51 protein-coding genes and 1 pseudogene (1 of these 52 running past the window's edge) are annotated in these 57,671 nt (G+C 71.1%); 47 read left to right on the top strand and 5 right to left on the bottom strand.

Annotated features, from left to right (window positions below; translation table 11 throughout):
* On the bottom strand, positions 1 to 1,460 hold the 5' portion of the coding sequence (locus EBH09_RS06125) for an elongation factor G-like protein EF-G2 (protein ID WP_121745933.1). The gene continues 739 nt to the left of window position 1, outside the view; the window shows 1,460 of its 2,199 coding nt (coding positions 1-1,460); it begins with the start codon at positions 1,458 to 1,460; its stop codon lies beyond the left edge, outside the window.
* A 207-nt stretch (positions 1,461 to 1,667) separates the two neighbouring features.
* Here EBH09_RS06125 and pgsA point away from each other — a divergent pair.
* The 15 genes and pseudogenes from pgsA to relA all read left to right on the top strand — a co-directional run bounded on the left by pgsA (position 1,668) and on the right by relA (position 17,087).
* A pseudogene (gene pgsA / locus EBH09_RS06120) lies at positions 1,668 to 2,391 on the top strand (phosphatidylinositol phosphate synthase).
* The gene (locus EBH09_RS06115; protein WP_121745931.1) at positions 2,388 to 3,320 is read left to right on the top strand and encodes a phosphatidylinositol mannoside acyltransferase; all 933 of its coding nucleotides are present in this window, start codon (positions 2,388 to 2,390) and stop codon (positions 3,318 to 3,320) included. Before pgsA ends, EBH09_RS06115 begins: the two are co-directional and overlap by 4 nt.
* Complete coding sequence (locus EBH09_RS06110) at positions 3,317 to 4,480, top strand: glycosyltransferase family 4 protein (RefSeq protein ID WP_121745930.1); 1,164 nt, start codon at positions 3,317 to 3,319, stop codon at positions 4,478 to 4,480. Before EBH09_RS06115 ends, EBH09_RS06110 begins: the two co-directional genes overlap by 4 nt.
* 161 nt (positions 4,481 to 4,641) lie before the next feature.
* Positions 4,642 to 5,184, top strand: coding sequence for a hypothetical protein (locus tag EBH09_RS06105; protein ID WP_121745929.1), 543 nt, complete (start codon positions 4,642 to 4,644; stop codon positions 5,182 to 5,184).
* Positions 5,185 to 5,328: 144 nt separating this feature from the next.
* A complete protein-coding gene (pdxS, locus tag EBH09_RS06100; protein WP_121745928.1) occupies positions 5,329 to 6,240 on the top strand; it encodes a pyridoxal 5'-phosphate synthase lyase subunit PdxS in 912 nt (303 codons plus the stop codon).
* A gap of 18 nt (positions 6,241 to 6,258) precedes the next feature.
* Entirely contained in the window at positions 6,259 to 6,867 is a 609-nt protein-coding gene (gene pdxT / locus EBH09_RS06095) for a pyridoxal 5'-phosphate synthase glutaminase subunit PdxT (protein WP_121745927.1), read from the top strand.
* A gap of 51 nt (positions 6,868 to 6,918) precedes the next feature.
* Positions 6,919 to 7,671 carry a YebC/PmpR family DNA-binding transcriptional regulator gene (locus EBH09_RS06090; protein WP_121745926.1) on the top strand — a complete coding sequence of 251 codons (753 nt, stop codon included), beginning with the start codon at positions 6,919 to 6,921 and terminating at the stop codon, positions 7,669 to 7,671.
* A 117-nt stretch (positions 7,672 to 7,788) separates the two neighbouring features.
* Positions 7,789 to 8,355, top strand: coding sequence for a crossover junction endodeoxyribonuclease RuvC (ruvC, locus tag EBH09_RS06085; RefSeq protein WP_121745925.1), 567 nt, complete (start codon positions 7,789 to 7,791; stop codon positions 8,353 to 8,355).
* Positions 8,352 to 8,957, top strand: coding sequence for a Holliday junction branch migration protein RuvA (gene ruvA, locus EBH09_RS06080; protein WP_121745924.1), 606 nt, complete (start codon positions 8,352 to 8,354; stop codon positions 8,955 to 8,957). Before ruvC ends, ruvA begins: the two co-directional genes overlap by 4 nt.
* A gap of 27 nt (positions 8,958 to 8,984) precedes the next feature.
* Entirely contained in the window at positions 8,985 to 10,058 is a 1,074-nt protein-coding gene (gene ruvB / locus EBH09_RS06075) for a Holliday junction branch migration DNA helicase RuvB (RefSeq protein ID WP_121745923.1), read from the top strand.
* 175 nt (positions 10,059 to 10,233) lie between these two features.
* The gene (gene yajC, locus EBH09_RS06070) at positions 10,234 to 10,746 is read left to right on the top strand and encodes a preprotein translocase subunit YajC (protein ID WP_121745922.1); all 513 of its coding nucleotides are present in this window, start codon (positions 10,234 to 10,236) and stop codon (positions 10,744 to 10,746) included.
* A gap of 132 nt (positions 10,747 to 10,878) precedes the next feature.
* Positions 10,879 to 12,678, top strand: coding sequence for a protein translocase subunit SecD (gene secD, locus EBH09_RS06065; RefSeq protein WP_193776127.1), 1,800 nt, complete (start codon positions 10,879 to 10,881; stop codon positions 12,676 to 12,678).
* A gap of 2 nt (positions 12,679 to 12,680) precedes the next feature.
* On the top strand, positions 12,681 to 13,826 hold the full coding sequence (secF, locus tag EBH09_RS06060; RefSeq protein WP_121745921.1) for a protein translocase subunit SecF: 1,146 nt from the start codon (positions 12,681 to 12,683) through the stop codon (positions 13,824 to 13,826).
* Positions 13,823 to 14,371: an adenine phosphoribosyltransferase gene (locus tag EBH09_RS06055; protein ID WP_121745920.1), complete on the top strand. Its 549-nt coding sequence runs from the start codon at positions 13,823 to 13,825 to the stop codon at positions 14,369 to 14,371. The genes secF and EBH09_RS06055 overlap by 4 nt, the downstream gene beginning before the upstream one ends.
* Before the next feature lie 172 nt (positions 14,372 to 14,543).
* Positions 14,544 to 17,087, top strand: a complete 2,544-nt coding sequence (gene relA, locus EBH09_RS06045) for a GTP pyrophosphokinase (RefSeq protein ID WP_121745919.1) — start codon at positions 14,544 to 14,546, stop codon at positions 17,085 to 17,087.
* Between the two features lie 70 nt (positions 17,088 to 17,157).
* Here the strand turns inward: relA and EBH09_RS06040 are convergent, their stop codons facing one another.
* Positions 17,158 to 18,387: a DUF349 domain-containing protein gene (locus EBH09_RS06040; protein ID WP_121745918.1), complete on the bottom strand. Its 1,230-nt coding sequence runs from the start codon at positions 18,385 to 18,387 to the stop codon at positions 17,158 to 17,160.
* A gap of 135 nt (positions 18,388 to 18,522) precedes the next feature.
* The gene (locus EBH09_RS06035) at positions 18,523 to 19,347 is read right to left on the bottom strand and encodes a peptidylprolyl isomerase (RefSeq protein WP_121745917.1); all 825 of its coding nucleotides are present in this window, start codon (positions 19,345 to 19,347) and stop codon (positions 18,523 to 18,525) included.
* Positions 19,348 to 19,530: 183 nt separating this feature from the next.
* On the opposite strand from EBH09_RS06035, the gene EBH09_RS06030 reads away from it, so the two are divergent.
* The 5 genes from EBH09_RS06030 (at position 19,531) to rpsD (ending at position 24,712) form a co-directional block, all read left to right on the top strand.
* On the top strand, positions 19,531 to 20,238 hold the full coding sequence (locus EBH09_RS06030) for an MBL fold metallo-hydrolase (RefSeq protein WP_121745916.1): 708 nt from the start codon (positions 19,531 to 19,533) through the stop codon (positions 20,236 to 20,238).
* Between the two features lie 13 nt (positions 20,239 to 20,251).
* The gene (gene hisS, locus EBH09_RS06025; RefSeq protein ID WP_121745915.1) at positions 20,252 to 21,514 is read left to right on the top strand and encodes a histidine--tRNA ligase; all 1,263 of its coding nucleotides are present in this window, start codon (positions 20,252 to 20,254) and stop codon (positions 21,512 to 21,514) included.
* 200 nt (positions 21,515 to 21,714) lie between these two features.
* Complete coding sequence (locus EBH09_RS06020) at positions 21,715 to 22,377, top strand: vitamin K epoxide reductase family protein (protein WP_193776126.1); 663 nt, start codon at positions 21,715 to 21,717, stop codon at positions 22,375 to 22,377.
* A 68-nt stretch (positions 22,378 to 22,445) separates the two neighbouring features.
* Positions 22,446 to 23,801: a replication-associated recombination protein A gene (locus EBH09_RS06015; protein WP_121745914.1), complete on the top strand. Its 1,356-nt coding sequence runs from the start codon at positions 22,446 to 22,448 to the stop codon at positions 23,799 to 23,801.
* Between the two features lie 296 nt (positions 23,802 to 24,097).
* Complete coding sequence (gene rpsD, locus EBH09_RS06010) at positions 24,098 to 24,712, top strand: 30S ribosomal protein S4 (RefSeq protein WP_003977321.1); 615 nt, start codon at positions 24,098 to 24,100, stop codon at positions 24,710 to 24,712.
* A 48-nt stretch (positions 24,713 to 24,760) separates the two neighbouring features.
* On the opposite strand, the gene EBH09_RS06005 is transcribed toward rpsD, so the two are convergent.
* Complete coding sequence (locus tag EBH09_RS06005) at positions 24,761 to 26,947, bottom strand: regulator (RefSeq protein ID WP_193776125.1); 2,187 nt, start codon at positions 26,945 to 26,947, stop codon at positions 24,761 to 24,763.
* A 165-nt stretch (positions 26,948 to 27,112) separates the two neighbouring features.
* On the opposite strand from EBH09_RS06005, the gene EBH09_RS06000 reads away from it, so the two are divergent.
* From EBH09_RS06000 to nusB, 13 genes are all read left to right on the top strand, one after another.
* A complete protein-coding gene (locus tag EBH09_RS06000) occupies positions 27,113 to 27,565 on the top strand; it encodes a DUF948 domain-containing protein (protein WP_121745912.1) in 453 nt (150 codons plus the stop codon).
* A gap of 7 nt (positions 27,566 to 27,572) precedes the next feature.
* Positions 27,573 to 27,929 carry a hypothetical protein gene (locus EBH09_RS05995; RefSeq protein WP_121745911.1) on the top strand — a complete coding sequence of 119 codons (357 nt, stop codon included), beginning with the start codon at positions 27,573 to 27,575 and terminating at the stop codon, positions 27,927 to 27,929.
* Complete coding sequence (gene alaS / locus EBH09_RS05990; protein ID WP_121745910.1) at positions 27,929 to 30,601, top strand: alanine--tRNA ligase; 2,673 nt, start codon at positions 27,929 to 27,931, stop codon at positions 30,599 to 30,601. The genes EBH09_RS05995 and alaS overlap by 1 nt, the downstream gene beginning before the upstream one ends.
* A gap of 32 nt (positions 30,602 to 30,633) precedes the next feature.
* Positions 30,634 to 31,137 (top strand): Holliday junction resolvase RuvX, encoded by a 504-nt coding sequence (gene ruvX, locus EBH09_RS05985; RefSeq protein WP_121746259.1) that lies wholly within the window; start codon positions 30,634 to 30,636, stop codon positions 31,135 to 31,137.
* A gap of 130 nt (positions 31,138 to 31,267) precedes the next feature.
* A complete protein-coding gene (gene mltG, locus EBH09_RS05975) occupies positions 31,268 to 33,019 on the top strand; it encodes an endolytic transglycosylase MltG (RefSeq protein ID WP_121745909.1) in 1,752 nt (583 codons plus the stop codon).
* Positions 33,000 to 33,839: a shikimate dehydrogenase gene (locus tag EBH09_RS05970; protein ID WP_121745908.1), complete on the top strand. Its 840-nt coding sequence runs from the start codon at positions 33,000 to 33,002 to the stop codon at positions 33,837 to 33,839. The genes mltG and EBH09_RS05970 overlap by 20 nt, the downstream gene beginning before the upstream one ends.
* Positions 33,840 to 34,046: 207 nt before the next feature.
* The gene (gene aroC, locus EBH09_RS05965; protein WP_121745907.1) at positions 34,047 to 35,231 is read left to right on the top strand and encodes a chorismate synthase; all 1,185 of its coding nucleotides are present in this window, start codon (positions 34,047 to 34,049) and stop codon (positions 35,229 to 35,231) included.
* A gap of 32 nt (positions 35,232 to 35,263) precedes the next feature.
* The gene (locus tag EBH09_RS05960; protein ID WP_193776174.1) at positions 35,264 to 35,746 is read left to right on the top strand and encodes a shikimate kinase; all 483 of its coding nucleotides are present in this window, start codon (positions 35,264 to 35,266) and stop codon (positions 35,744 to 35,746) included.
* The gene (gene aroB / locus EBH09_RS05955) at positions 35,743 to 36,834 is read left to right on the top strand and encodes a 3-dehydroquinate synthase (protein WP_121745905.1); all 1,092 of its coding nucleotides are present in this window, start codon (positions 35,743 to 35,745) and stop codon (positions 36,832 to 36,834) included. Before EBH09_RS05960 ends, aroB begins: the two co-directional genes overlap by 4 nt.
* Before the next feature lie 161 nt (positions 36,835 to 36,995).
* Complete coding sequence (locus EBH09_RS05950) at positions 36,996 to 37,913, top strand: Pro-rich N-terminal domain-containing protein (RefSeq protein ID WP_121745904.1); 918 nt, start codon at positions 36,996 to 36,998, stop codon at positions 37,911 to 37,913.
* A gap of 175 nt (positions 37,914 to 38,088) precedes the next feature.
* Positions 38,089 to 39,195 (top strand): aminopeptidase P family protein, encoded by a 1,107-nt coding sequence (locus EBH09_RS05945; RefSeq protein ID WP_121745903.1) that lies wholly within the window; start codon positions 38,089 to 38,091, stop codon positions 39,193 to 39,195.
* A 68-nt stretch (positions 39,196 to 39,263) separates the two neighbouring features.
* Positions 39,264 to 39,830 (top strand): elongation factor P, encoded by a 567-nt coding sequence (gene efp, locus EBH09_RS05940; protein WP_055415926.1) that lies wholly within the window; start codon positions 39,264 to 39,266, stop codon positions 39,828 to 39,830.
* A 2-nt stretch (positions 39,831 to 39,832) separates the two neighbouring features.
* Entirely contained in the window at positions 39,833 to 40,267 is a 435-nt protein-coding gene (nusB, locus tag EBH09_RS05935) for a transcription antitermination factor NusB (protein ID WP_121745902.1), read from the top strand.
* 214 nt (positions 40,268 to 40,481) lie between these two features.
* On the opposite strand, the gene bldD is transcribed toward nusB, so the two are convergent.
* Positions 40,482 to 40,985, bottom strand: coding sequence for a transcriptional regulator BldD (gene bldD / locus EBH09_RS05930; RefSeq protein WP_055415924.1), 504 nt, complete (start codon positions 40,983 to 40,985; stop codon positions 40,482 to 40,484).
* A gap of 297 nt (positions 40,986 to 41,282) precedes the next feature.
* On the opposite strand from bldD, the gene pyrR reads away from it, so the two are divergent.
* The 14 genes from pyrR to EBH09_RS05860 all read left to right on the top strand — a co-directional run.
* The gene (pyrR, locus tag EBH09_RS05925) at positions 41,283 to 41,852 is read left to right on the top strand and encodes a bifunctional pyr operon transcriptional regulator/uracil phosphoribosyltransferase PyrR (protein WP_121745901.1); all 570 of its coding nucleotides are present in this window, start codon (positions 41,283 to 41,285) and stop codon (positions 41,850 to 41,852) included.
* 114 nt (positions 41,853 to 41,966) lie between these two features.
* Positions 41,967 to 42,947, top strand: a complete 981-nt coding sequence (locus EBH09_RS05920; protein WP_121745900.1) for an aspartate carbamoyltransferase catalytic subunit — start codon at positions 41,967 to 41,969, stop codon at positions 42,945 to 42,947.
* 4 nt (positions 42,948 to 42,951) lie between these two features.
* Positions 42,952 to 44,238 (top strand): dihydroorotase, encoded by a 1,287-nt coding sequence (locus EBH09_RS05915; protein ID WP_121745899.1) that lies wholly within the window; start codon positions 42,952 to 42,954, stop codon positions 44,236 to 44,238.
* Positions 44,235 to 44,801, top strand: coding sequence for a hypothetical protein (locus EBH09_RS05910; RefSeq protein ID WP_121745898.1), 567 nt, complete (start codon positions 44,235 to 44,237; stop codon positions 44,799 to 44,801). The genes EBH09_RS05915 and EBH09_RS05910 overlap by 4 nt, the downstream gene beginning before the upstream one ends.
* A complete protein-coding gene (gene carA / locus EBH09_RS05905) occupies positions 44,798 to 45,940 on the top strand; it encodes a glutamine-hydrolyzing carbamoyl-phosphate synthase small subunit (protein WP_121745897.1) in 1,143 nt (380 codons plus the stop codon). Before EBH09_RS05910 ends, carA begins: the two co-directional genes overlap by 4 nt.
* Positions 45,933 to 49,241: a carbamoyl-phosphate synthase large subunit gene (carB, locus tag EBH09_RS05900; protein ID WP_121745896.1), complete on the top strand. Its 3,309-nt coding sequence runs from the start codon at positions 45,933 to 45,935 to the stop codon at positions 49,239 to 49,241. Before carA ends, carB begins: the two co-directional genes overlap by 8 nt.
* A gap of 51 nt (positions 49,242 to 49,292) precedes the next feature.
* Entirely contained in the window at positions 49,293 to 50,399 is a 1,107-nt protein-coding gene (locus EBH09_RS05895; protein WP_121745895.1) for a quinone-dependent dihydroorotate dehydrogenase, read from the top strand.
* A complete protein-coding gene (gene pyrF, locus EBH09_RS05890) occupies positions 50,396 to 51,241 on the top strand; it encodes an orotidine-5'-phosphate decarboxylase (protein ID WP_121745894.1) in 846 nt (281 codons plus the stop codon). The genes EBH09_RS05895 and pyrF overlap by 4 nt, the downstream gene beginning before the upstream one ends.
* Positions 51,242 to 51,464: 223 nt before the next feature.
* On the top strand, positions 51,465 to 51,788 hold the full coding sequence (locus EBH09_RS05885) for an integration host factor (protein ID WP_003977346.1): 324 nt from the start codon (positions 51,465 to 51,467) through the stop codon (positions 51,786 to 51,788).
* 37 nt (positions 51,789 to 51,825) lie between these two features.
* Positions 51,826 to 52,419, top strand: a complete 594-nt coding sequence (gmk, locus tag EBH09_RS05880) for a guanylate kinase (protein WP_121745893.1) — start codon at positions 51,826 to 51,828, stop codon at positions 52,417 to 52,419.
* Between the two features lie 62 nt (positions 52,420 to 52,481).
* Positions 52,482 to 52,754 (top strand): DNA-directed RNA polymerase subunit omega, encoded by a 273-nt coding sequence (rpoZ, locus tag EBH09_RS05875; protein ID WP_003977348.1) that lies wholly within the window; start codon positions 52,482 to 52,484, stop codon positions 52,752 to 52,754.
* A gap of 122 nt (positions 52,755 to 52,876) precedes the next feature.
* Entirely contained in the window at positions 52,877 to 54,079 is a 1,203-nt protein-coding gene (gene coaBC / locus EBH09_RS05870) for a bifunctional phosphopantothenoylcysteine decarboxylase/phosphopantothenate--cysteine ligase CoaBC (RefSeq protein WP_121745892.1), read from the top strand.
* A gap of 240 nt (positions 54,080 to 54,319) precedes the next feature.
* Positions 54,320 to 55,528, top strand: a complete 1,209-nt coding sequence (metK, locus tag EBH09_RS05865; protein ID WP_121745891.1) for a methionine adenosyltransferase — start codon at positions 54,320 to 54,322, stop codon at positions 55,526 to 55,528.
* Between the two features lie 155 nt (positions 55,529 to 55,683).
* Positions 55,684 to 57,671, top strand: a 1,988-nt coding sequence (locus EBH09_RS05860; RefSeq protein ID WP_121746258.1) for a primosomal protein N', incomplete at its 3' end; no start/stop codon positions are given.

The following is a 57,671-nucleotide window of genomic DNA, read 5'->3' as shown; positions in this document are numbered from 1 at the left end:
AGGACCACCTGGTGCGTGTCCTGGTTCTGCTCCAGGCGCATCGTCGGGTCCTCGGCGACCAGCCGCGAAAGCCCCTGGGAGAGCTTGTCCTCGTCCGGCTTGCTGTGCGCCTGGATGGCGAGCGGCAGCAGCGGGTCCGGCATCTCCCACGGCGCCATCAGCAACGGGTCGTCCTTGGCCGAGAGCGTGTCCCCGGTCTCCGCGCGGCTCAGCTTGGCCACGCACGCCAGGTCGCCCGCGATCACGTGCGAGACCGGCCGCTGCTGCTTGCCGAAGGGGGTCGACAGGGCGCCGATCCGCTCGTCGACGTCGTGGTCCTCGTGGCCGCGGTCGGCCAGCCCGTGCCCGGAGACGTGCACCGTCTGGTCGGCGCGCAGGGTGCCGGAGAACACGCGGACCAGCGAGATCCGCCCCACGTACGGGTCGGAGGACGTCTTGACGACCTCCGCGACCAGCGACTCGTCGGGATCGCACATCCGCAGCTCGCGCGGAGCGCCGTCGGGCGTGGTGACCCGGGGCGCCTCGCGCTCCAAGGGGGTCGGGAAGCCGCGCGTGACCAGCTCCAGCAGTTCGACCGTGCCCAGCCCCTGCCGGGCTCCCTCGGCCGCGGGGGCGGCGGCCAGCACGGGGAAGAACACCCCGCGCGCCACGGCCCGTTCCAGATCCTCGATGAGTGTCCTGACGTCCACCTGCTCGCCGCCGAGATAGCGCTCCATGAGGGTCTCGTCCTCGCTCTCCGAGATGATCCCCTCGATCAGCATGGAGCGGGCCTCGTCGAGCGACGGCAACTGTTCCTCGCCCGGCTCGGACTCCTCGCGCTCGCCGGACGCGTAGTCGTACAGCTTCCGCGACAGCAGCCCGACGAGTCCCGTCACGGGTGCGTGCCCGTCGGGCGCCTGCGGCCCGTGCAGCGGCAGGTACAGCGGCAGCACGGCGTCCGGATCGTCCCCGCCGAAGGCCTCCGCGCAGATCCGCGTCATCTCCTCGAAGTCCGCGCGGGCGGCCTCCAGATGCGTGACCACGATGGCGCGCGGCATGCCGACGGCGGCGCACTCCTCCCACACCATGCGGGTCGAGCCGTCCACTCCGTCGGAGGCCGAGACGACGAAGAGGGCCGCGTCCGCCGCCCGCAGACCGGCCCTCAGCTCACCGACGAAGTCGGCGTACCCGGGAGTGTCCAGGAGATTGATCTTGATGCCGTCCCATTCGACCGGCACCAGCGAGAGCTGTACGGAGCGCTGCTGCCGGTGCTCCATCTCGTCGTAGTCCGAGACGCAGCCGCCGTCCTCCACGCGGCCCGCCCGGTTCAGTGCTCCCGCCGTCAGCGCGAGAGCTTCCACCAGAGTCGTCTTGCCCGATCCGGAGTGGCCGACCAGCACCACATTCCGTACGGACGTGGGATGGTCGGCCGCCGTAGCCCTTCCGGCGGCTCCGGGACGGGTGTGTGCCTTGTCGCCCATGTCCTTGCCTCCCGTGCACGGTGAGGTCACTGTGGGCGCGGACACGCGGGACCGCGTGCACTGGCGGCTCCGGCGACGCCCGCGGTCCTTCGAGCTTTCCACTCCCGTCACGCCGCGTCCATACGACGGGCCCGATCCCGCCGCCCACCGGCCGCCCACCAGGGGCTCAGGGTGCCCGTCCGTCGCCCCCGCGCGCGCGTGGCTACGATGGGCCAGCCGGTGGCCAGCAGGGGCCGCGGCCACACCGACCGTCGGGAAGGCCATGCTGAACAAGTACGCGCGTGCATTTTTTACGCGTGTCCTCACACCGTTCGCCGCGTTTCTCATCCGCCGGGGCGTCAGCCCGGACACGGTCACGCTGATCGGCACCGCCGGTGTGGTCGCGGGTGCGCTGGTCTTCTACCCCATGGGTGAGTTCTTCTGGGGCACGGTCGTGATCACGCTCTTCGTTTTCTCCGACCTCGTCGACGGCAACATGGCCCGCCAGCTCGGCCGCTCCAGCCGCTGGGGCGCCTTCCTGGACTCCACGCTGGACCGGGTCGCCGACGGCGCGATCTTCGGCGGCTTCGCCCTCTGGTACGCGGGCGGCGGCGACGACATCGCGCTGTGCGCCGTGTCGATCTTCTGCCTGGCCAGTGGCCAGGTGGTGTCGTACACCAAGGCGCGCGGCGAGTCGATCGGCCTGCCGGTCGCCGTCAACGGACTGGTCGAGCGCGCCGAACGACTCGTCGTCTCGCTGGTCGCGGCCGGTCTCGCGGGACTGCACGCGTTCGGCGTGCCGGGCATCCAGTACCTGCTGCCGATCGCCCTGTGGATCGTCGCCGTCGGCAGCCTCGTCACGCTCATCCAGCGCGTCGTCACGGTCCGCCGGGAGGCCGCCGAGGCGGACGCCGCCGCGCAGGAGAGCCAGGGCACCGAGGCGGCCAAGTGAGCGCTCGGGACCGGCTGACCGACGGCCTGTACGGCGCCGGCTGGAGCACCGTGAGGAAGCTCCCCGAGCCGGTCGCCGTGCGGCTCGGCCGCACGGTCGCGGACGTCGCCTGGAAGCAGCGCGGCGCGGGCGTACGGCGCCTGGAGAGCAACTACGCGCGCGTGGTGCCGGACGCGAGCCCCGAGCGGCTCGCCGCGCTCTCGCGCGCGGGCATGCGCTCGTACCTGCGCTACTGGATGGAGTCCTTCCGTCTCCCCGCGTGGAGCACCGAGCGGATCAGGTCCGGCTTCGCGGGCGAGGACCTGCACCACCTCACCGACGGCATGGACGCCGGCAAGGGCGTGGTGCTCGCCCTCCCGCACCTGGCCAACTGGGACCTCGCGGGTGCCTGGGTCACCACCGAGCTGGGCATCCCCTTCACCACGGTCGCCGAACGCCTCAAGCCGGAGACCCTCTACGACCGTTTCGTCGCCTACCGCGAGGGCCTCGGCATGGAGGTCCTGCCGCACAGCGGCGGCACGGCGTTCGGCACGCTGGCCCGGCGGCTGCGCGACGGCGGCCTGGTCTGCCTGGTCGCCGACCGCGACCTGTCCGCCTCCGGAGTGGAGGTCGACTTCTTCGGCGATACGGCCCGGATGCCCGCGGGGCCGGCCCTGCTGGCGCTGCAGACCGGCGCACGACTGCTGCCGGTGACGCTCTGGTACGACGAGTCGCCCGTCATGAAGGGCCGGGTGCATCCGCCGGTGGTGGTCCCCGAGTCAGGTACCCGGGCCGAGAAGACGTCTGTCATGACACAGGCGCTGGCCGATGCCTTCGCCACGGGGATCGCCGACCACCCGGAGGACTGGCACATGCTCCAGCGCTTGTGGCTGAAGGACCTCGACCCCGCCAAGGCCCCCGCGGCGGCCGACGGGCAGGGCGCCTCGTGAGGATCGGCATCGTCTGCCCCTACTCCTGGGACGTGCCGGGCGGCGTCCAGTTCCACATCCGGGACCTGGCCGAGTACTTCATCCGTCTCGGTCACGAGGTCTCCGTACTCGCCCCCGCCGACGACGACACCCCACTGCCGCCGTACGTCGTCTCGGCCGGCCGCGCGGTGCCGGTCCCGTACAACGGCTCGGTGGCCCGCCTCAACTTCGGCTTCCTGTCGGCGGCCCGGGTGCGGCGCTGGCTGCACGACGGCGCCTTCGACGTCATCCACATCCACGAACCGACCTCGCCCTCGCTCGGCCTGCTGACCTGCTGGGCGGCACAGGGCCCGATCGTGGCGACCTTCCACACGTCCAACCCCCGCTCCCGCGCGATGATCGCCGCGTACTCGATCCTCCAGGCCGCCCTGGAGAAGATCAGCGCCCGCATCGCGGTGAGCGAGTACGCCCGCCGGACCCTCGTCGAGCACCTCGGCGGGGACGCGGTCGTCATCCCCAACGGCGTCGACGTCGACTTCTTCGCGGGCGCCGAGCCGAAGCCCGAGTGGCAGGGCGACACGATCGGCTTCATAGGGCGCATCGACGAACCCCGCAAGGGCCTGCCGGTGCTGATGCGGGCGCTGCCGAAGATCCTCGCCGCCCGCCCCGGGGCCCGGCTGCTCGTCGCCGGGCGCGGCGACGAGAAGGAGGCCGTGGCGTCCCTGCCCGCCGAGCTGCGCCCCCGGGTGGAGTTCCTCGGCATGGTCAGCGACGAGGACAAGGCCCGCTTCCTGCGCAGCGTCGACCTGTACGTGGCCCCCAACACCGGCGGCGAGAGCTTCGGGATCATCCTGGTCGAGGCCATGTCGGCCGGCGCCCCCGTACTCGCCTCGGACCTGGACGCCTTCGCCCAGGTCCTCGACCGGGGGGCGGCCGGTGAACTGTTCCCCAACGAGGACGCCGACGCCCTGGCCGACGCGGCGGTACGGCTCCTCGCGGACCCGGAGCGCCGCACCGTCCTGCGGGAACGGGGCAGCGCCCACGTACGGCGCTTCGACTGGTCCACGGTCGGCGCGGACATCCTGTCGGTCTACGAGACGGTCACGGCGGGCGCGGCAGCGGTGGCGGCGGACGACCGGGCGACGGGGCTGAGGGCGAGATTCGGCCTGGCGCGGGAGTGAGGCTGACTCTCCAGCCGACGTTCGGAATCCTCGGCCCGTCCGGCGTCTGAGGACGAGGCCGTCCACGCCGAAAGCGGGGGCCCGGGGGCGGCGGCCCCCGGCGGCGCCCGCACCGAGGCACCCCGCCGGCCCGGCGGAGCGCTCCCGTAGGGTTGCGCCCCGTGACCGCAACCCTCATCTGGATCCTGGCCGTCCTCGTGGCGATCGGCCTGTACCTGAGCTGGACGGCGGGGCGGCTGGACCGGCTGCACGCCCGGATCGACGCCGCCCGTGCCGCCCTCGACGCGCAGCTGCTGCGCAGGGCGTCCGTGGCCCAGGAACTCGCCACCTCCGGTGTGCTCGACCCGGCCGCCTCCATCGTCCTGTACGAGGCCGCCCACGCCGCCCGGCAGGCCGAGGAGGAGCACCGGGAGGTCGCCGAGAGCGAGCTGAGCCAGGCCCTGCGGGCGGTGTTCGCCGACCCGCCGCAGGTGGACATCCTGCGCGAGGCGCCCGGGGGAGAGGAGGCGATCCACGAGTTGGCCGAGGCCGTACGGCGCGTCCCGATGGCCCGGCGGTTCCACAACGACGCGGTGGGAGCCGCGCGCAGGCTGCGCGAGCACCGCAAGGTCCGCTGGTTCCGCCTCGCCGGACACGCTCCCTTCCCGCTGGCCTTCGAGATGGACGACGAGTCGCCGGCGGCCCTGGTGGACAGGGCGGCGTAGAGCCCACGTCTCCCGTCGCCCCGGCGGGCGTTCCGCGCCCCGGTCCAAAAGGATCCACCGGCTGTCCATTGGCCCTTGCTGCGGCCTGGTCCGTTCGCGTTTCCTCGGAGCTGCACAAACCCCCCTTCCTTCAGTGAGGTACCCGTGTCCAGCACGCTCTCCGAGAACCAGACCCCCGAGACCGGCACCGCCCGCGTGAAGCGCGGCATGGCCGAGCAGCTCAAGGGCGGCGTGATCATGGACGTCGTCACGCCGGAGCAGGCGAAGATCGCCGAGGACGCGGGCGCCGTCGCCGTCATGGCCCTGGAGCGGGTCCCGGCCGACATCCGCAAGGACGGCGGCGTGGCCCGGATGTCCGACCCGGACATGATCGAGGGCATCATCGGCGCGGTCTCCATCCCCGTGATGGCCAAGTCCCGCATCGGCCACTTCGTCGAGGCCCAGGTCCTGCAGTCCCTCGGCGTCGACTACATCGACGAGTCCGAGGTCCTCACCCCGGCCGACGAGGTCAACCACAGCGACAAGTTCGCCTTCACCACCCCCTTCGTCTGCGGCGCCACCAACCTCGGTGAGGCCCTGCGCCGCATCGCCGAGGGCGCCGCGATGATCCGCTCCAAGGGCGAGGCCGGCACCGGCAACGTCGTCGAGGCCGTCCGCCACCTGCGCCAGATCAAGAACGAGATCGCCCGGCTGCGCGGCTACGACAACAACGAGCTGTACGCCGCCGCCAAGGAGCTGCGCGCCCCGTACGAGCTGGTCCGGGAGGTCGCCGAGCTGGGCAAGCTCCCCGTGGTCCTCTTCTCCGCCGGCGGTGTCGCCACCCCGGCCGACGCCGCGCTCATGCGCCAGCTCGGCGCCGAGGGCGTCTTCGTCGGCTCCGGCATCTTCAAGTCCGGTGACCCGGCCAAGCGCGCCGCCGCCATCGTGAAGGCGACCACCTTCTACGACGACCCGAAGATCATCGCGGAGGCGTCCCGCAACCTCGGCGAGGCCATGGTCGGCATCAACTGCGACACCCTCCCCGAGACCGAGCGCTACGCGAACCGCGGCTGGTAGGACGAGGACACCGCAACCATGAGCGACACCCCCGTCATCGGCGTCCTGGCCCTCCAGGGCGACGTACGGGAGCACCTCGTCGCCCTGGCCACGGCCGACGCCGTGGCCAGGCCGGTCAGGCGCCCCGAAGAACTCGCCGAGGTCGACGGCCTGGTCCTGCCCGGCGGCGAGTCCACCACCATCTCCAAACTGGCCGTCCTCTTCGGAATGATGGAGCCCCTCCGCGCGCGTGTGCGGGACGGACTGCCCGTCTACGGCACCTGCGCCGGCATGATCCTGCTGGCCGACAAGATCCTCGACCCGCGCTCCGGGCAGGAGACGGTCGGCGGCATCGACATGATCGTGCGGCGCAACGCCTTCGGACGGCAGAACGAGTCCTTCGAGGCGGCCGTCGGCATCAAGGGCGTCGAGGGCGATCCTGTGGAGGGCGTCTTCATCCGCGCCCCCTGGGTGGAGTCCGTGGGCGCCACGGCCGAGGTGCTCGCCGAGCACGAGGGCCACATCGTCGCGGTCCGCCAGGGCAACGCTCTGGCCACGTCGTTCCACCCGGAGCTGACCGGCGACCACCGCGTGCACCGCCTCTTCGCCGACATGGTGCGCGCGAACCGGGCGGCGGAGTCCTTGTAGGATTCCTGCGTTCGTTCGTTCAAAGACGGGTTACGCGAAGGAGACAGGCAGATGTCCGGCCACTCTAAATGGGCCACGACGAAGCACAAGAAGGCCGTCATCGATGCCAAGCGCGGCAAGCTCTTCGCGAAGCTGATCAAGAACATCGAGGTCGCGGCCCGGATGGGGGGCGTCGACATCGAGGGCAACCCGACGCTCTACGACGCCATCCAGAAGGCGAAGAAGCAGTCGGTCCCGAACAAGAACATCGACTCCGCGGTCAAGCGCGGCGGTGGCCTCGAGGCCGGCGGCGCCGACTACGAGACGATCATGTACGAGGGTTACGGTCCGAACGGTGTCGCGGTACTCATCGAGTGCCTCACCGACAACCGCAACCGCGCCGCCTCCGACGTCCGCGTCGCCATGACCCGCAACGGCGGCTCCATGGCCGACCCGGGCTCGGTGTCGTACCTGTTCAACCGCAAGGGCGTCGTGATCGTGCCCAAGGGCGAGCTGGGCGAGGACGACGTCCTGGCCGCCGTCCTGGACGCGGGCGCCGAGGAGGTCAACGACCTCGGCGAGACCTTCGAGGTACTCAGCGAGGCCACCGACCTGGTCGCGGTCCGCACCGCCCTCCAGGACGCCGGCATCGACTACGAGTCCGCCGACGCCAACTTCGTTCCGACCATGCAGGTCGAGCTGGACGAGGAGGGCGCACGGAAGATCTTCAGGCTGATCGACGCCCTGGAGGACAGCGACGACGTGCAGAACGTCTTCGCCAACTTCGACGTGAGCGACGAGGTCATGGAGAAGGTCGACGCGTAGCACCGCCGCGCGCACGACGATTCCGGCGGGCCGGGGACACGTCCCCGGCCCGCCGCCGTTGTCGGTGGCACCCGATAGCCTGCACAAACAGGCGATCGATGTGAGGGGAGCCGTGCGTTGCGCGTACTGGGGGTGGACCCGGGGCTGACCCGCTGCGGGATCGGTGTCGTGGAGGGCGTCGCGGGGCGGCCGCTCACCATGCTCGGCGTCGGAGTGGTCCGTACGCCCGCGAACGCGGAACTCGGCCACCGCCTGGTCGCCGTCGAGCAGGGCATCGAGCAGTGGCTGGACGAGCACCGTCCTCAGTACGTCGCCGTGGAGCGCGTCTTCAGCCAGCACAACGTCCGCACGGTCATGGGCACCGCCCAGGCCAGCGCCGTCGCCATCCTGTGCGCCTCCCGCCGCGGCATCCCCGTCGCCCTGCACACCCCCAGCGAGGTCAAGGCCGCCGTCACCGGCAGCGGACGCGCCGACAAGGCGCAGGTCGGTGCCATGGTCACCCGGCTGCTGCGGCTCGCCGAACCGCCCAGGCCCGCCGACGCCGCCGACGCCCTCGCGCTCGCCATCTGCCACATCTGGCGTGCCCCCGCACAGAACCGGCTCCAGCAGGCCGTGGCCCTGCACGCCTCGAAAGCCCCGAAGACCCCGAAAGCCCCGACCGCACCGAAAGGCCGTACGACATGATCGCCTTCGTCAGCGGCACGGTCGCCGCCCTCGCCCCCGACGCCGCGGTGGTCGAGGTCGGCGGCGTCGGCATGGCCGTCCAGTGCACGCCGAACACGCTCTCCACCCTCCGCATCGGCAAGCCCGCCAAGCTCGCCACCTCGCTCGTCGTCCGCGAGGACTCGCTCACCCTGTACGGCTTCGCCGACGACGACGAGCGCCAGGTCTTCGTGCTGCTCCAGACGGCCAGCGGCGTCGGCCCCCGGCTGGCCCAGGCGATGCTCGCCGTGCACAGTCCCGACGCCCTGCGCAGAGCTGTCTCCACCGGCGACGAGAAGGCGCTCACCGCCGTTCCCGGTATCGGCAAGAAGGGCGCGCAGAAGCTGCTCCTGGAACTGAAGGACCGGCTCGGCGAGCCCATCGGGGCCCCCGCCGTCGGCGCGCCGGTCAGCGCCGGCTGGCGCGACCAGCTGCACGCGGCGCTCATCGGCCTCGGGTACGCGACCCGCGAGGCCGACGAGGCCGTCTCCGCCGTGGCGCCCCAGGCGGCGGCCGCAGGGGGAACGCCCCAGGTGGGGCAGCTGCTGAAGGCGGCCCTGCAGACCCTGAACCGCGCCCGATAGCCCGTACCGAGAGCCGAGGCACACCACATGAACTGGGACGACACGACCGACACGGACGCCGCGGGCGAACGGCTGGTGGGTGCGTCCGCCGACGGCGAGGACCAGGCCGTGGAGGCCGCCCTGCGCCCCAAGGACCTGGGCGAGTTCATCGGCCAGGAGAAGGTCCGCGAGCAGCTCGACCTCGTGCTGCGCGCCGCACGCGCGCGTGGGGCGACCGCCGACCACGTGCTGCTCTCCGGCGCCCCCGGCCTCGGCAAGACCACCCTCTCGATGATCATCGCGGCCGAGATGGGCGCCCCCATCCGCATCACCTCCGGCCCCGCCATCCAGCACGCCGGCGACCTCGCGGCGATCCTCTCCTCCCTCCAGGAGGGCGAGGTCCTCTTCCTCGACGAGATCCACCGCATGTCGAGGCCCGCCGAGGAGATGCTCTACATGGCGATGGAGGACTTCCGCGTCGACGTCATCGTCGGCAAGGGCCCGGGCGCCACCGCCATCCCCCTGGAGCTGCCGCCCTTCACCCTGGTCGGCGCCACCACGCGCGCGGGGCTGCTGCCGCCCCCGTTGCGCGACCGCTTCGGGTTCACCGCGCACATGGAGTTCTACGGACCGGCCGAACTGGAACGCGTCATCCACCGCTCGGCGGGCCTGCTCGACGTCGAGATCGACACCGCCGGCGCCGCCGAGATCGCCGGCCGCTCCCGGGGCACCCCCCGCATCGCCAACCGCCTGCTGCGCCGGGTCCGGGACTACGCCCAGGTCAAGGCCGACGGCCTGATCACCCAGGAGATCGCCGCGGCCGCCCTCGCGGTCTACGAGGTCGACGCCCGGGGCCTGGACCGGCTGGACCGGGGTGTGCTGGAGGCCCTGCTCAAGCTGTTCGGCGGCGGTCCCGTCGGCCTGTCCACGCTCGCCGTCGCCGTGGGGGAGGAGCGTGAGACAGTGGAAGAGGTCGCCGAACCCTTCCTCGTACGGGAGGGTCTGCTCGCCCGCACCCCGCGCGGACGCGTGGCGACCCCGGCCGCATGGGCGCACCTCGGCCTCACCCCGCCGCGTTCGCAGAGTTCGGGAAACGGACAACAGGACTTGTTCGGGGCGTGACGACACCGTCACGAAGAGGACATTCGCCGGAGCAGGAACCCCGGTGCCATGCTGAGCGTTGTTCCATGCGCGCGGACTCGCTTAGACTCCGCCGATGCCGCCCTTGTCGGCGGCGCACACACCCCCAACCATCAGGCCGCTCACCATCGCGGTCGTGTGAAGGAAGTACCGACCCGTGAGTCTCGTGACCCTCCTCCCGTTCATCGTGCTCATCGGGGCCATGTTCCTGATGACCCGGTCGGCGAAGAAGAAGCAGCAGCAGGCCGCCGACATGCGGAACCAGATGCAGCCCGGTTCCGGAGTCCGCACCATCGGGGGCATGTACGGCACGGTCAAGGAGGTCAACGAGGACACGGTCCTCCTCGACGCCGGGCCGGGCGTCGAGCTGCTCTTCGCCAAGAACTCCATCGGTGCCGTCCTCACCGACGACGAGTACAACCGCATCGTCCACGGCATCGAGCACGACCTGAAGTCCGACGCCGACGTCGTGCCGGACGACGCCTCCTCCCTCACCGAGACCGACGCCTCCGCCGACGACGCTGCCGCCTCCGACGGCAAGTCCGTCGACCTCGGCAAGAAGGACGCGGACGACGAGCCGGCCGACGAGCCGACCGTCGACGCCGCGCCCGCCGAGGCGAAGACCGACGAGCAGCCGAAGAAGTCCGACGGCGGTTCCGAGGCGAAGTAGCCGTGCCCCGGGGTGCGCGGGTCGTTCCCGCGTGCTCCGTGTGACGCGCGGCTCGCACGGATCCGGACATCATGTGATGGCCGCCGGTGACGCCTACCCGGCGCGAAGCGGCCCGAGAGGGAGTACGCAAAGGTGGTAGCACCTAAAAAGGGAAAGAATGCGAGCGCTCAGAGCAGGCCCGGGCGCTCGCTGGCCCTGATTCTGATCGCCATCGTGGCGCTCACCGGGGGCATGTTCGCCGCCGGACACACGACTCCGCGTCTCGGCATCGACCTGGCCGGCGGCACCAGCATCACGCTCCGCGCTGTTCCGGAGGCGGGCCAGGAGTCCGCGATCAACAAGACCAACATGGACACCGCGGTCGAGATCATGGAGCGCCGTGTCAATGGTCTGGGTGTCTCCGAGGCCGAGGTGCAGACCCAGGGCGACCGGAACATCATCGTCAACATCCCCAAGGGCACGAACTCCGAGGAAGCGCGGCAGCAGGTCGGTACCACCGCCAAGCTCTACTTCCGCCCGGTCCTCGCCACCGAACTCTCCGGCGCGAACGCGACCGGCAGCCCCTCGCCGAGTGCCACCGGCAACGCCTCCGACAAGGCGACCGACAAGGCCACGGACGGCGCGGCCGACCCGGACAAGGCCGCCGACGGGGACAAGGCGAGCGATTCGCCCTCCGGCTCCCCCTCGGCGAACTCCAGCCCCCAGGGCCGCGCGGCCAGCGACGCCCTGAAGGCCGACCCCAGCCCGTCCGGCGGGGCCTCCGACGGCGCCTCTCCGTCCCCGAGCGCCAGCGCCCCCGGTGACGACGCGAACGCCAAGCTCCAGGCCGAGTACACCGCACTGGACTGCACCGACGCGGCGGCCCGGGCCAAGGCGGGCGACGGCGCCAAGCAGGGCGACTCGATGGTGGCCTGCGGCCAGAACGCGCAAGGCCAGTGGCAGAAGTACATCCTGGGCCCGGCCGCGGTCGACGGTACGGACGTCGACAGTTCCGAGGCCGTCTTCAACACGCAGACCGCCGCCGGCTGGACCGTGACGATGAAGTTCACGGACGGCGGCGCCAAGAAGTTCGCGGACATCACCGGCAAGCTGGCGCAGAACCAGTCCCCGCAGAACCAGTTCGCCATCGTCCTGGACAACGAGGTCGTCTCCGACCCGTACGTCAGCCAGGCGCTCACCGGCGGCAGCGCGGAGATCTCCGGCAGCTTCGACCAGGAGGAGGCCCAGGGCCTCGCCAACATGCTGTCCTACGGTGCTCTGCCGCTGACCTTCAAGGAGGACAGCGTCACCACCGTCACCGCCGCGCTCGGCGGTGACCAGCTCGAGGCGGGTCTGATCGCCGGCGCGATCGGCCTCGCCCTGGTCATCCTCTACCTGCTGGTCTACTACCGCGGCCTGTCGTTCATCGCCGTCGCCTCGCTGCTGGTCTCCGCGGGTCTCACGTACGTGATCATGTCGCTGCTCGGCCCGACCATCGGCTTCGCGCTGAACCTGCCGGCCGTGTGCGGTGCCATCGTCGCCATCGGCATCACGGCGGACTCGTTCATCGTGTACTTCGAACGCGTCCGTGACGAGATCCGGGAAGGACGCTCGCTGCGACCCGCCGTGGAGCGGGCCTGGCCGCGCGCCCGGCGTACCATCCTGGTCTCCGACTTCGTGTCGTTCCTCGCCGCCGCGGTGCTCTTCGTCGTCACCGTCGGCAAGGTGCAGGGCTTCGCGTTCACCCTGGGTCTGACCACGCTGCTCGATGTGGTGGTGGTGTTCCTCTTCACCAAGCCGCTGCTGACGCTGATGGCCCGGCGCAGGTTCTTCGCGAGCGGTCACAAGTGGTCCGGCCTCGACCCGAAGAGCCTGGGTGCCAAGCCGCCGCTGCGGCGCACCCGCCGTCCCGCCCGCCCCGTCGCCGGCCCTGTCGACCCGAAGGAGGCGTGAGAATGGGAAAGCTCGGCACCCTCGGCGCCCGACTGCACCATGGCGAGATCGGCTACGACTTCGTCAAGAACCGCAAGCTCTGGTACGGCATCTCCATCCTCATCACCATCACGGCCATCGTCGGCCTGGCGGTGCGCGGCCTGCACATGGGCATCGAGTTCCAGGGCGGCGCGGTCTTCACCACCCCGAAGAACGTGAGCGCCTCGGTCTCCCAGGCCGAGACCTACGCGGAAGAGGCCTCGGGCCACGACGCGATCGTCCAGAAGCTCGGCGACGGCAGCCTCCGCATCCAGATCGCCGGCACCGACACCGCGAAGTCGGACCAGATCAAGGAAGAGCTGTCCAAGAACCTGGACGTCCCGGCGGAGAAGATCAACGCCGACCTGGTCGGGCCCAGTTGGGGTGATCAGATCGCCAACAAGGCCTGGCAGGGCCTAGGGATCTTCATGGTCCTGGTGGTGATCTATCTGGCGATCGCGTTCGAGTGGCGCATGGCGCTCGCCGCGTTCGTCGCGCTGATCCACGACATCACCATCACGGTGGGTATCTACGCCCTCGTCGGGTTCGAGGTCACACCGGGCACGGTGATCGGTCTGCTCACGATCCTCGGCTATTCGCTCTACGACACGGTCGTGGTCTTCGACAGCCTCAAGGAGCAGACGCGAGACATCACCAAACAGACCCGCTGGACCTACGGCGAGATCGCCAACCGTTCGATCAACAGCACCCTGGTCCGCTCCATCAACACCACGGTGGTCGCGCTGCTGCCGGTGGGCGGACTGCTGTTCATCGGTGGCGGTGTCCTCGGCGCCGGCATGCTCAACGACATCTCGCTGTCGCTGTTCGTCGGCCTCGCCGCGGGCGCGTACTCGTCGATCTTCATCGCCACGCCGCTCGTCGCCGACCTCAAGGAGGCCGAGCCGCAGATGAAGGCGCTCAAGAAGCGCGTCCTCGCCAAGCGCGCCCAGGCCGCGGCCAAGGGCGAGCCGGCGGAGAACGCCGTCGACGAGGAGCGATACGCCGTCTACGACGATGACGATGGCGACGCCGACGAGCCCGAGGACGCGACGCCCGCGGTCGTCGGCCCCCGCAACCAGCCGGCGTCCCGCAACAGGGGCCGCGGCCGACCCTCGGGGAAGCGCCGATGACCGGGACGACCGACATCACGGAGCTGCTGCTCAGCCGTATCCGGGATGTGGCGGACTACCCGGAGCCGGGCGTTGTGTTCAAGGACATCACCCCGCTCCTGGCCGACCCGGCCGCGTTCACCGCGCTGACCGACGCGCTCGCGGAGGTCGCCGAGCACACCGGCGCCACCAAGGTGGTCGGCCTGGAGGCCCGCGGCTTCATCCTCGGCGCCCCGGTGGCGCTGAGGGCCGGCCTCGGCTTCATTCCCGTGCGCAAGGCGGGCAAGCTCCCCGGAGCCACCCTCAGCCAGGCGTACGAGCTGGAGTACGGCTCGGCCGAGATCGAGGTGCACGCCGAGGACCTGGCCGCCGGTGACCGGGTGCTGGTCGTCGACGACGTCCTCGCCACCGGCGGCACCGCCGAGGCCTCGCTGGAGCTCATCCGCCGGGCGGGCGCGCAGGTCGCCGGTCTCGCCGTCCTGATGGAGCTGGGCTTCCTCGGCGGGCGGGGACGCCTGGAGCCTGCCCTCGCCGGGGCACCGCTGCGGGCGCTGCTCACGGTCTGACAGCCCTCGTCGCACAGCGGAGGCGGGCCCGGAGGAATCCGGCGCCCGCCTCACGCGTTTCTCGGGTTGACGGCCCTCACAGTGGCCGGAAGGCGATCCCGGAGTGCAGGATCGCTACCATGGGGTTTCCGGAGCCTGACCGGGGGACCCGGATCGCGCACGAGGAGTCCTCTTGCCAGACGAGGCCCAGCCACTGACCGCCGCAAAGCCCGAGTCCGCCTCGGCGCCCGCGGCGAAGCCCGCGCCCACTTCGCCGCAGGCGAAGAACGACACCCGCGGGCCGATCCAGCACGCCCCGGCCGCGCCCGTCGACAAGCCGGCCGATCAGCAGCCGCGTCCCAAGCCGATCCCGCCCGAGCGCGAACGGAACGCGCCCGTGGTCCGCGCGCCCTCCGGGCAGCCCGCCCGCTCCGGCTCCTCCAACCGCGTCCGCGCCCGCCTCGCCCGTCTCGGCGTGCAGCGGGCCAACCCGTACAACCCGGTCCTGGAGCCGCTGCTGCGGATAGTGCGCAGCAACGACCCCAAGATCGAGACGGCGACGCTGCGCCAGATCGAGCGCGCCTACCAGGTCGCCGAACGCTGGCACCGCGGCCAGAAGCGCAAGAGCGGCGACCCGTACATCACGCATCCGCTCGCCGTCACCACCATCCTCGCCGAGCTGGGCATGGACCCCGCCACGCTGATGGCCGGTCTCCTGCACGACACCGTCGAGGACACCGAGTACGGCCTCGAGGACCTGCGCCGCGACTTCGGCGACGTGGTCACCCTCCTCGTCGACGGCGTCACCAAGCTCGACAAGGTGAAGTTCGGCGAGGCCGCGCAGGCCGAGACCGTGCGCAAGATGGTCGTCGCCATGGCGAAGGACCCGCGCGTCCTGGTCATCAAGCTCGCCGACCGCCTGCACAACATGCGCACCATGCGCTATCTCAAGCGCGAGAAGCAGGAGAAGAAGGCGCGCGAGACCCTGGAGATCTACGCGCCGCTCGCCCACCGGCTGGGCATGAACACCATCAAGTGGGAGCTGGAGGACCTCGCCTTCGCGATCCTCTACCCCAAGATGTACGACGAGATCGTGCGCCTGGTCGCCGAGCGCGCCCCCAAGCGCGACGAGTACCTCGCCATCGTCACCGACGAGGTCCAGCAGGACCTGCGCGCGGCCCGCATCAAGGCGACCGTCACCGGCCGCCCCAAGCACTACTACAGCGTCTACCAGAAGATGATCGTCCGCGGCCGTGACTTCGCGGAGATCTACGACCTGGTGGGCATCCGCGTCCTCGTGGACACCGTCCGCGACTGCTACGCGGCGCTGGGCACCGTGCACGCGCGATGGAACCCGGTCCCCGGCCGGTTCAAGGACTACATCGCGATGCCCAAGTTCAACATGTACCAGTCGCTGCACACGACGGTCATCGGGCCCAACGGCAAGCCGGTCGAGCTGCAGATCCGCACCTTCGACATGCACCGCCGCGCCGAGTACGGCATCGCCGCGCACTGGAAGTACAAGCAGGAGGCCGTCGCCGGCGCCTCCAAGGTCCGCACCGACGCGCCGAAGTCGTCCGGCAAGGGCAAGGACGACCACCTCAACGACATGGCGTGGCTGCGGCAGCTCCTCGACTGGCAGAAGGAGACCGAGGACCCAGGCGAGTTCCTGGAGTCCCTGCGCTTCGACCTCTCCCGCAACGAGGTCTTCGTCTTCACCCCCAAGGGCGACGTCATAGCGCTGCCCGCGAGCGCCACCCCCGTGGACTTCGCGTACGCGGTGCACACCGAGGTCGGCCACCGCACCATAGGGGCACGGGTCAACGGCCGTCTCGTCCCGCTGGAGTCCACCCTGGACAACGGCGACCTGGTGGAGGTCTTCACCTCCAAAGCGGCCGGCGCGGGCCCCTCCCGCGACTGGCTCGGCTTCGTCAAGTCGCCGCGCGCCCGCAACAAGATCCGCGCCTGGTTCTCCAAGGAGCGCCGCGACGAGGCGATCGAGCAGGGCAAGGACTCCATCGTCCGCGCCATGCGCAAGCAGAACCTGCCGATCCAGCGGATCCTGACCGGCGACTCCCTGGTCACGCTCGCCCACGAGATGCGCTACTCGGACATCTCCGCGCTGTACGCGGCGATCGGCGAGGGCCATGTCTCCGCGCAGAACATCGTGCAGAAACTGGTGCAGGCGCTCGGCGGCGAGGAGGCCGCCACCGAGGAGATCGACGAGTCGGTACCGCCGGCCCACGGCCGCGGCCGCAAACGCCGGACCAACGCCGACCCGGGCGTCGTGGTCAAGGGCGTGGAGGACGTGTGGATCAAGCTGGCCCGCTGCTGCACGCCCGTCCCCGGTGACCCGATCATCGGCTTCGTCACCCGCGGCAGTGGCGTATCCGTTCACCGCAGCGACTGCGTGAACGTGGACTCGCTGTCCCGGGAGCCCGAGCGCATCCTCGAGGTCGAGTGGGCACCCAGCCAGTCCTCCGTCTTCCTGGTCGCCATCCAGGTCGAGGCTCTGGACCGCTCCCGGCTGCTGTCGGACGTCACGCGCGTGCTGTCCGACCAGCACGTCAACATCCTCTCCGCGGCCGTCCAGACCTCCCGCGACCGCGTCGCCACCTCCCGCTTCACCTTCGAGATGGGCGACCCGAAGCACCTCGGGCACGTCCTGAAGGCCGTACGGGGCGTCGAGGGCGTCTACGACGTGTACCGGGTGACATCGGCGCGCAGGCCGTCGTAGCGGCCGTCGCACAGGCAGAGGGGCTCCCGTACGGCGTGTACGGGAGCCCCTCTGCGTGTATCCGCGGGTGTCAGCCGCCGAACTCGTGCAGACCCTTCAGGGCCTGGTCCAGCAGCGCCTGCCGGCCCTCCAGCTCACGCTCCAGCTTGTCGGCCTTCGCGTTGTTGCCCTGGGCGCGGGCCTGCTCGATCTGCGAGCGCAGCTTGTCCACGGCTGCCTGGAGCTGGCCGGTCAGACCCTCGGCACGCGCGCGTGCCTCCGGGTTGGTCCGGCGCCACTCGGTCTCCTCGGCCTCCTGGAGCGCACGCTCGACCGCGTGCATCCGTCCCTCGACCTTCGGACGGGCGTCGCGCGGCACATGGCCGATGGCCTCCCAACGCTCGTTCACCGAGCGGAACGCGGCCCGCGCCGCCTTCAGATCGGTGACCGGCAGGAGCTTCTCGGCCTCCCCGGCCAGCTCCTCCTTGAGCTTGAGGTTCTCCGTCTGCTCGGCGTCCCGCTCGGCGAAGACCGAGCTGCGGGCGGCGAAGAACACGTCCTGGGCGCCGCGGAAGCGGTTCCACAGGTCGTCCTCGTGCTCGCGCTGGGCACGGCCCGCGGCCTTCCACTCGGACATCAGGTCGCGGTAGCGCGCGGCCGTCGGCCCCCAGTCCGTCGAGTTCGACAGCGCCTCGGCCTCGCCGACCAGCCGTTCCTTGGTCCGGCGGGCCTCCTCGCGCTGTGCGTCCAGCTGCGCGAAGTGCTGCTTGCGGCGCTTGGAGAACGCCGAGCGCGCGTGCGAGAAGCGGTGCCACAGCTCGTCGTCGGACTTGCGGTCCAGGCGCGGCAGGCCCTTCCAGGTGTCCACCAGGGACCGCAGCCGCTCACCGGCCGCCCGCCACTGGTCGGACTGTGCCAGCTCCTCGGCCTCGGCGACCAGCGCCTCCTTGGCGCCGCGCGCCTCGTCGGACTGCTTCGCCCGCTGCGCCTTGCGCTCCTCACGGCGCGTCTCCACCAGTGCGACGAGCTTGTCCAGCCGGGCCCGCAGCGCGTCCAGGTCGCCCACCGCGTGGTGCGCGTCGACCTGTTCCCGCAGGTGGTCGACGGCGGCCTGGGCGTCCTTCGCCGACAGGTCGGTGGTCTTCACTCGCTTCTCGAGGAGGCCGATCTCGACAACCAGGCCTTCGTACTTGCGTTCGAAGTAGGCCAGGGCCTCCTCGGGGGAGCCCGCCTGCCAGGAACCGACGACCTGCTCACCGTCGGCCGTACGCACGTACACGGTCCCCGTCTCATCGACGCGGCCCCACGGGTCGCTGCTCACAGCGCCTCCTCCACATGATGCCCGCGGAGGGCTTCGCTACCCCCGGGCATCGTCCACAGTTTCGTCACGGCCAACATAGGCGACCGGCGGGGGGCCTGTCCGCATCCCGCGCGACCGAACTTTCGCTGATGAGGGTCAGGATTTCGTGACGGTGGCCTTGTCGATCACGACCGTCGCGTTGGGTGCCCCGTCGCCCGCGCCGGTGCTCTCGCCCGCGGCGGCGATCTTCTTCAGCACCGTCATTCCCTCGTCCGAGATGGTGCCGAACGGCGTGTAGCTGGGAGGCAGCGGGCTGTCCTGGTACACGAGGAAGAACTGGCTGCCGCCGGTGTTCGGCTGACTGGTGTTGGCCATCGCCACCGTGCCCGCCGGGTACGTGTTCTCCTTCAGGCTCTTGTCCTTCAGGTTCTCGTCCGGGATCGTGTAACCCGGACCGCCGTTGCCCTGGCCCGTCGGGTCGCCGCACTGGAGCACGTAGATCCCGTTGGTGGTCAGCCGGTGGCACGGCGTGTGGTCGAAGAAGCCCTTGCCGGCCAGGAAGTTGAACGAGTTGACGGTGTGCGGCGCCGCCGACGCCTTCAGCGCGATGTCTATGTCGCCGCAGGTCGTCGCCAGTTTCATCGTGTACTTCGCGGACTCGTCGATGGTCATCGCAGGTTCCTTCTTCCAGGTCTGCGTCTCGACCTTGCCCTCGGCCGGCTTGTCGCACGGGTCCGGCGCCTTGGTGCTCGCCGAGGGGCTCGGGGTGACCTCCGCGTTCGCGTTCGTCTTGCTGTCGCCGTCGTCCAGGACCACCCCGGTCGTGTACAGCGCGACACTGCCGATCAGAATCACGCCGAGCACCGACGCGATCGCGGCGTTGCGCATGCGGGCCTTGCGTCGCGCGGAGGTGCGTCGCTGCTGCTGCCGCAAGAACTTCTCCCGGGCGAGCTGACGCCGCCGCTGCTCCTGGGTGACCACCGGGTTCTCTCCTCATGCGTCTTCGTGTGCCGACCGGTACGCGTGGGTGCGATGAGCCGACCGTGGGCGTGTAGCCCCGTACCGTATATGGGTTCGCTGAGGAATCGGCACCGCCGGTAGGCTCTGACCATGGGCGCGGACCGTTCGCAAGCCCACCCGTACCGACACAAACGAAGGACGATCGTGCTCATTGCCGGGTTCCCCGCCGGGGCCTGGGGGACGAACTGCTATCTCGTCGCCCCCGCCGCCGGTGAGGAGTGCGTGATCATCGACCCTGGCCATCAGGCGGCCCCGGGAGTCGAGGAAGCGATCAGGAAGCATCGGCTCAAGCCCGTCGCCGTCGTCCTCACCCACGGTCACATCGACCATGTGGCCTCGGTCGTCCCGGTCTGCGGCGCGCACGACGTGCCGGCCTGGATCCACCCCGACGACCGCTTCATGATGAGCGACCCCGAGAAGGGGATCGGCCGCACCATCGGCATGCCGCTCATGGGCGAGCTGACCGTCGGGGAGCCGGACGACGTCAGGGAACTGACCGACGGCGCGAAGCTGGAGCTGGCCGGCATGGAGCTGACCGTCGCGCACGCGCCGGGCCATACCAAGGGGTCGGTGACCTTCGGCCTGCCCGAGGCGGCGGACATCCCGCCGGTCATGTTCTCGGGCGACCTGCTGTTCGCCGGCTCCATCGGACGCACCGACTTCCCCGGGGGCTCCATGGACGACATGCTCGAGTCGCTGGCACGCGTGTGCCTGCCGCTCGACGACTCGACCGTGGTGCTGTCCGGACACGGCCCCCAGACGACCATCGGCCAGGAGCGCGCCACCAACCCGTATCTGCGGCAAGTGGCGGCGGGCCAGGGAGCTCCCCGGGCTCCCCGACGAGGAATGTGACGAGAGACCTCCCGTGAGCACCTTCAAGGCCCCCAGGGGCACGTACGACCTGCTGCCGCCGGACTCCGCCAAGTACCTGGCGGTCCGCGAGGCGATCGCCGCCCCGCTGCGCAACTCCGGCTACGGCTACATCGAGACGCCCGGTTTCGAGAACGTCGAGCTCTTCGCGCGCGGTGTCGGCGAGTCCACCGACATCGTGACCAAGGAGATGTACGTCTTCGAGACCAAGGGCGGCGACCGGCTCGCCCTGCGCCCGGAGACGACGGCCCCCGTGCTGCGCGCGGTCCTGGAGGCCAACCTGCACAAGGCGGGCAACCTGCCGGTGAAGGTCTGGTACTCGGGCTCGCAGTACCGCTACGAGCGCCCGCAGAAGGGCCGTTACCGCCACTTCTCGCAGGTCGGCGCCGAGGCGATCGGCGCCGAGGACCCGGCGCTGGACGCCGAACTGATCATCCTCGCCGACCAGTCGTACCGCTCGCTGGGCCTGCGGAACTTCCGCATCCTGCTCAACTCCCTCGGCGACCAGGAGTGCCGCCCGGTCTACCGCGCCGCGCTCCAGGACTTCCTGCGCGGCCTGGACCTGGACGAGGAGACGCTGCGCCGTGCGGACATCAACCCGCTGCGCGTCCTGGACGACAAGCGCCCGGACGTGCAGAAGCAGCTGACCGACGCCCCGCTGCTGCGCGACTACCTGTGCGACGCCTGCAAGGCGTACCACGAGGAGGTGCGCGAGCTGATCACCGCGGCCGGCGTGGTCTTCGAGGACGACCCGAAGCTGGTGCGCGGCCTCGACTACTACACGCGCACGACCTTCGAGTTCGTCCACGACGGGCTGGGTTCCCAGTCCGCGGTGGGCGGCGGCGGCCGCTACGACGGCCTCTCCGAGATGATCGGCGGCCCGTCCCTGCCGTCCGTGGGCTGGGCCCTCGGCGTCGACCGCACCGTCCTCGCGCTGGAGGCCGAGGGCATCGAACTGGACATCCCGTCCGCCACCTCGGTCTACGCCGTCCCGCTCGGCGAGGAGGCCCGCCGGATCTTGTTCGCCAAGGTCACCGAGCTGCGCAAGAACGGCGTCGCCGCCGACTTCTCCTACGGCGGCAAGGGCCTGAAGGCCGCGATGAAGGCGGCCAACCGCTCGGGTGCGCGCTACGCCCTGGTCCTGGGCGAGCGCGACCTCGCCGAAGGCGTCGTCCAGCTCAAGGACATGGAGTCGGGCGAGCAGGCGGCCATCGGTGTCAACGAGATCGTCGCCGAGCTGGAGTCGAGGCTCGGTTAGCAGGTCTGTACGTCTCTTCGTCCCCAGGGGCGCGCACGTTCGCTCGTGCGTGCCCCCGGGGAACGGACATCGGCCGGAACGCACCGCTCCCGGGCGATCCCCGGTGCGTTCTTATGTTCATCGAACGGTGGCCCTACAGGTCCGTGCGGCACAATGGGCCTGCCCGAAGCAGGTCCGACTCAAGTGACGGAATCGGCGTGATGAGCAAGACGACAGTGAAGGACGTCTCGACCGTGGCAGAGTCCGCTCCGGAAGCCACCGCCGGAACACCGCGCGCCGAGGGCGGCAGCCGTGCCCTCGCCCTGCTGCTGGTGATCACGGGCGCGGCCGGAGTGCTCGCCGCGTGGATCATCACGCTCGACAAGTTCAAGCTGCTCGAGGCCAAGGTCGCCGGTGAGACGTTCACCCCCGGGTGCAGCCTCAACCCCGTCGTCGCCTGCGGCCCCATCATGGAGAGCGATCAGGCCTCCGTGTTCGGCTTCCCCAATCCGATGCTCGGCCTGGTCACGTACGGCATCGTCGTATGCGTCGGCATGAGCCTGCTCGCCGGGGCCCGCTTCCCGCGCTGGTACTGGCTCACCTTCAACGCCGGCTGCCTGTTCGGCGTCGGGTTCGTGACGTGGCTGCAGTTCCAGTCCCTGTACCGGATCAACGCGCTCTGCCTGTGGTGCTGCCTGGCCTGGGCCGCGACGATCCTGATGTTCTGGTACGTGACGTCCTTCAACGTCCGCAAGGGGCACCTGCCCGCGCCGAACTGGCTCAAGGGCTTCTTCGGCGAGTTCACCTGGGTCCTGCCGGTGCTGCACATCGGCATCGTCGGGATGATGATCCTGACCCGCTGGTGGGACTTCTGGACCAGGTGACGGGCCGGCGGCCGCCCCCGCCCACCGCGCCCGCCGCGTTGTCAGTGCGGTGATTTAGGGTCTTGAGGGTGGAGCCCGACCTGTTTACCGCCGCAGCAGAAGAACGCCAGGACAAGGACCCGACCGGCAGCCCCCTCGCCGTGCGGATGCGCCCGCGCACCCTCGACGAGGTCGTCGGCCAGCAGCACCTGCTCAAGCCCGGTTCCCCCCTGCGCCGACTGGTCGGCGAGGGCGGCTCCGGCCCCGCGGGGCCCTCCTCGGTCATCCTCTGGGGCCCGCCGGGCACCGGCAAGACCACCCTGGCGTACGTCGTCTCCAAGGCCACCAACAAGCGCTTCGTGGAGCTGTCGGCGATCACCGCGGGCGTCAAGGAGGTCCGCGCGGTCATCGACGGCGCCCGCCGCGCGGTCGGGGGGTACGGCAGGGAGACCGTCCTCTTCCTCGACGAGATCCACCGCTTCAGCAAGGCACAGCAGGACTCCCTGCTCCCGGCCGTCGAGAACCGCTGGGTCACCCTGATCGCCGCCACCACCGAGAACCCGTACTTCTCGGTGATCTCCCCCCTGCTCTCCCGCTCTCTCCTCCTCACCCTCGAACCCCTCACCGACGACGACGTCCGGGACCTGGTCCGCCGGGCCCTGACCGACGAGCGCGGACTGAAGGAGGCCGTCGGTCTCCCCGAGGACACCGAGGAGCACCTGCTGCGCATCGCCGGCGGTGACGCCCGCCGCGCCCTCACCGCGCTGGAGGCCGCCGCCGGGGCCGCGCTCGACAAGGGCGAGACGGAGATCGGCCTGACCACGCTGGAGGAGACGGTCGACCGCGCCGCGGTGAAGTACGACCGCGACGGCGACCAGCACTACGACGTCGCCAGCGCCCTGATCAAGTCCATCCGCGGCTCCGACGTGGACGCCGCCCTGCACTACCTGGCCCGGATGATCGAGGCCGGCGAGGACCCCCGGTTCATCGCGCGCCGCCTGATGATCTCCGCCAGCGAGGACATCGGCCTGGCCGACCCGAACGCCCTGCCGATCGCCGTCGCCGCCGCCCAGGCCGTCGCCATGATCGGCTTCCCCGAGGCCGGCCTCACTCTCAGCCACGCCACCATCGCCCTGGCCCTCGCCCCCAAGTCCAACGCCGCGACCACCGCCATCGGCGCCGCCCTGGACGACGTACGCAAGGGACATGCCGGACCGGTCCCCTCGCACCTGCGTGACAGCCACTACAAGGGCGCGGGCAAGCTCGGACACGGGCAGGGGTACGTGTACCCGCACGACCTGCCGGAGGGCATCGCCGCCCAGCAGTACGCCCCGGACGAGCTGAAGGACCGGACGTACTACACCCCGACCCGGCACGGCGCCGAGACCCGGTACGCGGACGCGGTGGAGTGGACCCGCGGGCACCTCGGTCGCAAGCGGTCCTGAGCAGCCTGTAGAATCACCCGGAGTGCCGAGTCCCGTGCAGTCAGAACGGAACACCCGGCCGGAACCCCCAGCGGGTTCCAGGAGCGTCGCGCACCGTCGATAGGTGTCGCGGGCAGCCCACCACCACCCGGAGTTCCGGAAGCGGTCGGTGGGCCACTCGCGTGCTGCACGTATGTGCCCAGACCAGGGGAGCGGCTGCCCGGCAGGTCCCACACGGACCAGGCGGGTTTCCCCGGCTGCGGATTGCGACCTCCCTCAACCCTGACAAGCCGGAATCCAGGAAAGAGACACAGACAGTGGCGAACCAGCCCCGTCCCAAGGTCAAGAAGTCGCGTGCCCTCGGCATCGCGCTGACCCCGAAGGCCGTCAAGTACTTCGAGGCCCGCCCCTACCCGCCGGGCGAGCACGGCCGCGGCCGCAAGCAGAACTCGGACTACAAGGTCCGTCTGCTCGAGAAGCAGCGTCTGCGCGCGCAGTACGACCTCAGCGAGCGTCAGCTCGTCCGCGCCTACGAGCGCGCTTCCAAGACCAACATGAAGACCGGCGAGGCCCTGGTCATCGAGCTGGAGCGTCGTCTCGACGCGCTGGTCCTGCGTTCGGGCATCGCCCGCACGATCTACCAGGCCCGCCAGATGGTCGTCCACGGCCACATCCAGGTCAACGGCCAGAAGGTCGACAAGCCGTCCTTCCGTGTCCGCCCGGACGACGTCGTGCAGGTGCGCGAGCGCTCCAAGGAGAAGACGCTCTTCACGATCGCCCGTGAGGGTGGCTTCGCCCCCGACGGCGAGACCCCGCGCTACCTCCAGGTGAACCTCAAGGCCCTGGCGTTCCGCCTGGACCGTGAGCCGAACCGCAAGGAGATCCCGGTGATCTGCGACGAGCAGCTCGTCGTCGAGTACTACGCCCGCTGATCCAGCGAAAACGCTGAACGAGCAGGCCGCAGTACCACCAGCGGTACCTCAGCCCGCCGTCTCCCCGCCCTTTCGGGTGGGCGAGGCGGCGGGCTTCGCCGTCCGCGCGCCCGCCGTGGCACGCCGCCCGCCCTCACGCGGCGCCGGCAGCGAGGCCGCCACCCCGGGCCGCCGCAGCGCCCGCGACACCGCCTCCCGCCGCCCGAGCCGCGACCCGTGCCGCACGCACTCCTCGTACCGCTCGTCGCCCAGCTGCTCCCGCGCCGCCGCCTCGCACAGCTCGTGCGGCGCGTTGTAGTGCGCCGAGCCGAACAACGGCAGGCCCACCGAGGGCCACATCCGGCCCGCCGCGCCCTGCAGCACCGCCGCCTCCGCCGGGTTCCCGTCCGCCACGGTGACCAGGGCCAGCAGTTCCACCGCCAGCACCGAGCCGAGCTGGTCCCGGAACCGGTGCGCACCGGCCAGGCAGTCGGCCAGCAGCTCGCGGGCACGCCCCGGTTCCCCGTCGCTCCACGCCGCGTAGGCCAGCACGTACAGGGCGTAGCCCCGGGCCCAGCGCTCGCCGTGGTCCTCGCACACCTGGCGCACGTCCTCGCACAATCGCACCGCTTCCGGCAGATCGCCCTGGAACGCCCGTGTCATCGCCAGCTCCACCTGGCCCATCAGGACGTTGCTGTTGAGTTCGCCGATCTCCCGGTACCGCCGCAGCGCGGAGCGCAGCAGCGTCTCCGCACGCGGCATGTCGTCGGCGACCAGGGCCAGACACCCGGTGCGGTGCTCCGCGTAGGCCACCGCCGTGGGATTCGCCGACCGCTCGGCCTCCTCCCGGCACTCCTGGAGCGCCGCCAGCGCGGGCACCGTGTCGCCCTGCAGAATCGCCACGTAGCCGAGCACCCACAGCGCCTTCAGCCGGGACTGCTCGCCCGCCGTTCCCTCAACGTCCAGCCGCACCGCCTGCTCCAGCCAGCGCCGCCCCTCCGACAGCCGTCCGCAGCCGACCCAGTGGAACCACAGCGCGCCCGCGAGATGCTGGCCCAGATGAGCCTCGTCCGGCTCGGTCAGGCAGTACTCCAAAGCGCTGCGCAGATTGGGCAGCTCCGCGTCCACCCGCGCGGCGACCTCGCGCTGACGCGGCGAGAACCACTCCAGCTCGCACCAGGTCGCCAGGCCCATGTACCAGTCCCGGTGCCGCCGCCGCAGCCGCGTCGCGTCACCCGTCGCCTCCAGCCAGTCGGCGCCGTACGCCCGCACCGTGTCGAGCATCCGGTAGCGCACCCCGGCCGGGGCCTCCTCGCGGGTCAGCACGGACTGCGCGAGCAGCGCGGAGAGCACGTCGAGCACATCGTCGGCGGGCAGCCCCTCGCCGCTGCACACGTACTCGGCGGCCTCCAGGTCGAACGGTCCCGCGAACACCGACAGCCGCGCCCACAGCAGCCGCTCCGCCGGCGTGCACAGTTCATGGCTCCAGCCGATCGCCGTGCGCAGCGTGCGGTGCCGCGGCAGCGAGGTGCGGTCCCCGCCGGTCAGCAGGCGGAAACGGTCGTCCAGCCGTTGCAGCACCTGTCCCGGTGACAGCGCGTCCAGCCGCCCCGCCGCCAGTTCGATCGCCAGCGGGATCCCGTCCAGGCGCCGGCACAGTTCGCGCACGTCCCCGTGGCCGTCCTCGAGGTCGGCGTCGTACCCGTACGCCAGGTGCCGCTGCCCCGCCCGGACCGTCAGGAGCTCCACCGCCTCCTCCGGACTCAACGGCGCCAGCGGAACCTGCCGTTCCCCGGCCACGTCCAGCGGCCTGCGCCCCACCGCCAGGACCCGCAGCCCGGGAGCGCGGCCCAGCAGGTCGGTCGTCAGCGCGGCACAGGCGTCCACCAGGTGCTCGACCCCGTCGAGGACCAGGAGCAACTCCCGCTCGGCGAGGTGCGCGAGCAGCGCCTCGCGCGGCAGCCGGGCCGTGTGGTCGGTCAGGCCCAGCGCCTCCACGACCGCGTAGTCGACGAACTCCTCGTCGCGCACCGGCGCCAGCTCCACCCGCCACACCCCGTCCCGGGGCGCGCACCGCGCGGCCGCCCGCGCGGCCAGCCGGGACTTCCCGACCCCGCCGGTCCCGGTCACGGTCACCAGCCGCCCGGAACCCAGCGCCCTGGCCAGCTCCGCGAGTTCCGTCGCTCTCCCCACGAAGGCGTCGAGTTCCAGCGGTAGGTTGCCGTGCGGGATGCCGTCGCGCCGAAGGTCTCGCATGAAACACGGAGCGTACTCAACCGAATTCGCTCCGTACAGCCGCTTCTCGCGATTCCGTCGCCCGGCGCCGCGCGCGGACGGCAATCCGGTACGGAGCCCCGCGCCCGGCGCGATAGGCTCGGTGGACGACTTTCCCGATGTTCAGGCACGTCTTTCAGGGAGCGGGTGCACACAGTGTCCGGTGGCGAGGTGGCCGGGATCCTGGTGGCCGTCTTCTGGGCGATCCTGGTCTCCTTCCTCGCCGTCGCACTGGCGAGGCTGGCCCAGACGCTCAGGGCGACCACCAAGCTCGTGGCGGACGTGACCGACCAGGCCGTCCCGCTGCTGTCCGACGCCTCGTCGGCGGTGCGCTCCGCGCAGACCCAGATCGACCGGGTCGACGCGATCGCCTCCGACGTCCAGGAGGTCACGTCGAACGCCTCCGCGCTGTCCACCACCGTGGCCTCCACGTTCGGCGGCCCCCTGGTCAAGGTCGCCGCGTTCGGGTACGGCGTGCGCCGGGCACTCGGCGGTCGCAAGGAGGACGTGCCCGCGGGCCCGGCCAAGGAGCCGCGGCGCACCGTGATCGTCGGCCGTACGATCCCGGCGGCGCGGCGGACGAAGCGGAAGAAGGACTGATCCAGCGATGTTCCGCCGTACGTTCTGGTTCGGCACCGGCGTCGCCGCCGGCGTGTGGGCCACCACCAAGGTCAACCGGAAGCTCAAGCAGCTGACCCCCGAAAGCCTCGCCGCGACCGCGGCGAACAAGGCGCTCGACGCGGGCACCCGGCTCAAGGACCGCGCGGTGGGCTTCGCACTCGACGTCCGCGAGAACATGGCCCAGCGGGAGGCCGAACTGGACGACGCGCTCGGGCTGAACGCCCCCGTCGACCGCGAACTCCCCGAACCCCGGCGCTACGACGCCATCGAGAACCGCAACAACCCGAAGTCCGTCGTCGACGTCAGGGCGACGTACTCGTACAACCGGAATGAGGACCACTGATGGAGTCGGCCGAAATTCGTCGCCGCTGGTTGAGCTTCTTCGAGGAGCGCGGTCACACCGTCGTCCCTTCGGCGTCGCTCATCGCGGACGACCCGACTCTGCTGCTGGTCCCGGCCGGCATGGTGCCCTTCAAGCCCTACTTCCTGGGTGAGGTCAAGCCGCCCTTCGACCGCGCCACCAGCGTGCAGAAGTGCGTGCGCACGCCGGACATCGAAGAGGTCGGCAAGACCACCCGCCACGGCACCTTCTTCCAGATGTGCGGCAACTTCTCCTTCGGCGACTACTTCAAGGAAGGCGCCATCAAGTACGCCTGGGAGCTGCTCACCAGCGCCCAGGACAAGGGCGGTTACGGCCTCGACCCCGAGCGTCTGTGGATCACCGTCTACAAGGACGACGACGAGGCCGAGCGCATCTGGCACGACGTCGTGGGCGTGCCCGCCGAGCGCATCCAGCGCCTCGGCAAGAAGGACAACTACTGGTCGATGGGCGTCCCCGGCCCCTGCGGCCCCTGCTCCGAGATCAACTACGACCGCGGCCCCGAGTTCGGCGCCGAGGGCGGCCCCGCCGTCAACGACGAGCGGTACGTGGAGATCTGGAACCTCGTCTTCATGCAGTACGAGCGGGGCGAGGGCATCGGCAAGGAGGAGTTCGAGATCCTCGGCGAACTGCCGAGCAAGAACATCGACACCGGTCTCGGCCTCGAACGGCTCGCCATGATTCTGCAGGGCGTGCAGAACATGTACGAGATCGACACCTCCATGGCGGTCATCGACAAGGCCACCGAGCTGACCGGCGTGGCCTACGGCGACGCCCACGCCTCGGACGTCTCCCTGCGCGTGGTCACCGACCACATGCGCACCTCCGTCATGCTCATCGGCGACGGCGTCACCCCCGGCAACGAGGGCCGCGGCTACGTGCTGCGCCGCATCATGCGCCGCGCCATCCGCAACATGCGGCTGCTCGGCGCCACCGGTCCGGTCGTCAAGGACCTGATCGACGTCGTCATCGGGATGATGGGGCAGCAGTACCCCGAGCTGATCACCGACCGCGAGCGGATCGAGAAGGTAGCCCTCGCGGAGGAGAACGCCTTCCTCAAGACGCTGAAGGCCGGCACCAACATCCTCGACACCGCCGTCAGCGACACCAAGGCCACCGGCGGCACCGTCCTCGCCGGCGACAAGGCGTTCCTGCTCCACGACACCTGGGGCTTCCCGATCGACCTCACCCTGGAGATGGCCGCCGAGCAGGGGCTCTCCGTGGACGAGGACGGATTCCGCCGCCTCATGAAGGAGCAGCGGGAGCGCGCCAAGGCCGACGCCCAGGCCAAGAAGACCGGCCACGCCGGCACCGGCGCCTACCGCGAGATCGCCGACAAGGCCGGCGCCACCGACTTCGTCGGCTACAGCGACACCGAGAGCGAGTCCACGATCGTCGGCATCCTCGTCGACGGCGCCTCCTCCCCGGCCGCCACCGAGGGCGACGAGGTCGAGATCGTCCTCGACCGCACCCCCTTCTACGCCGAGGGCGGCGGCCAGATCGGTGACACCGGCCGGATCAAGGTCGACACCGGCGCCGTCATCGAGATCCGCGACTGCCAGAAGCCGGTCCCGGGCGTGTACGTCCACAAGGGCGTCGTCCAGGTCGGCGAGGTCACCGTCGGTGCCAAGGCCCAGGCCTCCATCGACGACCGCCGCCGCACGGCCATCGCCCGCGCCCACTCGGCCACCCACCTCACCCACCAGGCCCTGCGCGACGCCCTCGGCCCGACGGCCGCCCAGGCCGGTTCCGAGAACCAGCCCGGCCGCTTCCGCTTCGACTTCGGCTCGCCGTCCGCCGTTCCGACGGCCGTGATGACCGACGTCGAGCAGAAGATCAACGAGGTGCTCGCCCGCGACCTCGACGTGCGCGCCGACGTCATGGGCATCGACGAGGCCAAGAAGCAGGGCGCCATCGCCGAGTTCGGTGAGAAGTACGGCGAGCGCGTGCGCGTCGTGACCATCGGCGACTTCTCCAAGGAGCTGTGCGGCGGCACCCACGTGCACAACACCGCCCAGCTCGGCCTGGTCAAGCTGCTCGGCGAGTCGTCCATCGGCTCCGGCGTGCGCCGTATCGAGGCCCTGGTCGGTGTGGACGCCTACAACTTCCTCGCCCGTGAGCACACGGTCGTCGCCCAGCTCCAGGAGCTGATCAAGGGCCGCCCGGAGGAACTCCCGGAGAAGGTCTCCGCGATGCTCGGCAAGCTCAAGGACGCCGAGAAGGAGATCGAGAAGTTCCGCGCCGAGAAGGTCCTCCAGGCCGCCGGCTCGCTCGCCGACTCCGCCAAGGACGTGCGCGGCGTCGCCCTGGTGACCGGGCAGGTCCCGGACGGCACCACCGCCGACGACCTGCGCAAGCTGGTCCTCGACGTGCGCGGCCGCATCCAGGGCGGCCGGGCCGCGGTCGTCGCCCTGTTCACCACGGTGAACGGCAAGCCCCTCACCGTCATCGCCACCAACGAGGCCGCCCGCGAGCGCGGTCTCAAGGCCGGTGACCTCGTGCGCACCGCCGCCAAGACCCTCGGCGGCGGCGGTGGCGGCAAGCCGGACGTCGCCCAGGGCGGCGGCCAGAACCCGGCCGCCATCGGCGACGCCGTCGACGCCGTCGAGCGCCTCGTGGCGGACAGCGCCAAGTGAGCGGCTCGGCGAACGGCCCGAGCGGCGGCCGGATGGACGAGCAGGCTGACGCCCCGGCGGACGGCCCGGTCATGCGCCGCGGTCGCCGCCTGGCCGTCGACGTCGGCGACGCCCGTATCGGGGTCGCCTCGTGCGACCCCGACGGAATCCTCGCCACGCCGGTGGAGACCGTCCCCGGACGCGACGTCCCCGCGGCCCACCGGCGCCTGCGGCAACTGGTCGAGGAGTACGAACCGATCGAGGTCGTCGTCGGTCTCCCTCGTTCCCTCAAGGGGGGCGAGGGCCCGGCCGCGGCCAAGGTCAGGGGCTTCGCGCAGGAGCTGGCCCGGGGCATCACTCCGGTCCCGGTCAGGCTCGTCGACGAGCGGATGACCACGGTGACCGCCAGTCAGGGACTGCGCGCCTCCGGAGTGAAGTCCAAGAAGGGCCGGTCCGTCATCGACCAGGCCGCCGCTGTGATCATCCTTCAGCAGGCGCTGGAATCCGAACGGGTGTCAGGCAGGGCACCCGGCGAGGGCGTCGAAGTGGTCATCTGATCGCGATACGGTAACGTTCCGCGCGATGCGGAGGCATTCGAACAGCCACCGCACAGCAAGAGGCGGAACGGAAGCCGGCCCTCCATGACAGGCCGCGCGCGCCCCGTCGCCTCGCGGCTCTAGGGGATCGATGACTGAGTATGGCCGGGGCCCAGGCTCCGAACCGTGGCATCCGGAGGACCCGTTGTACGGGGACGGCGGATGGGGCGGACAGCAGGCCCATACGGGTCAGCAGTCCCCCTACGGCGGCCAGCCACAGCAGTATCCGGAGCAGCAGCAGTCGCAGCAGCAGTACGGCGACTGGGGCGACGGCGGCCAGTCCGCATACGGTCAGCAGCCGCAGTACGACCAGTACGGTCAGCAGCAGCCCCCCGAGCCGCAGTACGACCAGTACGGTCAGCCGCGGTACGACCAGCAGCAGTACGACCGGCAGCAGTACGACCGGCAGTACGCCTCCCAGGGTCAGCCCCAGCACGGCTACGACGACGGCGGCTGGGGCACCGGCGCGCATCCCCACGCGCAGTACCCCGCCGACCCGTCGGACCCCTACGGCCAGCAGTCCGCCGCCTACGGCGCGGAGCAGCCCGACTTCTACGGCACCCCGGAGGCGTACCCGCCGCCGGAACCGCCCGCCCGTCGGCGCACCGAGCCCGACCCCGAGCGCACCGACTGGGACCCCGGTCCCGACGAGGGCGAGCACGCCTTCTTCGCGGGCGGTGACGCGGATGGAGAGGACGGCGACTTCGGCGGCCGCGGGCGCGGCGACCGCAGGGACCGGGGAGGCCGGGGCGGCAAACCCAAGAAGGGCCGCAACGGAGTCGCGTGCCTCGTGGTCTGCCTGGTGCTCGGCGGTGGCGTGGCGGGCGTCGGATATTTCGGCTACCAGTTCTACCAGGATCGTTTCGGCGCGGCCCCGGACTACGCCGGTGACGGCAACGAGGAGCAGGTGACCGTCACCATCCCCAAGGGCGCGGGTGGCTCGACCATCGGCCAGGAGCTCAAGCGCAAGGGCGTGGTGAAGAGCGTCGACGCCTTCATCGCCGCCCAGCAGAGCAACCCACAGGGGAAGAGCATCCAGGACGGCGTGTACACGCTGCGGAAGGAGATGTCGGCCGAGAGCGCGGTCGAGCTCCTGCTCGACCCCAAGAGCCGCAGCAACCTGATCGTCGCCGAGGGCAGGCGCAACGTCGACGTCTACAAGATGATCGACAAGCAGCTCGGGGTGGACGAGGGCACCACGGCCGGCGTCGCCAAGACCGAATGGAAGAGCCTCGGCCTGCCCGACTGGGCGATGAATCACAAGAACGTGAAGGACCCGCTGGAAGGATTCCTCTACCCGTCCAGCTATTCGGCGGCCAAGGGGCAGAAGCCCGAGGACGTGCTGAAGCAGATGGTGGCGCGGGCCACCGAGCAGTACGAGAAGATCGGACTCGCGGAGAAGGCGGAGGGTCTCGGACTCGACGGGCCCTGGCAGCTGCTCACCGTGGCGAGCCTGGTGCAGGCGGAGGGCAAGACCCACGACGACTTCCGCAGGATGTCCGAGGTCATCTACAACCGGCTCAAGCCCACCAACACGGAGACCAACCAGGAGCTCCAGTTCGACTCGACCTTCAACTACCTGAAGGGCCAGAGCAAGATCCGCATCAGCGAGTCCGAGATCAACAGCAACCCGGACCCGTACAACACCTACACCAACAAGGGCCTGCCGCCCGGACCCATCGGCAACCCCGGCGCAGAGGCACTGCAGGCGGCGCTCGAACCCACGAAGGACGGCTGGATGTACTTCGTGGCCACCGACGGCGTGAGCAAGACCGAGTTCGCCAAGACGCACGACGAGTTCCTGAAACTGAAGGAAAAGTACAATGCCAGCTCCGGCAGCTGACCGCCGCCGGGCCGCCGTCCTCGGCTCTCCGGTCGCGCACTCCCTCTCCCCGGTACTGCACCACGCCGCCTACGCGGAGCTGGGTCTGGAGAACTGGACGTACGACCGTTTCGACGTCGACGAGGAGGCGCTGCCGGGCTTCTTCGAGCAGCTGGGCCCCGAATGGGCGGGGCTGTCGCTGACCATGCCGCTCAAGCGGGCGGTCATCCCGCTGCTCGACGAGATCAGCGAGACGGCGGCCTCCGTGGACGCGGTGAACACCGTGGTCCTCACCGAGGACGGCCGCAAGACCGGCGACAACACCGACATTCCCGGCATCGTCGCCGCCCTGCGCGAACACGGCATCGAGAAGGTCGAGACCGCGGCGGTCCTCGGCGCCGGCGCCACCGCCTCCTCCGCGCTGGCCGCGCTGGCCCGGATCTGCACCGGCGAGGTCGCCGTCTACGTCCGCAGCGAGGCGCGCGCCGCCGAGATGCGGGGCTGGGCCGAGCGGCTGGACGTCACCGTACGCATCGCCGACTGGGCGGACGCCGAGGAGGCGCTGCGTGCCCCGCTGGTGGTGGCCACCACTCCGGCCGGTGCCACCGACGCCCTCGCCGCGGCCGTCCCCGAGATGCCCGCGACCCTCTTCGACGTGCTCTACGACCCGTGGCCGACCGCACTCGCGGCCCGCTGGTCGGCGTACGGCGGGGCCGTCGTCAGCGGACTCGACCTGCTGCTCCACCAGGCGGTGCTGCAGGTGGAGCAGATGACGGGCCGCGCCCCGGCCCCACTCGCCGCCATGCGCCGCGCGGGAGAGCGCGCCCTCGCGGACCGTTAGCGTCCCTCCGGCCCTCATGCGCGCCCGCGGCGACGCCCGGCGTCCGCGCACCCGTCCGCCAGATGGACCGGCGGCCGGGCCGGGGGACCGGACGTGGGAGGATCGGAGGTGGCGGACCGGGGCCCGCGCACCCGGACACGCCGTCGCCGTACGCGGAGAAGACGCGTACGCAGGGCATATCCGGGGCGCGAGCACTGAGGAGCACCGTTGAGCAGGTTGCGCTGGCTGACCGCGGGGGAGTCCCACGGTCCCGCACTCGTCGCGACGCTGGAGGGTCTGCCCGCCGGCGTGCCGATCACCACGGACATGGTGGCGGACCACCTGGCGAGGCGGCGGCTCGGCTACGGTCGCGGTGCGCGGATGAAGTTCGAGCGGGACGAGGTCACCTTCCTCGGCGGCGTCCGGCACGGGCTCACCCTCGGTTCGCCGGTCGCCGTCATGGTCGGCAACACCGAGTGGCCCAAGTGGGAGCAGGTCATGTCGGCCGACCCGGTCGATCCGGAGGTGCTGGCCGGTCTGGCGCGCAACGCCCCGCTGACCCGTCCCCGCCCCGGCCACGCCGACCTCGCGGGCATGCAGAAGTACGGCTTCGACGAGGCCCGGCCGATCCTGGAGCGCGCCTCCGCGCGGGAGACCGCCGCCCGGGTGGCGCTGGGCGCGGTGGCGCGGTCGTACCTGAAGGAGACGGCCGGCATCGAGGTCGTCAGCCACGTCGTCGAGCTGGCGGCCGCCAAGGCTCCCTACGGCGTGTACCCGACGCCGGCGGACGTGGAGAAGCTGGACGCCGACCCGGTGCGCTGCCTGGACGCGGACGCCTCGAAGGCGATGGTCGCGGAGATCGACCAGGCGCACAAGGACGGCGACACCCTCGGCGGCGTGGTCGAGGTGCTGGCCTACGACGTCCCGGTCGGGCTCGGCTCGCACGTGCACTGGGACCGCCGGCTGGACGCCCGGCTGGCCGCCGCCCTCATGGGCATCCAGGCGATCAAGGGCGTCGAGGTCGGCGACGGCTTCGGACTGGCCCGGGTGCCCGGTTCCCAGGCGCACGACGAGATCCTCACCGGCCCCGACGGCATCAAGCGGGCGTCCGGCCGCTCCGGGGGCACCGAGGGAGGGCTCACCACCGGTGAGCTGCTGCGCGTGAAGGCGGCCATGAAGCCGATCGCGACCGTGCCGCGGGCCCTGCAGACGGTGGACGTCGCCACCGGCGAGGCCGCGCAGGCCCACCACCAGCGCTCCGACGTGTGCGCGGTGCCCGCCGCCGGCATCGTCGCCGAGGCCATGGTCGCCCTGGTGCTGGCGGACGCGGTGGCGGAGAAGTTCGGTGGCGACAGCGTCACCGAAACCCGCCGCAACGTCACCTCGTACCTCGACAACCTGGCCATCCGGTGACCGCGGCCCCGCTGATCGTCCTCGTCGGCCCGATGGGCGTCGGCAAGTCCACCGTCGGACAGCTCCTGGCCGAGCGGCTCGGCGTCGGCTACCGGGACACGGACGAGGACATCGTCACCGGGCAGGGGCGCACCGTCGCCGACATCTTCGTCGACGAGGGCGAGGCGGCCTTCCGGGCCCTGGAGAAGCAGACCGTGCACCGGGCGCTCGCCGAGCACGACGGCGTCCTCGCCCTGGGCGGCGGCGCGATCCTGGACGCCGACACGCGCGGCCTGCTCGCCGCGCAGCGCGTCGTCTACCTCTCGATGGACGTCGATGAGGCCGTCAAGCGCACCGGACTGAACGCCGCGCGGCCGCTGCTGGCGGTCAACCCGCGCAGACAGTGGCGTGAGCTGATGGAGGCCCGCCGCCACCTGTACGAGGAGGTCGCCACGGTCGTCGTGGCCACCGACGGGCGTACGCCGGAAGAAGTCACCCGAGCCGCCCTCGACGCACTGGAGTTGAAAGAAGCATGAGCGAGGCAGTCACCCGGATCCAGGTCGGCGGCACCGCGGGATCCGACCCCTACGAGGTCCTGGTGGGCCGTCAGCTCCTGGGCGAGCTCGGTGGTCTGATCGGTCCGAAAGCCAAAAAGGTCGCGGTGATCCACCCCGAGGCCCTCGCCGAGACCGGCGACGCGCTGCGCTCCGACCTCGCCGGGCAGGGCTACGAGGCGATCGCCATCCAGGTGCCCAACGCCGAGGAGGCGAAGACCGCCGAGGTCGCCGCCTACTGCTGGAAGGCGCTCGGCCAGTCCGGCTTCACCCGCACCGACGTGATCGTCGGCGTCGGCGGCGGAGCCAGCACCGACCTGGCCGGGTTCGTGGCCGCGACCTGGCTGCGCGGTGTGCGCTGGATCGCCGTCCCCACCACCGTGCTGGCCATGGTGGACGCGGCCGTCGGTGGCAAGACCGGCATCAACACCGCCGAGGGGAAGAACCTCGTCGGCTCCTTCCACCCGCCGGCCGGAGTCCTGTGCGACCTGGCCGCGCTGGACTCCCTCCCGGTCAACGACTACGTCTCCGGGCTCGCCGAGGTCATCAAGGCCGGCTTCATCGCCGACCCGGTGATCCTGGACCTGATCGAGTCCGACCCCCAGGCCGCGCGCACCCCGGCCGGACCGCACACCTCCGAGCTGATCGTGCGTTCGATCAGGGTCAAGGCGGAGGTCGTCTCCTCCGACCTGAAGGAGGCGGGCCCGCGGGAGATCCTGAACTACGGTCACACGCTCGGCCACGCCATCGAGAAGAACGAGCGCTACAAGTGGCGCCACGGCGCCGCGGTCTCGGTCGGCATGCACTTCGCCGCCGAACTGGGCCGTCTCGCGGGCCGCCTGGACGACGCGACCGCCGACCGCCACCGCACCATCCTCGAAGCGGTCGGCCTCCCGCTGCACTACCGCCACGACCAGTGGCCCAAGCTGGTCGAGAACATGAAGGTCGACAAGAAGTCCCGCGGCGACCTGCTGCGCTTCATCGTCCTGGACGGCCTCGCCAAGCCCACGGTCCTGGAGGGCCCCGACCCGGCCGTCCTCCTCGCCGCCTACGGCGAGGTGGGCGAGTAGTACCCCGGCGTACCTTCCGTCCGATTCACCTTGCGGGACGGGCACTTCGGACCGCCCCCGGCCGTTCACCAAACGACGGCCGGGGGCGGTACCGTTCGGTAGCAGGCGGGCCCCGTCCCGCTGTCAGCGCCCATCGCCTGTACGAGACGGAGTGGCACCGGATGCAGCACGCAGTGGGTTCTCCGCTGCCGCCGCCCCATCAGCCGGGGCACGGACCGGCCCTCGGCTGGTCCCCGGCCGCACATCACCCGGGCCCGCACGCGGGTTCCGCCCCCGTTCCTCCGCCTGCGCAGGGTTATCCCGTGCAGGCCCCGCACCCCGTGGCTCCCCGCCAGGTCCCGGCTCCGGGACCGCAGCACGCCCCGGATCCGCAACTGGCTCCGGGCCCGGTTCCGGGGCCGCACCAGCCTGCCCCGGTACCGCCCTCCCCGGAAGGCACCGGCCACGTAGCGCTGCCCCCCGGCGGCCCCGTGGCCGTGCCCAGCGTGCCCCCTGCCACGGCCGCCGCGCCCGACCCCACCACGACCACCCTCGCGGTACTGCTCATCGGTCCCGCGGGCGCCGGCAAGACCAGCGTCGCCAAGTACTGGGCGGACCACCGCCGGGTCCCCACCGCGCACATCAGCCTCGACGACGTCCGCGAATGGGTCCGCTCCGGCTTCGCCGACCCCCAGACCGGGTGGAACGAGCACTCCGAGGCCCAGTACCGCCTCGCCCGCCGCACCTGCGGCTTCTCCGCGCGCAACTTCCTCGCCAACGGCATCTCGTGCATCCTCGACGACGCGGTCTTCCCGGACCGCCCGGTCGTCGGCCTCGGCGGCTGGAAGCGGCACGTCGGTCCCGGCCTGCTGCCGGTCGTCCTCCTGCCGGGCCTGGACATCGTCCTGGAGCGCAACGCCGAACGCAGCGGAAACCGGCGCCTCACCGACGAGGAGGTCGCCCGCATCCACGGCCGGATGGCCGGCTGGTACGGATCGGGCCTCCCGATCATCGACAACTCCCAACTCGGCATCCCGGAAACCGCCCACCTCCTCGACGAGGTCCTCTCCCGCTCGATAGCCAGCCCGCCCAGCTGGTAAGCGTCCGTGGGGGCGCGGGGCCGTGTCGATTCGCGGCTCTGCGGCGGGGCGCGAGCAACCCCCACCGGCGTCCGGACGCCACACCGGGCCCCCACGGGCTCACCCGGCGTCCCCGGCCCCGCCCACTCGGCCCACCCAAGCGGCGCACCCCCGGCGGAGCTCATACGCTCGGCTCATGTCAGAGGTGTACGCGGCCCGCCGGACGCGCCTACGAGAACGCTGCAACGCGGGCGGCAGCGCGGCGGCGCTCGTCTCCCGGCCCGCCAACGTGCGCTATCTCGCGGGCGCCGCCCCGCACGGTGCCGTACTGCTGCTGGGCCAGACCGAGGATCTCCTGGTCTGCTCCGGCCCGCCGGACGACCGGTCGGCACAGGGGCGGCCCGACGAGTCCCTGCCGGTGCGCGCGCTGCCCGGACCCGGCGGTGACCCGGCCGTCGCGGCCGCCGGCCTCGCCGCGGCCCAGGGCACCGACTCCCTCGCCACGGAGGACCACCACCTCACCGTGGTCCGGCACCGCGCCATGCGTTCGGTCGCGCCCCGGCTGCGCCTGACCGACCTCGGCCAGGCGGTCGAGCAGCTCCGGGTGGTCAAGGACGAGGAGGAGATCTCCTGTCTGCGCATCGGCGCCGAGATCACGGACCAGGCCCTCGGCGAACTCCTGGAGTCCATCCTGGTCGGCCGCACCGAACGGCACCTCGCCCTGGAACTGGAGCGCCGCCTGGTCGACCACGGCGCCGACGGGCCGGCCTTCCCCACATCCGTCGGCACCGGCCCGAACTCGGGACGCCGCGGCCACCGGCCCACCGACCGGCGCGTGGAGGAGGGCGACTTCCTCTCCGTCTGCCTGGGCGCGACCTACCGCGGCTACCGCTGCGAGATCGGCCGTACGTTCGTCATCGGTACCTCGCCGGCCGACTGGCAGATCGAGCTGTACGACCTCGTCTTCGCGGCCCAGCGGGCCGGCCGGGAGGCCCTCGCACCCGGCGCCGCCTGCCGCGACGTGGACCGCGCCGCCCGCCAGGCACTGGACGCGGCGGGGTACGCGGAGAACCTTCCGACGCTCACCGGTCACGGTGTCGGACTCGAAATCGACGAGGACCCGCAGTTGGCCCCCGCGGCCATGGGTAAACTGGACGCTTGTGTGCCGGTCACCGTCGAACCGGGGGTCCACCTCCCGGGCCGGGGCGGGGTCCGGATCGATGACACGCTCGTCGTGCGCCCCGAGGCGGACGGCGGACCCGAGCTACTCACCATCACGACCAAGGAGCTGCTCGCGCTCTAGCCTTCGCGCTGTGCGCGGGCCTGCACCGGGGTCGTCCACGTCAGTCCAGTCCAGGAGATTCCGCAACCGTGGCTTCCACGAACGACCTCAAGAACGGCATGGTGCTCAAGCTCGAAGGCGGCCAGCTCTGGTCCGTCGTCGAGTTCCAGCACGTCAAGCCCGGCAAGGGCCCCGCCTTCGTGCGCACCAAGCTCAAGAACGTGCTTTCCGGCAAGGTCGTCGACAAGACCTTCAACGCCGGCGTCAAGGTCGAGACGGCCACTGTCGACAAGCGTGACATGCAGTTCTCGTACATGGACGGCGACTACTTCGTCTTCATGGACATGGAGACCTACGACCAGCTGCACGTCGACCGCAAGGCCGTCGGCGACGCCGCCAACTTCCTGGTGGAGGGCTTCACCGCCACCGTCGCGCAGCACGAGGGCGAGGTGCTCTTCGTCGAGCTGCCGGCCGCCGTCGAGCTCACCATCCAGGAGACCGAGCCGGGCGTCCAGGGCGACCGCTCCACCGGCGGCACCAAGCCCGCCATCCTGGAGACCGGTCACCAGATCAACGTCCCGCTCTTCATCACCACCGGTGAGAAGATCAAGGTCGACACCCGCTCCAGCGACTACCTCGGCCGGGTGAACAGCTAACCGTGGCTGCCCGCAACACGGCCCGCAAGCGCGCCTTCCAGATCCTCTTCGAGGGCGATCAGCGCGGCGCCGACGCCCTGACGGTCCTCGCCGACTGGGTCCGGCACGCCCGGTCCGACACCCGGCAGCCGCCGGTGAGCGAGTACACGATGGAGCTGGTCGAGGGCTACGCCGAGCGCGCGAAGCGCATCGACGAGCTCATCGCCCAGTACTCGGTCGGCTGGACGCTCGACCGCATGCCGGTCGTCGACCGCAACATCCTGCGTCTGGGCGCGTACGAGCTGATCTGGGTCGACGCGACCCCGGACGCCGTCGTCCTGGACGAGATGGTGCAGCTGGCGAAGGAGTTCTCCACGGACGAGTCGCCCGCGTTCGTCAACGGCCTGCTCGGCCGGTTGAAGGACCTCAAGTCCTCGCTGCGTCGCGACGAGAGCTGAGAGGGGCCCCAGGCCCCGGGGAGAGACCCAACCACGCCGGAGGGCCCGCAGCAGGCGCGCTGCGGGCCCTCCGGCGTGCTTGCCCGTACCGCCCGACGCCCGAGGCACGGAACCCGTGGCACAGGACCCGAGGCACAGAAGAAGCCGCCGGGGTGGCCGGAACCGCTTGGTTCCGGCCACCCCGGCGGCACGTTTCTGCTGAGGCGGCTGCGGCTCAGAGGTCCTCGTGGGACGCCACCGCGCGACGCGCGTCCGCGTCCAGCACACCCCAGCTGATCAGCTGCTCGGTGAGGACCGAGGGCGACTGGTCGTAGATGACGGCGAGTGTGCGCAGGTCGTCCTGGCGGATCGAGAGCACCTTGCCGTTGTAGTCACCGCGCTGCGACTGGATCGTGGCCGCGTACCGCTGGAGCGGGCCCGCCTTCTCGGCCGGCACCGTGGCCAGTCGCTCCAGGTCCAGGACCAGCTTCGGCGGCGGCTCGGCGGCACCGCCCGGGGTGGTGCCCGGGAGCAGCTCCTGTACGGGAACGCCGTAGAAATCCGCCAGCTCGGCGAGGCGCTGCACGGTCACGGCACGGTCGCCGCGCTCGTACGAACCGACCACGACGGCCTTCCAGCGGCCCTGGGACTTCTCCTCGACACCGTGGAGGGAAAGGCCCTGCTGGGTGCGGATGGCCCGGAGCTTGGCCCCGAGCTGTTTGGCGTATTCGCTGGACATATGGCTCCCCGGACAAGGTGTCGACGCGGCCTGCTGTGTTGCGAGCCGCGCGGCTGGTAACTCACTGTGAGGTTACGCAGCGTTACTCTCCTGCGTCAAGCCGAATGGTCCGCACCGACTCTTCCGTGGTATCTGCGATCCGTTCCCCCGAACGGGTGGCGCGGGTGCGGCAAAAGGGTGACGGGGGAGTGTCGGGGGAGTCCGAGGGATGACTCTGTGAGCCTGATACCGTAGGTGGCGCATATCCGACGTCCTTTAAGGTCCGTCCCGTGAGGCGGAGAAGGAGGTCCGTTTCTTATGGACAAGCAGCAAGAAGCCCGCCCCGTCCTCGAAGGGCCCGACATCGCCCGGGTCCTCACCCGTATCGCCCACGAGATCGTCGAACGCGCCAAGGGCGCCGACGACGTGGTGCTCCTCGGCATTCCGACCCGGGGCGTCTTCCTCGCCCGGCGGCTCGCCGACAAGCTCGAGCAGATCACCGAGCGCAAGATTCCGGTCGGCTCGCTCGACATCACCATGTACCGCGACGACCTGCGCATGCACCCGCCGCGAGCGCTGGCGCGCACCGAGATCCCCGGCGACGGCATCGACGGCCGCCTGGTCGTCCTCGTCGACGACGTGCTCTTCTCCGGCCGGACCATCCGCGCCGCCCTCGACGCGCTGAACGACATCGGCCGCCCGCGCGCGGTGCAGCTCGCCGTCCTCGTCGACCGCGGCCACCGCGAACTGCCCATCCGCGCCGACTACGTCGGCAAGAACCTCCCCACGTCGCTGCGGGAGACGGTCAAGGTCCAGCTCGCCGAGGAGGACGGTCGCGACACCGTGCTGCTCGGTGCCAAGCCGGCCGCCCCGGGCGCCCACCCTTAGCACCTCGCGTACGCGTCCAGCCGTGCCGTACGCCCGCTCGGCGCGCCCGCACGCGTACCCGGCCGCCCGAATTATCCCGCTCTTCCGCATGAATCGCCTTACGGAGCCTCACAGATGCAGCGTCATCTCATCTCGGCCGCCGACCTCACCCGCGACGACGCCATCCTGATCCTCGACACCGCCGAGGAGATGGCCCGGGTAGCCGACCGGCCGATCAAGAAACTGCCGACCCTGCGCGGCCGTACCGTCGTCAACCTCTTCTTCGAGGACTCCACCCGGACCCGGATCTCCTTCGAGGCCGCCGAGAAGCGCCTGTCCGCGGACGTCATCAACTTCACCGCCAAGGGCTCCAGCGTCTCCAAGGGCGAGTCCCTCAAGGACACCGCCCAGACGCTGGAGGCCATGGGCGTCGACGCCGTCGTCATCCGGCACAGCGCCTCCGGCGCCCCCTACCGCCTGGCCACCTCCGGCTGGATCGACGCGCACGTCGTCAACGCCGGCGACGGCACCCACCAGCACCCCACCCAGGCGCTGCTGGACGCCTTCACCATGCGCCGCCGCCTGGTCGGCCGCGACGCCGGCCTCGGGAAGGACCTGGACGGACGCCGGATCACGCTCGTCGGCGACATCCTGCACAGCCGGGTCGCCCGCTCCAACGTCGACCTGCTGCACACCCTGGGCGCCGAGGTCACCCTCGTCGCCCCGCCCACCCTGCTGCCGGTCGGCGTCGAGACCTGGCCCTGCGAGGTCTCCTACGACCTCGACTCGACGCTGACCAAGTCCGACGCGGTGATGCTGCTGCGCGTCCAGCGCGAGCGTATGAACGCCGCGTTCTTCCCGACCGAGCGCGAGTACTCCCGCCGCTACGGCCTCGACGGCGACCGCATGGCGCGGATGCCAGGCCACGCCATCGTGATGCACCCCGGTCCGATGGTCCGCGGTATGGAGATCACCGCCGAGGTCGCCGACTCCGATCGCTGCACCGTCGTCGAGCAGGTCACCAACGGCGTCTCCATCCGGATGGCCGTCCTGTACCTGCTGCTCGGCGGCAACGAGCCCGCCGTCACCCACGCCCGCACCACCGAGGAGAAGTAAGAGCATGAGCAAGACCCTGATCCGCGGTGCGAAGGTGCTCGGCGGCGAGCCGCGGGACGTGCTGATCGACGGCGGGACCGTCGCGGAGGTGGGCGTCGGGCTGAGCGCCGAGGGCGCCGAGGTCGTCGAGGCCGACGGCAAGGTGCTGCTGCCCGGCCTGGTCGACCTGCACACCCACCTGCGCGAGCCCGGCCGCGAGGACTCCGAGACCGTCCTCACCGGCACCCGCGCCGCGGCGAGCGGCGGCTACACCAACGTCTTCGCCATGGCCAACACCTTCCCGGTCGCCGACACCGCCGGCGTCGTCGAGCAGGTCTGGCGGCTCGGCAAGGAGTCCGGCTACTGCGACGTGCAGCCCATCGGCGCCGTCACCGTCGGCCTGGAGGGCAGCAAGCTCGCCGAGCTGGGCGCCATGCACGAGTCCGCGGCCGGCGTCACCGTCTTCTCCGACGACGGCAAGTGCGTCCACGACGCGGTGATCATGCGCCGCGCCCTGGAGTACGTGAAGGCCTTCAACGGCGTCGTCGCCCAGCACGCCCAGGAGCCCCGGCTCACCGAGGGCGCCCAGATGAACGAGGGCGTCGTCTCCGCCGAGCTGGGCCTCGGCGGCTGGCCCGCCGTCGCCGAGGAGTCGGTCATCGCCCGGGACGTGCTGCTCGCCGAGCACGTCGGCTCCCGCGTCCACATCTGCCACCTGTCGACGGCCGGCAGCGTCGAGATCGTCCGCTGGGCCAAGTCCCGCGGCATCGACGTCACCGCCGAGGTCACCCCGCACCACCTGCTCCTCACCGACGAGCTGGTCCGGTCGTACAACCCGGTCTACAAGGTCAACCCGCCGCTGCGCACCGAGCGCGACGTGATGGCGCTGCGCGAGGCGCTCGCCGACGGCACGATCGACATCGTCGCCACCGACCACGCCCCGCACCCGCACGAGGACAAGGACTGCGAGTGGGCCGCCGCCGCCATGGGCATGGTGGGTCTGGAGACCGCGCTGTCGGTGGTCCAGGAGACCATGGTGGACACGGGCCTGCTGGACTGGGCCGGCGTCGCCGACCGCATGTCCTTCAAGCCCGCGCAGATCGGACAGGCCACCGGGCACGGCCGTCCCGTCTCGGCTGGTGAGCCCGCCAACCTCACCCTCGTCGACACGGCATACCGTGGCCAGGTGGACCCCGCGGGCTTCGCCTCGCGCAGCCGCAACACCCCCTACGAGGGTCGCGAGCTGCCGGGCCGTGTGACGCACACGTGGCTGCGGGGCAAGGCCACGCTCGTCGACGGGAAGCTCACGTGACACCTGTAATCCTGCTGGCCGCCGAGAAGGAATCGGCGGAAGTGACCGACTGGGCCGCCCGCGTCGGCTGGGTCGTGGGCCTCGGCCTGTTCGTCGCGCTCGTCTACTGGCTGATGCGCGAGGGCTGGAAATGGCGCAGCACCCTCCAGGGCGACCTGCCGGAGCTGCCCACCGCGCCGCACGAGCCCGGCCCGGCGAAACTGACGATGAGCGGTCGCTATCACGGCTCCACCACCGCCGGACAGTGGCTGGACCGCATCGTGGCGCACGGCCTGGGCACCCGCAGCCGGGTCGAGCTGACACTGACGGACGCGGGACTGGACGTCGTACGCCCCGGCGCGAACGACTTCTTCGTCCCCGTCGCCGCACTGCGCGAGGCCCGGCTCGACAAGGGCATCGCCGGCAAGGTGCTCACCGAGGGCGGCCTGCTGGTCGTCACCTGGGAACACGGCGACAAGATGATCGACTCCGGTTTCCGCTCGGACCACGCGGCCGAGCACAACGAGTGGGTCGAAGCCCTGAACGACATGATCAACAAGACGGAAACGGAAGGCGCACGATGACGACCTCCACCAGGGGAGCCGGCAAGGCTCCCGCCGTACTCGTCCTGGAGGACGGCCGGATCTTCCGCGGCCGTGCCTACGGGGCCGTGGGGGCCACGTTCGGCGAAGCCGTGTTCTCCACCGGCATGACCGGCTACCAGGAAACCCTCACCGACCCGTCGTACCACCGCCAGGTCGTCGTCATGACCGCGCCGCACGTGGGCAACACCGGCGTCAACGACGAGGACATGGAGTCCAAGAGGATCTGGGTCTCCGGCTACGTCGTGCGCGACCCCGCGCGCGTGCCCTCCAACTGGCGCTCGACGCGCACGCTGGACGAGGAACTGGCCGCCCAGGGCGTCGTCGGCGTCTCGGGCGTCGACACCCGCGCCCTCACCCGCCACCTGCGTGAGCGCGGCGCCATGCGCGTCGGCATCTTCAGCGGTGACGCGATCCAGGACGACGCCGCACTGCTGGCCCGCGTCCAGGAAGCCCCCGAGATGGCCGGCGCCGACCTCTCCGCCGAGGTCGCCACCACCGAGGCGTACGTCGTCCCGGCGATCGGCGAGAAGAAGTTCACCGTCGCCGCCGTCGACCTCGGCATCAAGGGCATGACCCCGCACCGCATGGCCGAGCGCGGCATCGAGGTGCACGTCCTGCCCGCCACGACCACCGTCGAGGACATCTACGCCGTCAACCCCGACGGTGTGTTCTTCTCCAACGGCCCCGGCGACCCCGCCACCGCCGACCACCCCGTCTCCGTGATGCGGGGCGTCCTGGAGCGCGACACCCCGCTGTTCGGCATCTGCTTCGGCAACCAGATCCTGGGCCGCGCGCTCGGCTTCGGCACCTTCAAGCTGAAGTACGGCCACCGCGGCATCAACCAGCCGGTGCAGGACCGTACGACCGGCAAGGTCGAGGTCACCGCGCACAACCACGGCTTCGCCGTCGACGCCCCGCTCGACCAGGTCTCCGACACCCCCTACGGCCGCGCCGAGGTCTCCCACGTCTGCCTCAACGACAACGTGGTGGAGGGCCTGCAGCTCCTCGACAAGCCGGCCTTCAGCGTCCAGTACCACCCCGAAGCGGCGGCCGGCCCGCACGACGCCGCCTACCTGTTCGACCGCTTCGTGAAGCTCATGGAGGGCCAGCGTGCCTAAGCGCACCGATATCCAGTCCGTCCTGGTCATCGGCTCCGGCCCGATCGTCATCGGCCAGGCCGCCGAGTTCGACTACTCCGGCACGCAGGCGTGCCGCGTGCTCAAGGCCGAGGGCCTGCGCGTCGTCCTGGTGAACTCCAACCCGGCGACGATCATGACCGACCCGGAGATCGCCGACGCCACCTACGTCGAGCCGATCACCCCCGAGTTCGTCGAGAAGATCATCGCCAAGGAGCGGCCCGACGCGCTCCTGCCCACCCTGGGCGGCCAGACGGCCCTGAACACCGCCATCTCGCTGCACGGCAACGGCGTCCTGGAGAAGTACGGCGTCGAGCTGATCGGCGCCAATGTGGAGGCCATCAACAAGGGCGAGGACCGCGACCTGTTCAAGGACGTCGTGGAGGAGGTCCGCAAGAAGATCGGCCACGGCGAGTCGGCCCGCTCCTACATCTGCCACTCCATGGACGACGTCCTCAAGGGCGTCGAGGAGCTCGGCGGCTACCCGGTCGTCGTCCGTCCCTCCTTCACCATGGGCGGCGCCGGCTCCGGCTTCGCGCACGACGAGGAGGAGCTGCGCCGCATCGCCGGGCAGGGCCTCACCCTCTCGCCGACCACCGAGGTGCTCCTGGAGGAGTCCATCCTCGGCTGGAAGGAGTACGAGCTGGAGCTGATGCGCGACAAGAACGACAACGTCGTGGTCGTCTGCTCCATCGAGAACTTCGACCCCATGGGCGTCCACACCGGAGACTCGATCACCGTCGCGCCCGCGATGACGCTGACCGACCGCGAGTACCAGGTGCTGCGCGACGTCGGCATCGCGATCATCCGCGAGGTGGGCGTCGACACCGGCGGCTGCAACATCCAGTTCGCGGTGAACCCGGTCGACGGCCGCGTCATCGTGATCGAGATGAACCCGCGCGTGTCGCGGTCCTCGGCGCTCGCCTCCAAGGCGACCGGCTTCCCGATCGCCAAGATCGCGGCCAAGCTCGCCGTCGGCTACACGCTGGACGAGATCCCGAACGACATCACGCAGGAGACCCCGGCCTCCTTCGAGCCGACCCTCGACTACGTGGTCGTCAAGGCTCCGCGCTTCGCCTTCGAGAAGTTCCCGAGCGCGGACTCCACGCTGACCACCACCATGAAGTCGGTCGGCGAGGCCATGGCCATCGGCCGCAACTTCACCGAGGCCTTCCAGAAGGCGCTGCGCTCGCTGGAGAAGAAGGGCAGCCAGTTCACGTTCGTCGGCGAGCCCGGCGACAAGGGCGAGCTGCTGCGCGAGTCCGTGCGGCCCACCGACGGCCGGATCAACGCCGTCATGCAGGCCATCCGCGCGGGCGCCACGCCCGAGGAGGTCTTCGAGTACACGAAGATCGACCCCTGGTTCGTCGATCAGCTGTTCCTCATCAAGGAAATCGCCGACGAGCTGGCCGAGGCCCCCGAGCTGACCGTCGAGCTGCTCGCCGAGGCCAAGCGGCACGGCTTCTCCGACCAGCAGATCGGCGAGATCCGCGGCCTGCGCGAGGACGTCGTCCGCGAGGTGAGGCACGCGCTCGGCATCCGCCCGGTCTACAAGACGGTCGACACCTGCGCCGCCGAGTTCGCCGCGAAGACGCCGTACTTCTACTCCTCGTACGACGAGGAGACCGAGGTCGCGCGCCGCGAGAAGCCGGCCGTCATCATCCTGGGCTCCGGCCCGAACCGCATCGGCCAGGGCATCGAGTTCGACTACTCCTGCGTCCACGCCTCCTTCGCGCTCAGCGACGCCGGGTACGAGACCGTGATGGTCAACTGCAACCCGGAGACCGTCTCCACCGACTACGACACCTCCGACCGGCTGTACTTCGAGCCGCTCACCCTGGAGGACGTCCTGGAGATCGTCCACGCGGAGCAGCAGGCCGGTCCGATCGCGGGCGTGATCGTGCAGCTCGGCGGCCAGACCCCGCTGGGCCTGTCGCAGGCGCTCAAGGACAACGGCGTGCCGGTCGTCGGCACCCCGCCCGAGGCCATCCACGCCGCCGAGGACCGCGGGGCCTTCGGCCAGGTGCTCGCCGAGGCGGGCCTGCCCGCCCCCAAGCACGGCACCGCCACCACCTTCGCCGGCGCCAAGGCCATCGCCGACGAGATCGGCTACCCGGTCCTGGTGCGGCCCTCCTACGTCCTCGGCGGGCGCGGCATGGAGATCGTCTACGACGAGACCCGGCTGGAGGCCTACATCGCCGAGTCGACCGAGATCAGCCCGTCCCGCCCGGTCCTGGTCGACCGGTTCCTGGACGACGCGATCGAGATCGACGTCGACGCCCTGTACGACGGCGAGGAGCTGTACCTCGGCGGCGTCATGGAGCACATCGAGGAGGCCGGCATCCACTCCGGCGACTCGGCGTGCGCCCTGCCCCCGATCACACTGGGCGGCTTCGACATCAAGCGGCTGCGCGCCTCCACCGAGGGCATCGCCAAGGGTGTCGGCGTGCGCGGCCTGATTAACATCCAGTTCGCGCTGGCGGGCGACATCCTCTACGTCCTGGAGGCCAACCCGCGCGCCTCGCGCACCGTACCCTTCACCTCGAAGGCGACCGCGGTGCCGCTGGCCAAGGCCGCCGCCCGCATCTCGCTCGGCGCCACCATCGCCGAGCTGCGCGCCGAGGGCCTGCTCCCGGCCACCGGCGACGGCGGCGAGCTGCCGCTCGACGCGCCGATCTCCGTCAAGGAGGCCGTGATGCCGTGGTCCCGCTTCCGGGACATCCACGGCCGCGGCGTCGACACGGTCCTCGGCCCGGAGATGCGCTCCACCGGCGAGGTCATGGGCATCGACTCCGTCTTCGGCACGGCGTACGCCAAGTCGCAGGCGGGCGCCTACGGGCCGCTGCCGACCAAGGGACGGGCGTTCATCTCGGTCGCCAACCGCGACAAGCGTTCGATGATCTTCCCGGCCCGCGAGCTGGTCGCCCACGGCTTCGAACTGCTCGCCACCTCCGGCACCGCCGAGGTGCTCAGGCGCAACGGCATCAACGCCACAGTCGTGCGCAAGCAGTCCGAGGGCACCGGCCCGAACGGTGAGAAGACCATCGTCCAGCTCATCCACGACGGCGGGGTCGACCTCATCGTCAACACCCCGTACGGCACCGGTGGCCGCCTCGACGGCTACGACATCCGTACGGCGGCCGTGGCCCGCTCCGTGCCGTGCCTGACGACGGTCCAGGCGCTCGCCGCGGCGGTGCAGGGCATCGACGCCCTCAACCACGGCGACGTGGGAGTGCGTTCACTCCAGGAACACGCGGAATTCCTGACCGCGGCCCGCGACTAGCAACCCCGAGGGGGACACCGGAAACGGTGTCCCCCTCTTCATGAGGACACCATGTACAAGACCTTCTTCTCGCTCGTCTTCAAGCGGATGGACCCGGAGCGGGCGCACCACCTCGCCTTTGGCTGGATCCGCCTCGCCGTCCGCGTCCCCGTCCTGCGCACCTTCGTCGCGGCCGTGCTGGCGCCCCGCTTCAAGGAACTGCGCACCGAGGCCTTCGGCCTGCGCATGCACGGCCCCTTCGGGCTGGCGGCCGGCTTCGACAAGAACGCGGTCGCCATCGACGGCATGGCGATGCTCGGCTTCGACCACGTCGAGATCGGTACCGTGACGGGGGAGCCGCAGCCCGGAAACCCCAAGAAACGGCTGTTCCGTCTGGTGAGTGACCGGGCGCTGATCAACCGCATGGGCTTCAACAACGACGGCTCGCTGGCCGTCGCCGCCCGTCTGGCCTCCCGTACGCCCCTCTTGCGGACCGTCGTCGGCGTCAACATCGGCAAGACGAAGGTCGTCCCGGAGGAGGCGGCCGTCGGCGACTACGTGAAGTCCGCCGAGCGGCTCGCCCCGCACGCCGACTACCTCGTCGTCAACGTCTCCTCCCCGAACACGCCCGGACTGCGCAACCTCCAGGCGGTGGACCACCTGCGTCCGCTCCTGAGCGCCGTCCGCGAGGCCGCCGACCGCGCCGTCACCGCGCGGCGCGTCCCGCTCCTGGTCAAGATCGCGCCCGACCTCGCCGACGAGGACGTCGACGCGGTCGCCGACCTGGCCGTGGAGCTGGGCCTGGACGGGATCATCGCCACCAACACCACCATCGCGCGCGAGGGCCTCGGCCTCACGTCCTCGCCGGTGCTCGTCCGGGAGGCCGGCGGCCTGTCCGGCGCACCGCTCAAGGAGCGCTCCCTGGAGGTGCTGCGCCGCCTCTACGCGCGCGTGGGCGACCGGATCACCCTGGTGGGCGTCGGTGGCGTCGAGAGCGCCGAGGACGCCTGGCAGCGCATCCTGGCCGGGGCCACGCTGGTCCAGGGCTACAGCGCGTTCGTCTACGAGGGTCCCTTCTGGGGCCGCGCCGTCCACAAGGGACTCGCCGCGCGCCTGCGGCAGAGCCCGTACGCCACCCTCGCCGACGCGGTCGGCGCCGACGTCAGGAAGAACGCATGACGGTACTCGAACCCTTCGGCGCCCGGCTGCGCCGCGCGATGGACGAGCGCGGGCCGCTGTGCGTCGGCATCGACCCGCACGCCTCCCTGCTCGCCGAGTGGGGTCTGAACGACGACGTGGCCGGTCTGGAGCGTTTCAGCCGCACCGTCGTGGAGGCGGTGGCCGGCCGGGTCGCCGTGCTCAAGCCGCAGAGCGCCTTCTTCGAGCGCTTCGGATCGCGTGGCGTCGCCGTACTGGAGAAGTCGGTCGAGGAGGCGCGGGCGGCCGGCGCCCTGGTCGTCATGGACGCCAAACGCGGCGACATCGGCTCTACCATGGCCGCGTACGCCGAGTCGTTCCTGCGCAGGGACGCCCCGCTGTTCTCGGACGCGCTGACCGTCTCGCCGTACCTCGGCTACGGGTCTCTGAAGCCGGCCGTCGACATGGCGCGCGAGAGCGGTGCGGGCCTGTTCGTGCTGGCGCTGACCTCCAACCCGGAGGGCGCCGAGGTCCAGCACGCGGTCCGGACCGACGGGCGCAGCGTCGGGGCGACGGTCCTGGCGCACCTGGCCGCCGAGAACGCCGGGGAGGAGCCCCTCGGGTCCTTCGGCGCGGTGGTCGGCGCCACCCTCGGCGACCTGTCGTCGTACGACCTGGGCATCAACGGCCCGCTCCTCGCGCCCGGCATCGGCGCGCAGGGAGCCACCCCCGCGGATCTGCCGCGGGTCTTCGGCGCCGCGGTGCGCAACGTCGTTCCGAACGTCAGCCGGGGTGTTCTGCGTCACGGTCCCGATGTGGCCGCGTTGCGGAAGGCCGCAGACCGTTTCGCGGAGGAGACCAGGACCGCGGTCACGGCGTCCTGACTCTGGATACATCCTCAAATCCGAGGCAGTATGTCCTAAATGTCCGCCCTGACGGAGGCTGACCAGGACTTTTCCGCTGTTCTCGCTGACTCCGGCGGACTTGACCGCTAGTCTCCGACGAGAGTCCGCGGGCAAGCGTGTTGCTCGTGGCTCCCCAGGTGTGGGGCGACTAGGTTCCTCACCGGTCCGTATCCGACAGTTCGACATCCGAGGTGACGTAGGCGTGGCTCTTCCGCCCCTTACCCCTGAACAGCGCGCAGCCGCGCTCGAAAAGGCCGCCGCGGCTCGCCGGGAGCGGGCCGAGGTCAAGAATCGACTCAAGCACTCCGGCGCCTCCCTCCACGAGGTCATCAAGCAGGGCCAGGAGAACGACGTCATCGGCAAGATGAAGGTCTCCGCCCTCCTCGAGTCCCTGCCGGGCGTGGGCAAGGTCCGCGCCAAGCAGATCATGGAGCGACTGGGCATCTCCGAGAGCCGTCGCGTGCGCGGGCTCGGTTCCAACCAGATCGCCTCCCTGGAGCGCGAGTTCGGCAGCACCGGCAGCTGAGTCCGGACCACTCCGGGATTGCTGGAATAATCGCTGCATGGCTGCAACACCCCGGGGGACGTCCCCCGTACCCCCGGACGCACGTCCGCGGCTGACCGTGCTCTCCGGCCCCTCGGGGGTCGGCAAGAGCACGGTCGTCGCCCATATGCGCAAGGAACACCCCGAGGTCTGGCTGTCGGTCTCGGCGACGACCCGCAGGCCCCGACCCGGCGAGCAGCACGGTGTCCACTACTTCTTCGTCACCGACGAGGAGATGGACAAGCTGATCGCCAACGGTGAGCTGCTGGAGTGGGCCGAGTTCGCCGGCAACCGCTACGGCACACCGCGTGCGGCCGTACTGGAGCGCCTGGACGCCGGTGAGCCGGTGCTCCTGGAGATCGACCTCCAGGGCGCGCGGCAGGTCCGCGAGTCCATGCCCGAGGCCCAGCTGGTGTTCCTGGCCCCGCCCTCTTGGGAGGAGCTGGTGCGCAGGCTCACCGGCCGGGGCACCGAGCCTCCGGAAGTGATCGAGCGCCGCCTCGCCGCGGCCAAGGTCGAGCTGGCGGCCGAGCCGGAGTTCGACCAGACCCTGGTCAACACCTCCGTCGAGGACGTGGCGCGCGAGCTGCTAGCCTTGACGAACGTCGTGTGATCGCCACTGGTCACCCTGCGATCATCCCGACAGAATCTTTCCCATCCATCGGAAGGTAGAGCGTGTCCTCTTCCATCTCCGCGCCCGAGGGCATCATCAACCCGCCGATCGACGAGCTCCTCGAGGCCACGGACTCGAAGTACAGCCTCGTGATCTACGCGGCCAAGCGGGCCCGCCAGATCAACGCGTACTACTCGCAGCTCGGCGAGGGCCTCCTCGAGTACGTCGGTCCCCTCGTGGACACCCACGTCCACGAGAAGCCGCTCTCGATCGCCCTGCGCGAGATCAACGCGGGGCTGCTGACCTCCGAGGCCATCGAGGGTCCGGCGCAGTAACACCGGCGGTATTGTTTTCAGCCTCACGCTGACTTTTCCACAGGCCCGGCAGTCCGACTGTCGGGCCTGTGGTGTGTGATGGGTCGTACGCGACATCCGAGCCGGGGAGACGGGGAGAGACGGTGGACAAGCCCAAGGTCGTTCTGGGGGTCAGCGGCGGCATCGCCGCGTACAAGGCCTGTGAGCTGCTGCGCAGGTTCACGGAGTCGGGGCACGAGGTCCGGGTCGTCCCCACCGCCTCCGCGCTGCACTTCGTCGGCGCCGCCACCTGGTCCGCGCTGTCCGGCAACCCCGTGTCGACCGAGGTGTGGGACGACGTCCACCAGGTCCCGCACGTGCGCATCGGCCAGCACGCCGATCTGGTCGTCGTCGCCCCGGCCACCGCCGACACGCTCGCCAAGGCCGCCCACGGCCTCGCCGACGACCTCCTCACCAACACACTGCTCACGGCCCGCTGCCCGGTCGTCTTCGCTCCCGCCATGCACACCGAGATGTGGGAGCACCCGGCCACCCAGGAGAACGTGGCGACGCTCCGCCGGCGCGGCGCCCTCGTGATCGAACCGGCCGTCGGCCGCCTCACCGGCGTCGACACCGGCAAGGGCCGGCTGCCCGACCCCGGCGAGATCTTCGAGGCCTGCCGCCGGGTACTCGCCCGCGGCGTGCGCGAGCCGGACCTCGCCGGACGGCACGTCGTCGTCAGCGCCGGCGGTACCCGGGAGCCCCTCGACCCGGTCCGCTTCCTCGGCAACCGCTCCTCCGGCAAGCAGGGCTACGCCCTCGCCCGCACCGCCGCCGCCCGGGGCGCCCGCGTCACTCTGGTCGCGGCCAACCCGTCGCTGCCGGACCCGGCCGGTGTGGACGTGATCCCGGTGGGCACGGCCGTGGAACTGCGCGAGGCGATGCTGCGTGCCGCGGCGGACGCCGACGCCGTCGTCATGGCCGCGGCGGTCGCGGACTTCCGGCCGGCGACGTACGCCGCCGGGAAGATCAAGAAGAAGGACGACCAGGAACCCGCCCCGATCACCCTGGTGCGCAACCCGGACATCCTCGCGGAGATCTCCACGGACCGGGCCCGCTCCGGGCAGGTGGTCGTCGGCTTCGCCGCCGAGACCGACGAGGTCCTCGCCAACGGCCGGGCGAAGCTGAAGCGCAAGGGGTGCGACCTCCTCGTGGTCAACGAGGTGGGGGAGCGCAAGACCTTCGGGTCCGAGGAGAACGAGGCCGTGATCCTCGGCGCCGACGGCAGCGAGACCCCGGTGGCGCACGGCCCCAAGGAAGCCCTGGCCGAAACGGTGTGGGACCTCGTGGCGGAACGGCTCGGCTGAATGACTCATTCACTCCACCCGGCTCGCGAACCCCGCGCATTGGAGCGTGGCGGCCCTGGCCAAGGGTGCGTCGTTCCAGGCAGAATGCCCGTGCCGCAGGTCACAGCCCTTCCGAGAGGCGAGACGGGTGGGCCCGTGGTGGAGTGCGACCGATAAACTGTTCTCGGACGTCGCCGGGTGCAGCTCCCCGTGCCGTCCACCAATGATCAGCCAGCAGCCGCTGCAACCCCAGGGAGCGTTGTGTCCCGTCGCCTGTTCACTTCGGAGTCCGTGACCGAAGGTCACCCCGACAAGATCGCTGACCAGATCAGCGACACGATTCTCGACGCGCTACTGCGTGAGGACCCGACCTCTCGGGTCGCCGTCGAAACCCTGATCACCACCGGTCTGGTGCACGTGGCCGGCGAGGTCACCACCAAGGCCTACGCGGACATCGCCAACCTCGTCCGCGGCAAGATCCTGGAGATCGGCTACGACTCCTCGAAGAAGGGCTTCGACGGCGCCTCCTGCGGCGTCTCGGTCTCGATCGGTGCCCAGTCCCCGGACATCGCGCAGGGCGTCGACACGGCGTACGAGAACAGGGTCGAGGGCGACGAGGACGAGCTGGACCGGCAGGGCGCCGGTGACCAGGGCCTCATGTTCGGCTACGCGTCCGACGAGACGCCGACCCTGATGCCGCTCCCGGTCTTCCTGGCGCACCGCCTGTCCAAGCGCCTGTCCGAGGTCCGCAAGAACGGCACGATCCCCTACCTGCGCCCGGACGGCAAGACGCAGGTCACCATCGAGTACGACGGCGACAAGGCCGTCCGGCTCGACACGGTCGTCGTCTCCTCCCAGCACGCGAGCGACATCGACCTGGAGTCGCTGCTCGCCCCCGACATCAAGGAATTCGTCGTCGAGCCCGAGCTCAAGGCGCTGCTGGACGACGGCATCAAGCTCGACACGGAGAACTACCGCCTCCTGGTCAACCCGACCGGGCGCTTCGAGATCGGCGGCCCGATGGGCGACGCCGGCCTGACCGGCCGCAAGATCATCATCGACACCTATGGCGGCATGGCCCGCCACGGCGGCGGCGCCTTCTCGGGCAAGGACCCCTCCAAGGTCGACCGCTCCGCCGCCTACGCGATGCGCTGGGTCGCCAAGAACGTCGTCGCCGCGGGCCTCGCCGCCCGCTGCGAGGTCCAGGTCGCGTACGCCATCGGCAAGGCCGAGCCGGTCGGTCTCTTCGTGGAGACCTTCGGCACCGCCAAGATCGACACCGAGAAGATCGAGAAGGCGATCGACGAGGTCTTCGACCTCCGTCCGGCCGCCATCATCCGTGACCTCGACCTGCTCCGCCCGATCTACGCCCAGACCGCGGCGTACGGCCACTTCGGCCGCGAGCTTCCCGACTTCACCTGGGAGCGCACGGACCGCGTGGAGGCGCTGCGGCAGGCAGCGGGGCTGTAAGGCACCCGACGCGTCCCGCCCGACGGCACGTCGCGAGGCCCGGTGTCCCCGGTGGGGACGCCGGGCCTCGGCGTGTCCGCGCGCGGGCAGGGCGGGCACGTGGGGGCGCGTCCGGGCACCGTCGTTTGTCAGTGGTCTTTGGTAGGAATGCAGGCGTGAGCAGCGAGAACGAACCGGCGGGCGGTGGCGCCCAGGACGCGCCGCCCGAGCAGCTCGCGCTCATCCGGGAGAGCGTGCGCGAGGCGAAGGCGCCGCGGGCCAAGCCGCGGACCTGGCGTGGAGCCGCGCTCGCCGGTGAACTGCCCGTCGCCCGGGTCCTCGTCGACAAGGGCGTACTCCACCTCGACAGGTACTTCGACTACGCCGTGCCCGAGGAGCTCGACGCCGACGCCCAGCCCGGCGTGCGGGTGCGGGTGCGGTTCGGGGCCGGGCGGCACCGGGTGCGGGACGGGCGGCGCGAGGGCGGGGGGCTCATCGACGGCTTCCTCGTCGAGCGGCTCGCCGAGTCCGACTACTCGGGCCCCCTCGCCGCGCTGGCCCAGGTCGTCTCGCCCGAGCCGGTGCTCGACGAGGAACTGCTCGGACTCGCGCGGGCGGTCGCCGACCGGTACGCGGGCAGCCTCGCCGACGTGCTGCAGCTCGCCGTACCGCCGCGGAACGCGCGCGCCGAGAAGCGGACGTCACCCGATCCGCTGCCCCCGCCGCCGGTGCCCGGGCCGGGGTCCTGGACGCGGTACGAGCAGGGGTCCGCGTTCGTGGCGGCGCTCGCCTCGGGGGGTACGCCGCGCGCCGTGTGGAACGCGCTGCCGGGTCCGCGGTGGAGCGAGGAGCTGGCGCGGGCCGTGGCGGCCACGCTGGCCTCCGGCCGGGGCGCGCTCGTCGTCCTGCCCGACGGGAGGGCCGTCGCCCGCGCCGACGCCGCGCTGACCGCGCTGCTGGGCGAGGGACGGCACGCGGTGCTCACCGCCGACGCCGGACCCGAGAAGCGGTACGCGCAGTGGCTCGCGGTGCGCCGAGGGGCCGTACGGGCCGTCGTCGGGACCCGCGCCGCCATGTTCGCGCCGGTGCGGGACCTGGGGCTGGTCGCCCTCTGGGACGACGGCGACGACAGCCACAGCGAACCGCACGCCCCGCAGCCGCACGCGCGCGAGGTGCTGCTGCTGCGCGCCGCCCAGGACAGGTGCGCCTTCCTGCTGGGCGGCTGGAACTGCACCGTGGAGGCCGCCCAGCTCGTGGAGACCGGCTGGGCCCGGCCACTGGTCGCCGCGCGGGAGCAGGTGCGAGCCGCCGCCCCGCTGGTTCGGACGGTGGGGGACCAGGATCTCGCCCGGGACGAGGCCGCCCGCGCCGCACGGCTGCCGACCCTCGCCTGGCAGGCCGTCAGGGACGGACTGCGGCACGGACCGGTGCTCGTGCAGGTGCCCAGGCGGGGCTACGTACCGCGGATGGCCTGCGCCGCGTGCCGGACGCCCGCGCGCTGCCGGCACTGCTCGGGGCCGCTGGAGGGGCAGGAGTCCGGGGCCGCGCTGCGGTGCGGCTGGTGCGGGCGCGAGGAGGGCGGGTGGCACTGCCCGGAGTGCGGGGCGTTCCGGTTGCGCGCCCAGATCGTGGGGGCCCGCCGCACCGCCGAGGAACTGGGGCGGGCGTTCCCGGCGGTGCCGGTGCGCACCTCGGGGCGCGAGCAGGTGCTGGACACCGTGCCGGAGACGCCCGCGCTGGTCGTGAGCACCCCGGGGGCCGAACCCGTCGCCGAGGGCGGCTACGCGGCGGCACTGCTGCTCGACGGCTGGGCGATGCTCGGGCGGCCGGACCTGCGCGCCGGTGAGGACGCGCTGCGGCGCTGGCTGGCCGCCTCCGCGCTGGTGCGCCCGCAGAGCGCCGGGGGCACCGTCGTCGCGGTCGCCGAGCCCACCCTGCGGCCGGTGCAGGCGCTGGTGCGCTGGGACCCCGTCGGCCACGCCGTGCGGGAACTGGCCGAGCGGGCCGAGCTGGGCTTTCCGCCGGTGTCGCGGATGGCGGCCGTGGCGGGACCGGCGGAGGCGGTGGCCGCCTTCCTCGGTGCGGTCGGTTTGCCGCGCGAGGCCGAGGTGCTGGGCCCGGTGCCGCTGCCGGTCACGCCCGCGGGGCGTCCGCGGCGGGTGGG

The organism is Streptomyces sp. E2N166 (assembly GCF_003671715.1).
GTDB lineage: Bacteria > Actinomycetota > Actinomycetes > Streptomycetales > Streptomycetaceae > Streptomyces > Streptomyces thinghirensis.
Note: the sequence above shows the minus strand (reverse complement) of the source record. Positions and strands in the feature narration are given on the sequence as shown.

Coding starts and splice junctions, on each gene's coding strand:
- pdxT (WP_121745927.1), top strand. CDS start 6,259: ATGAGCGACACCCCCGTCATCGGCGTCCTGGCCCTCCAGGGCGACGTA.
- EBH09_RS06090 (WP_121745926.1), top strand. CDS start 6,919: ATGTCCGGCCACTCTAAATGGGCCACGACGAAGCACAAGAAGGCCGTC.
- ruvA (WP_121745924.1), top strand. CDS start 8,352: ATGATCGCCTTCGTCAGCGGCACGGTCGCCGCCCTCGCCCCCGACGCC.
- ruvB (WP_121745923.1), top strand. CDS start 8,985: ATGAACTGGGACGACACGACCGACACGGACGCCGCGGGCGAACGGCTG.
- secF (WP_121745921.1), top strand. CDS start 12,681: ATGGGAAAGCTCGGCACCCTCGGCGCCCGACTGCACCATGGCGAGATC.
- EBH09_RS06055 (WP_121745920.1), top strand. CDS start 13,823: ATGACCGGGACGACCGACATCACGGAGCTGCTGCTCAGCCGTATCCGG.
- EBH09_RS06020 (WP_193776126.1), top strand. CDS start 21,715: ATGAGCAAGACGACAGTGAAGGACGTCTCGACCGTGGCAGAGTCCGCT.
- EBH09_RS06005 (WP_193776125.1), bottom strand. CDS start 26,947: ATGCGAGACCTTCGGCGCGACGGCATCCCGCACGGCAACCTACCGCTG.
- EBH09_RS05995 (WP_121745911.1), top strand. CDS start 27,573: ATGTTCCGCCGTACGTTCTGGTTCGGCACCGGCGTCGCCGCCGGCGTG.
- alaS (WP_121745910.1), top strand. CDS start 27,929: ATGGAGTCGGCCGAAATTCGTCGCCGCTGGTTGAGCTTCTTCGAGGAG.
- ruvX (WP_121746259.1), top strand. CDS start 30,634: ATGGACGAGCAGGCTGACGCCCCGGCGGACGGCCCGGTCATGCGCCGC.
- mltG (WP_121745909.1), top strand. CDS start 31,268: ATGACTGAGTATGGCCGGGGCCCAGGCTCCGAACCGTGGCATCCGGAG.
- EBH09_RS05970 (WP_121745908.1), top strand. CDS start 33,000: ATGCCAGCTCCGGCAGCTGACCGCCGCCGGGCCGCCGTCCTCGGCTCT.
- EBH09_RS05960 (WP_193776174.1), top strand. CDS start 35,264: ATGGGCGTCGGCAAGTCCACCGTCGGACAGCTCCTGGCCGAGCGGCTC.
- aroB (WP_121745905.1), top strand. CDS start 35,743: ATGAGCGAGGCAGTCACCCGGATCCAGGTCGGCGGCACCGCGGGATCC.
- EBH09_RS05950 (WP_121745904.1), top strand. CDS start 36,996: ATGCAGCACGCAGTGGGTTCTCCGCTGCCGCCGCCCCATCAGCCGGGG.
- EBH09_RS05945 (WP_121745903.1), top strand. CDS start 38,089: ATGTCAGAGGTGTACGCGGCCCGCCGGACGCGCCTACGAGAACGCTGC.
- bldD (WP_055415924.1), bottom strand. CDS start 40,985: ATGTCCAGCGAATACGCCAAACAGCTCGGGGCCAAGCTCCGGGCCATC.
- pyrR (WP_121745901.1), top strand. CDS start 41,283: ATGGACAAGCAGCAAGAAGCCCGCCCCGTCCTCGAAGGGCCCGACATC.
- EBH09_RS05920 (WP_121745900.1), top strand. CDS start 41,967: ATGCAGCGTCATCTCATCTCGGCCGCCGACCTCACCCGCGACGACGCC.
- EBH09_RS05915 (WP_121745899.1), top strand. CDS start 42,952: ATGAGCAAGACCCTGATCCGCGGTGCGAAGGTGCTCGGCGGCGAGCCG.
- carA (WP_121745897.1), top strand. CDS start 44,798: ATGACGACCTCCACCAGGGGAGCCGGCAAGGCTCCCGCCGTACTCGTC.
- EBH09_RS05895 (WP_121745895.1), top strand. CDS start 49,293: ATGTACAAGACCTTCTTCTCGCTCGTCTTCAAGCGGATGGACCCGGAG.
- pyrF (WP_121745894.1), top strand. CDS start 50,396: ATGACGGTACTCGAACCCTTCGGCGCCCGGCTGCGCCGCGCGATGGAC.
- gmk (WP_121745893.1), top strand. CDS start 51,826: ATGGCTGCAACACCCCGGGGGACGTCCCCCGTACCCCCGGACGCACGT.